At 63.7% G+C, this 54,185-nt stretch carries 49 protein-coding genes, 1 tRNA gene and 1 pseudogene; 21 read left to right on the forward strand and 30 right to left on the reverse strand.

Going from position 1 to position 54,185, the window contains the following annotated elements; all coding sequences use genetic code 11:
- Positions 1-189: 189 nt before the first annotated feature.
- A complete protein-coding gene (locus tag BGP02_RS13295; RefSeq protein WP_268566771.1) occupies positions 190-1,200 on the forward strand; it encodes a serine/threonine protein kinase in 1,011 nt (336 codons plus the stop codon).
- A 106-nt stretch (positions 1,201-1,306) separates the two neighbouring features.
- Here the strand turns inward: BGP02_RS13295 and BGP02_RS13300 are convergent, their stop codons facing one another.
- Positions 1,307-1,765 carry a metal-dependent hydrolase gene (locus tag BGP02_RS13300; protein WP_286798691.1) on the reverse strand — a complete coding sequence of 153 codons (459 nt, stop codon included), beginning with the start codon at positions 1,763-1,765 and terminating at the stop codon, positions 1,307-1,309.
- Between the two features lie 339 nt (positions 1,766-2,104).
- On the opposite strand from BGP02_RS13300, the gene BGP02_RS13305 reads away from it, so the two are divergent.
- The 3 genes from BGP02_RS13305 (at position 2,105) to BGP02_RS13315 (ending at position 4,033) form a co-directional block, all read left to right on the forward strand.
- Positions 2,105-2,833: a transporter gene (locus tag BGP02_RS13305; RefSeq protein ID WP_286798692.1), complete on the forward strand. Its 729-nt coding sequence runs from the start codon at positions 2,105-2,107 to the stop codon at positions 2,831-2,833.
- A 153-nt stretch (positions 2,834-2,986) separates the two neighbouring features.
- A tRNA-Met gene (locus BGP02_RS13310) sits at positions 2,987-3,063 on the forward strand.
- A gap of 157 nt (positions 3,064-3,220) precedes the next feature.
- A complete protein-coding gene (locus BGP02_RS13315; RefSeq protein ID WP_017233890.1) occupies positions 3,221-4,033 on the forward strand; it encodes a class I SAM-dependent methyltransferase in 813 nt (270 codons plus the stop codon).
- A gap of 81 nt (positions 4,034-4,114) precedes the next feature.
- On the opposite strand, the gene BGP02_RS13320 is transcribed toward BGP02_RS13315, so the two are convergent.
- Positions 4,115-5,095, reverse strand: coding sequence for a bifunctional helix-turn-helix transcriptional regulator/GNAT family N-acetyltransferase (locus tag BGP02_RS13320; protein WP_261938100.1), 981 nt, complete (start codon positions 5,093-5,095; stop codon positions 4,115-4,117).
- 136 nt (positions 5,096-5,231) lie between these two features.
- Positions 5,232-5,567, reverse strand: coding sequence for a hypothetical protein (locus BGP02_RS13325; protein WP_017233892.1), 336 nt, complete (start codon positions 5,565-5,567; stop codon positions 5,232-5,234).
- 296 nt (positions 5,568-5,863) lie between these two features.
- Here BGP02_RS13325 and BGP02_RS13330 point away from each other — a divergent pair, with 296 nt between their 5' ends.
- Entirely contained in the window at positions 5,864-6,205 is a 342-nt protein-coding gene (locus tag BGP02_RS13330) for a zinc ribbon domain-containing protein YjdM (RefSeq protein ID WP_017233894.1), read from the forward strand.
- Positions 6,206-6,228: 23 nt separating this feature from the next.
- Here BGP02_RS13330 and BGP02_RS13335 read toward each other — a convergent pair whose 3' ends face one another.
- The 11 genes from BGP02_RS13335 to badH all read right to left on the reverse strand — a co-directional run bounded on the left by BGP02_RS13335 (position 6,229) and on the right by badH (position 20,844).
- Positions 6,229-7,407 carry a CmpA/NrtA family ABC transporter substrate-binding protein gene (locus BGP02_RS13335; RefSeq protein WP_286798693.1) on the reverse strand — a complete coding sequence of 393 codons (1,179 nt, stop codon included), beginning with the start codon at positions 7,405-7,407 and terminating at the stop codon, positions 6,229-6,231.
- A 9-nt stretch (positions 7,408-7,416) separates the two neighbouring features.
- Complete coding sequence (locus BGP02_RS13340; RefSeq protein WP_017233896.1) at positions 7,417-7,992, reverse strand: ANTAR domain-containing response regulator; 576 nt, start codon at positions 7,990-7,992, stop codon at positions 7,417-7,419.
- Positions 7,993-8,240: 248 nt separating this feature from the next.
- Complete coding sequence (cobA, locus tag BGP02_RS13345) at positions 8,241-9,044, reverse strand: uroporphyrinogen-III C-methyltransferase (RefSeq protein WP_286798694.1); 804 nt, start codon at positions 9,042-9,044, stop codon at positions 8,241-8,243.
- Between the two features lie 90 nt (positions 9,045-9,134).
- On the reverse strand, positions 9,135-11,852 hold the full coding sequence (locus BGP02_RS13350) for a nitrate reductase (protein WP_017233898.1): 2,718 nt from the start codon (positions 11,850-11,852) through the stop codon (positions 9,135-9,137).
- Between the two features lie 47 nt (positions 11,853-11,899).
- Positions 11,900-12,265, reverse strand: coding sequence for a nitrite reductase small subunit NirD (nirD, locus tag BGP02_RS13355; protein ID WP_017233899.1), 366 nt, complete (start codon positions 12,263-12,265; stop codon positions 11,900-11,902).
- A 10-nt stretch (positions 12,266-12,275) separates the two neighbouring features.
- On the reverse strand, positions 12,276-14,735 hold the full coding sequence (gene nirB, locus BGP02_RS13360; protein ID WP_268566775.1) for a nitrite reductase large subunit NirB: 2,460 nt from the start codon (positions 14,733-14,735) through the stop codon (positions 12,276-12,278).
- Positions 14,736-15,113: 378 nt separating this feature from the next.
- Entirely contained in the window at positions 15,114-16,283 is a 1,170-nt protein-coding gene (locus BGP02_RS13365) for an acyl-CoA dehydrogenase family protein (protein ID WP_017233901.1), read from the reverse strand.
- Positions 16,284-16,325: 42 nt separating this feature from the next.
- Positions 16,326-17,969, reverse strand: coding sequence for a cyclohexanecarboxylate-CoA ligase (gene aliA, locus BGP02_RS13370; protein ID WP_286798695.1), 1,644 nt, complete (start codon positions 17,967-17,969; stop codon positions 16,326-16,328).
- 47 nt (positions 17,970-18,016) lie between these two features.
- Positions 18,017-19,189, reverse strand: coding sequence for a cyclohexanecarboxyl-CoA dehydrogenase (aliB, locus tag BGP02_RS13375; protein WP_286798696.1), 1,173 nt, complete (start codon positions 19,187-19,189; stop codon positions 18,017-18,019).
- Positions 19,186-19,968, reverse strand: a complete 783-nt coding sequence (gene badI / locus BGP02_RS13380; RefSeq protein WP_017233904.1) for a 2-ketocyclohexanecarboxyl-CoA hydrolase — start codon at positions 19,966-19,968, stop codon at positions 19,186-19,188. Before badI ends, aliB begins: the two co-directional genes overlap by 4 nt.
- Positions 19,969-20,076: 108 nt before the next feature.
- Entirely contained in the window at positions 20,077-20,844 is a 768-nt protein-coding gene (badH, locus tag BGP02_RS13385) for a 2-hydroxycyclohexanecarboxyl-CoA dehydrogenase (RefSeq protein ID WP_017233905.1), read from the reverse strand.
- Between the two features lie 144 nt (positions 20,845-20,988).
- Between badH and BGP02_RS13390 the strand changes: the two genes are divergently transcribed.
- From BGP02_RS13390 to BGP02_RS13415, 6 genes are all read left to right on the forward strand, one after another.
- Complete coding sequence (locus BGP02_RS13390) at positions 20,989-21,540, forward strand: MarR family winged helix-turn-helix transcriptional regulator (protein WP_026131945.1); 552 nt, start codon at positions 20,989-20,991, stop codon at positions 21,538-21,540.
- Between the two features lie 180 nt (positions 21,541-21,720).
- Positions 21,721-22,194, forward strand: coding sequence for a MarR family winged helix-turn-helix transcriptional regulator (locus BGP02_RS13395; protein ID WP_017233907.1), 474 nt, complete (start codon positions 21,721-21,723; stop codon positions 22,192-22,194).
- Positions 22,195-22,197: 3 nt separating this feature from the next.
- Positions 22,198-24,207, forward strand: a complete 2,010-nt coding sequence (locus tag BGP02_RS13400) for an FUSC family protein (RefSeq protein ID WP_017233908.1) — start codon at positions 22,198-22,200, stop codon at positions 24,205-24,207.
- Positions 24,204-24,413, forward strand: coding sequence for a DUF1656 domain-containing protein (locus BGP02_RS13405; protein WP_017233909.1), 210 nt, complete (start codon positions 24,204-24,206; stop codon positions 24,411-24,413). Before BGP02_RS13400 ends, BGP02_RS13405 begins: the two co-directional genes overlap by 4 nt.
- Complete coding sequence (locus BGP02_RS13410) at positions 24,410-25,375, forward strand: efflux RND transporter periplasmic adaptor subunit (RefSeq protein ID WP_017233910.1); 966 nt, start codon at positions 24,410-24,412, stop codon at positions 25,373-25,375. The genes BGP02_RS13405 and BGP02_RS13410 overlap by 4 nt, the downstream gene beginning before the upstream one ends.
- A gap of 17 nt (positions 25,376-25,392) precedes the next feature.
- Positions 25,393-26,904: an efflux transporter outer membrane subunit gene (locus BGP02_RS13415; protein ID WP_286798706.1), complete on the forward strand. Its 1,512-nt coding sequence runs from the start codon at positions 25,393-25,395 to the stop codon at positions 26,902-26,904.
- 212 nt (positions 26,905-27,116) lie between these two features.
- Here BGP02_RS13415 and BGP02_RS13420 read toward each other — a convergent pair whose 3' ends face one another.
- The 6 genes from BGP02_RS13420 to BGP02_RS13445 all read right to left on the reverse strand — a co-directional run bounded on the left by BGP02_RS13420 (position 27,117) and on the right by BGP02_RS13445 (position 35,411).
- Positions 27,117-27,377, reverse strand: a complete 261-nt coding sequence (locus BGP02_RS13420; protein WP_017233912.1) for a DUF4148 domain-containing protein — start codon at positions 27,375-27,377, stop codon at positions 27,117-27,119.
- A gap of 269 nt (positions 27,378-27,646) precedes the next feature.
- On the reverse strand, positions 27,647-28,414 hold the full coding sequence (locus BGP02_RS13425) for a LuxR family transcriptional regulator (RefSeq protein ID WP_017233913.1): 768 nt from the start codon (positions 28,412-28,414) through the stop codon (positions 27,647-27,649).
- Positions 28,415-28,562: 148 nt separating this feature from the next.
- Complete coding sequence (locus BGP02_RS13430) at positions 28,563-29,456, reverse strand: LysR family transcriptional regulator (RefSeq protein WP_017233914.1); 894 nt, start codon at positions 29,454-29,456, stop codon at positions 28,563-28,565.
- Positions 29,457-29,566: 110 nt separating this feature from the next.
- Positions 29,567-31,027, reverse strand: a complete 1,461-nt coding sequence (locus tag BGP02_RS13435) for an efflux transporter outer membrane subunit (RefSeq protein ID WP_286798697.1) — start codon at positions 31,025-31,027, stop codon at positions 29,567-29,569.
- A complete protein-coding gene (locus tag BGP02_RS13440) occupies positions 31,024-34,161 on the reverse strand; it encodes a multidrug efflux RND transporter permease subunit (RefSeq protein ID WP_286798698.1) in 3,138 nt (1,045 codons plus the stop codon). Before BGP02_RS13440 ends, BGP02_RS13435 begins: the two co-directional genes overlap by 4 nt.
- A gap of 2 nt (positions 34,162-34,163) precedes the next feature.
- Positions 34,164-35,411 (reverse strand): efflux RND transporter periplasmic adaptor subunit, encoded by a 1,248-nt coding sequence (locus BGP02_RS13445; protein ID WP_286798699.1) that lies wholly within the window; start codon positions 35,409-35,411, stop codon positions 34,164-34,166.
- 301 nt (positions 35,412-35,712) lie between these two features.
- On the opposite strand from BGP02_RS13445, the gene BGP02_RS13450 reads away from it, so the two are divergent.
- Entirely contained in the window at positions 35,713-36,585 is an 873-nt protein-coding gene (locus BGP02_RS13450) for a LysR family transcriptional regulator (RefSeq protein ID WP_026131947.1), read from the forward strand.
- A 31-nt stretch (positions 36,586-36,616) separates the two neighbouring features.
- On the opposite strand, the gene BGP02_RS13455 is transcribed toward BGP02_RS13450, so the two are convergent.
- The 6 genes from BGP02_RS13455 to catA all read right to left on the reverse strand — a co-directional run bounded on the left by BGP02_RS13455 (position 36,617) and on the right by catA (position 41,946).
- On the reverse strand, positions 36,617-37,075 hold the full coding sequence (locus BGP02_RS13455) for a YaiI/YqxD family protein (RefSeq protein ID WP_017233919.1): 459 nt from the start codon (positions 37,073-37,075) through the stop codon (positions 36,617-36,619).
- A gap of 151 nt (positions 37,076-37,226) precedes the next feature.
- Complete coding sequence (benD, locus tag BGP02_RS13460; protein ID WP_017233921.1) at positions 37,227-38,000, reverse strand: benzoate diol dehydrogenase BenD; 774 nt, start codon at positions 37,998-38,000, stop codon at positions 37,227-37,229.
- Positions 37,997-39,019: a benzoate 1,2-dioxygenase electron transfer component BenC gene (benC, locus tag BGP02_RS13465; protein ID WP_261938092.1), complete on the reverse strand. Its 1,023-nt coding sequence runs from the start codon at positions 39,017-39,019 to the stop codon at positions 37,997-37,999. Before benC ends, benD begins: the two co-directional genes overlap by 4 nt.
- Positions 39,020-39,059: 40 nt before the next feature.
- A complete protein-coding gene (gene benB, locus BGP02_RS13470; RefSeq protein WP_017233923.1) occupies positions 39,060-39,548 on the reverse strand; it encodes a benzoate 1,2-dioxygenase small subunit in 489 nt (162 codons plus the stop codon).
- Positions 39,545-40,903, reverse strand: coding sequence for a Rieske 2Fe-2S domain-containing protein (locus BGP02_RS13475; protein WP_286798700.1), 1,359 nt, complete (start codon positions 40,901-40,903; stop codon positions 39,545-39,547). The genes benB and BGP02_RS13475 overlap by 4 nt, the downstream gene beginning before the upstream one ends.
- Before the next feature lie 107 nt (positions 40,904-41,010).
- Complete coding sequence (gene catA, locus BGP02_RS13480) at positions 41,011-41,946, reverse strand: catechol 1,2-dioxygenase (protein WP_286798701.1); 936 nt, start codon at positions 41,944-41,946, stop codon at positions 41,011-41,013.
- Between the two features lie 182 nt (positions 41,947-42,128).
- Between catA and BGP02_RS13485 the strand changes: the two genes are divergently transcribed.
- The 4 genes from BGP02_RS13485 to catC all read left to right on the forward strand — a co-directional run bounded on the left by BGP02_RS13485 (position 42,129) and on the right by catC (position 45,689).
- Positions 42,129-43,055, forward strand: a complete 927-nt coding sequence (locus BGP02_RS13485) for a LysR family transcriptional regulator (RefSeq protein ID WP_286798707.1) — start codon at positions 42,129-42,131, stop codon at positions 43,053-43,055.
- A gap of 105 nt (positions 43,056-43,160) precedes the next feature.
- Complete coding sequence (locus BGP02_RS13490; protein WP_017233927.1) at positions 43,161-44,306, forward strand: muconate/chloromuconate family cycloisomerase; 1,146 nt, start codon at positions 43,161-43,163, stop codon at positions 44,304-44,306.
- A gap of 154 nt (positions 44,307-44,460) precedes the next feature.
- Positions 44,461-45,297, forward strand: coding sequence for a 3-oxoadipate enol-lactonase (gene pcaD / locus BGP02_RS13495; protein WP_286798702.1), 837 nt, complete (start codon positions 44,461-44,463; stop codon positions 45,295-45,297).
- Positions 45,298-45,413: 116 nt separating this feature from the next.
- Positions 45,414-45,689 carry a muconolactone Delta-isomerase gene (catC, locus tag BGP02_RS13500; RefSeq protein WP_017233929.1) on the forward strand — a complete coding sequence of 92 codons (276 nt, stop codon included), beginning with the start codon at positions 45,414-45,416 and terminating at the stop codon, positions 45,687-45,689.
- A gap of 58 nt (positions 45,690-45,747) precedes the next feature.
- Here catC and BGP02_RS13505 read toward each other — a convergent pair whose 3' ends face one another.
- The gene (locus BGP02_RS13505; protein WP_017233930.1) at positions 45,748-46,383 is read right to left on the reverse strand and encodes a GntR family transcriptional regulator; all 636 of its coding nucleotides are present in this window, start codon (positions 46,381-46,383) and stop codon (positions 45,748-45,750) included.
- Between the two features lie 314 nt (positions 46,384-46,697).
- Here BGP02_RS13505 and BGP02_RS13510 point away from each other — a divergent pair, with 314 nt between their 5' ends.
- The 4 genes from BGP02_RS13510 to BGP02_RS13525 all read left to right on the forward strand — a co-directional run bounded on the left by BGP02_RS13510 (position 46,698) and on the right by BGP02_RS13525 (position 51,126).
- On the forward strand, positions 46,698-47,459 hold the full coding sequence (locus tag BGP02_RS13510; protein WP_286798703.1) for an alpha/beta fold hydrolase: 762 nt from the start codon (positions 46,698-46,700) through the stop codon (positions 47,457-47,459).
- Positions 47,456-48,721, forward strand: coding sequence for an iron-containing alcohol dehydrogenase (locus BGP02_RS13515; protein ID WP_017233932.1), 1,266 nt, complete (start codon positions 47,456-47,458; stop codon positions 48,719-48,721). The genes BGP02_RS13510 and BGP02_RS13515 overlap by 4 nt, the downstream gene beginning before the upstream one ends.
- A gap of 130 nt (positions 48,722-48,851) precedes the next feature.
- Positions 48,852-50,234 (forward strand): MFS transporter, encoded by a 1,383-nt coding sequence (locus tag BGP02_RS13520; protein ID WP_017233933.1) that lies wholly within the window; start codon positions 48,852-48,854, stop codon positions 50,232-50,234.
- Positions 50,235-50,316: 82 nt separating this feature from the next.
- The gene (locus BGP02_RS13525) at positions 50,317-51,126 is read left to right on the forward strand and encodes a sterol desaturase family protein (protein ID WP_286798704.1); all 810 of its coding nucleotides are present in this window, start codon (positions 50,317-50,319) and stop codon (positions 51,124-51,126) included.
- Positions 51,127-51,147: 21 nt separating this feature from the next.
- Here the strand turns inward: BGP02_RS13525 and BGP02_RS13530 are convergent.
- The 3 genes and pseudogenes from BGP02_RS13530 to BGP02_RS13540 form a co-directional block, all read right to left on the reverse strand.
- Positions 51,148-51,281 (reverse strand): annotated as a pseudogene (locus BGP02_RS13530) (LysR family transcriptional regulator); the annotation flags it as partial.
- A gap of 3 nt (positions 51,282-51,284) precedes the next feature.
- Entirely contained in the window at positions 51,285-51,581 is a 297-nt protein-coding gene (locus BGP02_RS13535) for a YciI family protein (RefSeq protein ID WP_017233935.1), read from the reverse strand.
- A gap of 75 nt (positions 51,582-51,656) precedes the next feature.
- On the reverse strand, positions 51,657-53,081 hold the full coding sequence (locus tag BGP02_RS13540) for an MFS transporter (RefSeq protein WP_039830329.1): 1,425 nt from the start codon (positions 53,079-53,081) through the stop codon (positions 51,657-51,659).
- A gap of 100 nt (positions 53,082-53,181) precedes the next feature.
- On the opposite strand from BGP02_RS13540, the gene BGP02_RS13545 reads away from it, so the two are divergent.
- Positions 53,182-54,048: a LysR family transcriptional regulator gene (locus tag BGP02_RS13545; RefSeq protein ID WP_286798705.1), complete on the forward strand. Its 867-nt coding sequence runs from the start codon at positions 53,182-53,184 to the stop codon at positions 54,046-54,048.
- Positions 54,049-54,185: the final 137 nt, after the last annotated feature.

Consider the following 54,185-nt stretch of genomic DNA (forward strand, 5'->3'; position numbering starts at 1 on the left):
CGCCGTCGTTGCGAGAGACGGAATATTAGACAGGTTCGACCAACCGCGCAAGCCCTTTGTGAAACTTTTTTGAACGCGATGCAATTTTCTGCGTTTTCGCGTCCCTGTCCCACCGCGTCCTATCTGTATCCAGACGCTATAGAGAAGAGTACCGGCGCCCGTCGCACCGCCTTTGGCACAATAGCGCCCATGAACACTGATCTTTCACAGGACGCCTCCGCGCCCGCGCATCCTTTCTCCACCCTCCTGCCCGACACCGTCATTGCCGCCGTCGAGCAGCTTGGCTATTTCAGCGACGGGCGCCTGCTCGCCCTCAACAGTTATGAGAACCGCGTCTATCAGGTAGGGATGGAAGACGGCCCTCCGCTCATCGCGAAGTTCTATCGCCCCCAGCGCTGGACCGACGACGCCATCCTGGAGGAGCACGCCTTCACACAAGCGCTCGCCCATCAGGAGATTCCGGTCGTTGCCCCGCTCGAGACGCAAGGCACGACCCTGCACCATTTCAACGGTTTCCGCTTCGCCCTCTTCCCTCGACGCGGCGGCCGAGCCCCCGAACTGCAGGATCCCGACACGCTCAATTGGCTCGGTCGCTTTCTCGGCCGTATCCACGCAGTCGGCGCCATCCAGCCGTTCCGGCACCGCATCACCCTGGACATCGACACGTACGGACACACCCCGGTCGACTACCTGTGGGCGAGCGACTTCATTCCGAACGACCTGCGCGACGCCTGGCGCAGTATTGTCGACCTGGGGCTCGCCGGTGTCGCGCGCGCTTACGAGCGGGCTGGAGACGTGAAACTGCTGCGCGTACACGGCGACTGCCACGGCGGCAACGTCTTGTGGACCGATGCCGGCCCGCACTTCGTCGATTTCGACGATACGTGCATGGCGCCGGCGATGCAGGATCTGTGGATGCTGCTTTCGGGCACGCGCGAAGAGATGACGGTCCAGCTCGATGAAGTCCTCTCCGGCTACGAGGACTTTGCCGACTTCAACCCGCGCGAGCTGCATCTCACAGAAGCCTTGCGAACGCTGCGCCTGCTGCACTATAGCGCCTGGCTGGCCCGGCGCTGGGACGATCCGGCGTTCCCCGCCGCCTTTCCTTGGTTCAACACGCAGCGCTACTGGCAGGACCGCATCCTGGAGCTTCGCGAACAGGTTGCCCTCATGGACGAGCCGCCGTTGTTCTGGCGCTGACCGACATCCGCGCGGGCCGACTCGCGGGCCTGTCAGCCGAGTTAGCCGTGTCAGCCGACGCCGCTACCACTGATTCCGCTGATTCCGCCGGCGCGTCAGCGCGCACTCACCACCATCGCCACATGGCGAACGCGAGTGCCGCGGCCACGCACCACTCTGCCGCCGACCCGGTCGTCACGTAAAGCGGCGAACGGAAGCGCGTTCGCAACGGCCAGCACAGCGGCACGCCGGACGGCGTGAGCCAATCGGCCAGCAGATGTGACAAATATCCGGCCGCCAACGCAAGCATCCACGCCGGCACATGGCCCCAGCCATACAGGCAGCCCACGACCGCCAGGATCGGCAGCAGCAGCGAATGCGTCATGCCACGATGGCCGAAGAGACCGGAGACCAAGAGCGACACCGGTGCGACTCGGCGTCCCAGCATGCTCTTCGGGTGATCGATGTCGGGCAGCAATGCGCCAACGAGCGTCAAGGGCCAGGCGTGGACGCTGGCGGCCCACCCGGTGCGATGCACCAGCCAAGTTGCGCCGATACCGAAAATGAGATGACTTCTGGCTTGCATGGTGAGTCGGCGGCGGTGCGCCCGGCCCCGCTAAAAATGGGCCCGAAGTCTACCACTCGATACACGACGTAGGCAGCCTCGGCGTCCCTTTCATGCGCCTCTTCACCCTCACATCTCCACCTCCGCGCCTCTCCACGTCTCCACGCCTCTATCCCCTACCTACCTCCCTACCTCCCACCACGAAGCCCCGTCAACGAGCAACGCTCCCAAGACACGAATCTCGAATACCGCACATTCGGCGGGTTTCGGTTGACCGTGTCACATGCCCCCGTACGATCCGCGCGACGGATTTTCAGTCTTTCGCACCGGGACACATCAATCGCCCCGCAGGAGTTTTCAATGAAGAAGTTTCTGATGCTTGCCGCAGCGCTCGCGCCGCTTACCGGTCACGCCACCAACCCGCTTGTAACGGACGACACCGGCACACAGGACACCGGCAACTGGCAACTCGAGCTGAACAGCGAGTGGATAACCATGCCGAGCGCCCGCCAGCAACAATGGAACAACACGCTGACGTACGGTGTGATGCCCAACCTCGACGTCGCCATCCAGGCGCCCTACCAGCGCACGCGACCCGATGGCGCTGGCTGGACCAGCGGCATCACCGACCTCCAGTTGCAAGCCAAATGGCGCTTTCTCGAAACCGATCAGTGGAGCCTCGGCCTCAAGCCGTTCGTCTCGCTGCCGACGGCCAGCCAGGATCGCGGCCTCGGCAACGGGCGCGCAACCACCGGCGCGAATCTGTTGATGCAATACAACCTCGATCGCTGGACATTCCTCGCCAATGCCGGCTATACGTGGAACAACAACGGCACCGGCAACCGACAGAGCCTGTGGAACGCGTCCACGGCCGTGCTTTTCAGCGCGACGGACACTGTACGTCTGGTTGCCGACATCGGTCTCGCGACCAATCCAGACGCCACGACCCGGACAAAGCCCGCTTACGCGCTGGTCGGCGCGATCTACAGCCCAACGAAGGACCTCGACCTGGACGTCGGCTACAAGCGCGGCCTGAACCCGGCGTCGCTCGCCCACTCCGTGCAGGCGGGCGCAACGATCCGCTGGTGAGCGCCGCCACGACGTTGACTTCCGAGTGATACGACGTGCGCGCGGGATGCGGCGAAAATGCACACGTCGCGCATGTTTTTCCGAGGTCCATAAACTTAATGTCATAAATGCTTGACACGATGCGCGGAACTCTCGTATTATTCAGTTCTCAGACGCGGGGTGGAGCAGTCTGGCAGCTCGTCGGGCTCATAACCCGAAGGTCACAGGTTCAAATCCTGTCCCCGCAACCAAATTCGAAAGCCCGTCGGCCGCAAGGTCGACGGGCTTTTGTCATTCCAGGTGATCCTTCTCGCCGACGAATGCGGCAACGGGCCGGCCCTGGCCCGCCTAGAATGAACAGGCGGTTGGGTAACCCGGGGCCATCGTCAGTGCATTCAAGGGGGCATCATGCTCGAGCCCGACAAGGTATTTGCAGGGTCGATTCCGAAGTGCTACGACACGCTGATGGTGCCGTTGATCTTCGAGACCTACGCCGTGGATACGGCAGCGATTGTCGTTGCCACCTCGCCCAAATCCATCCTGGAGACCGCCGCCGGCAGCGGTGCGCTCACGCGAGCGCTCGCGCCGAAGCTCGGCGCTGACGTGCGCTACGTGGTCACCGATCTCAATCAGCCAATGCTCGACTATGCAGCCGGCAGGCAACCGACCGACGCCCGGATCGAATGGACGCAGGCCGACGCGCTCGCCCTACCGTTTGACGATGCATCGTTCGACGTCGTTTGCTGCCAATTTGGCGCGATGTTTTTTCCAGATAGAGCCGCCGGCTATGCCGAGGCGCGTCGCATGCTGACGCCGGGCGGCCGCTTCGTCTTCACCGTATGGGATCGCATCGAAGAGAATGCCTTCGCCGACGAGATCACTCAAGCCATCGGCGCGTTGTTTCCGCACGACCCGCCAAGATTCCTCGCGCGCACGCCGCACGGGTATTACGATGTCGCACGCATCCGGGAGGACCTAAGCCACGCCGGGTTCGTCCACATGACGATCGAAACTCGCGAGAAGGTGAGTTACGGGGCCTCGGCGCGCGACGTCGCCACGGCCTATTGCCTCGGAACGCCGCTGCGCAACGAAATCGAAGCGCGCGACGCCAGCTTGCTTCAACTCGCCACCGAGCGGGCAACGCAGGCGATAGCCCAGCGCCACGGCAACGGTCCGGTCGCTGGCAAAATTCAGGCGCATGTGATCGTGGCGGCGCGATAGCGGCAGCTCCTGGACCGCCGATGCATCGTAAATGGCGCACGCCGGCATTGGACCACCCCCGGCAGCCTGAGGGCGCGAGCGCTATGACGGCGCACTACCCGCACGACGACAGAACCGTTGCTCGACAACCCGGCTCCCCCATTGCTCGCCTTCCGATTCGTCGGTCAGCGCAAAGCCGAACGACTCGTACAAATGCCGCGCGGCATCGAGCCCCTTGAACGTCCATAGGTACGTTTCGCGATAGCGCGCGTCGACGAAGGCCATGGCCTGCGCCATCAGACGCCGCCCAACCCCGGACCCACGCATCGAATCGTCGACGATGAACCAGCGCAAATGCGCGACACCGGTAGCAAGGTCGCCGTCGATCGCGAGCGAGGCCAGCGTGCGCCCATTCTCCACATGGCGCCACAGCGCTTTGCCGTCGGCGGGCAACCCGCTGGCGAACGCCGCCAGTTCCGTTGCCACCTTCTTCTCGAAAAACACGCCAAACCCCCAGTGCTCTGCGTAAAAGCGCGCGTGCAGGCTGGCAATGTCGCCGATACACCCCGGCTGATAGCCTTCGACCACTTGTGCGGAGACTTCCCCCTCGATCACGCCTTTGGCCGAGTTGTCCTGTGCGAGCGCGTCCGCGTACAGGGCAAGCGCCCGGACCAGGGCCGCCTGATCCGCGGGCACGATGCGCCGCAGCGCGCTGGACACCTGATCGGTAGCAAAGCGGTCGATCTTGCTGCGAAGCCGCTGCCCCGCTTCGGTCAGAGAGAGTTCGGAGGCACGCGCGTCGTTGCTTGCCGTCGTGCGCCTCACGAGCCCGCTGGCCTCGAGCTTCGCCACTTGCCGGCTCGTGTTCGATTTATCCAGCCGCAGCAGGTTGCCCAGGTCCTTGGCACTGATTCCGGGCGTCGCCCCGATCTCGATGATGGCGTGAACCGCCGACGGCGCGAGATCGCTGTCGGCCAGCGTCGTTCGCATGAAGCCGAGTTCGCGAACCAGTCGACGCGAGAAGTCGCGGAGTTCCAGAATCTCCGCTTCGCGAGCCTTGCCAGGTAGATCGACGATATCCATATCTCACCCCCTATCAGTTGCGTATCGCAACCAATATAGTTGCGATACGCAACTTGCGCAAGTCGCTGATTGTGCCTGCGCGTGCTCGACAAGCGAGGAAGACCGTCCAGCGTGACTGAGCCCCGCCGTCACGGCGTCATTGACCGCCACCTAGCAAATCGTGCGCATCCAGGATCGCGTAGGCGATACCGGGACGACTATCGAGGCATCGGCGAACGGCGGCGGGAATCGACGCGTGGAGCTTCCGGCAAAGGCCCGGTTTGGCCACCAACCGAATGCTGATGCCGCGGACCGTCCGGACTTCGTTCACACTCGGCGCGATCTGCAGCGAAATCCCGAGCTGGGCCTGCATCAGGTCAGCTACGCGTTGCAGATCGGCGTAACTGGTCACGGCTTCGATGCGCGCGATCAGCCGTTTCTCCTCCGCCTGCGTCAACAGTAGGAGGCGGCGATCACCGTGCGGGTCTTGCATGAGGCTATCCCGATCACAGGTACAGGCGCCCGGGGGGCATTCCTTGCGGATTGGGAAGCGGGTCTCGTCGACCATAGAATACGAACAGAGGGCGTTGGCGGGACTAACATCGAATTTGCATTATCGATCGTTCGAGTGTCCGTAATCCGGTTACTTGAATCAATTAGGGATGTCATCGAAGCCCGACCGCGATCGCGGCGCCCTGCCGCGGGAACACCACTGCCCGGGCGAATCCGCCGACCGCGATATAATTTCGCGCTTTGATCGCCTTCGTCGGCCTTTCAGGACCCATCGACATGAGTACTTTGCCCGCTTGCCCGAAATGCAACTCCGAATTCACGTACGAAGACGGGGGTGTCTACATTTGCCCCGAGTGCGCGCATGAATGGTCGGCCCAGGCTGCCGCATCAACGGAACCCACCGAACGCGTCTATCGCGACGCCACCGGAACCCTTCTGCAGAATGGCGATACGGTGACCGTTATCAAGGACTTGAAGCCAAAGGGGTCGGGCGGCGTGATCAAGATGGGCACCAAGGTGAAGAACATTCGGCTGGTGGACAGCGACCACGATATCGATTGCAAGATCGACGGCTTTGGCGCCATGAGCCTGAAATCGGAATTCGTCAAAAAGGTCTGATCCGGTCGCCACGCCGGTCGACATCACCGGGCCCGAATATCGAATCCATCGACGTACGCGCGTAAATCGCCGGCGACGGCCGCATCCCAGGCCTTGCCGTCGCAAAGCACCTCGTGCGCTGGCGTGGCCTCCACCGGCACGGCCTCGGCACGTGCCGCCGCCTCGAACAGCGCCGTCTGGCTCACCGCTGCCGCCGTTTGCGCGGCACCGGCCACCGCCGCATCGCCCACCATGCCCCAACGCCGATATTGCGCGATGAACCACATGCCATCCGAAGGGTGCGGGTAATTCACCACGCCCTCGTCGAAGAAGCTCACGGGCAGCAACGCGTGCCGTCCTTGCAGGCGGCCGAAGTCGCCCAGCAGACGCGCCGCGATCAGGTCGCGTGGCGCCCCGACCCACGCCGGCTCCGCCAACCATCCCGCCGCTTCCGCCCGATGCCCGGGCATATCCAGCCAGCGGCACGCGCTGAGCAGCGTGCGCACCAGCGCCTGTGCCGTTTTCGGATAGCGCGACACAAAGTCCCGGCGGCAGGCCAGCACCTTCTCCGGGTGATTGGGCCAAATGTCGCTCGACACCACGACCGTGCGCCCCAGCCCGCGCGCCTGGGCCACGGCATGCCACGGCTCGCCGCAGCAAAACCCGTCGAGCCCGCCCTCTTCCATCGCGGCGACCATATGCGCCGGGGGAATCACGATGCTGGAGATCTCGGTGAGCGGATCGATGCCCTGCGCGGCAAACCAGTAATTGAGGAACATCGCGTGCGTGCCTGTCGGGAACGTCTGCGCGAAAACCGGCTTGCGCCCGAGCGACGCCAGCGCCGCGCGCAAGTCGCCCGTGCGCGCCATCGCCTCGCCCAGCGACGGCGTGACCGTCACCGCCTGCCCGTTGCGATTGAGCACCATGAGCACGGCCATGTCTTCACGCGGGCCGCCAATGCCCAACTGCACCCCGTACACAAGGCCATACAGCGAGTGCGCGGCATCCAGCTCGCCCGTGAGCAGCTTGTCGCGCACGGCCGCCCACGACGACTCGCGGCTCAGCTCCAGGGTCAGTCCATGTTCGTGCCCCAGCTCCAGACGCTTCGCGACGATCAGCGGCGCCGCATCGGACAGCGCGATGAACCCCACGCGCAGATGACGTTTCTCTGGCACGCCGTCCGGCCATTGCGCGTCAGAAGCCAACCATGATGACGTCGACATGAGCAGTGTCTATCCCAGTAATTCGGCAATCGAGACGAGCTGGCGCGCCACTTCGACGAGCTTCTCGCCCTGATCCATCGCCCGTTTGCGCAGGATGGCGTAGGCCTCCTGCTCGGAAATCTTGCGTCGGTCCATCAGCAGCCGCTTGGCGCGGTCGATCAGCTTTCGGTCGGCCAGTTCGGTCTCGGCCTTGGCCAGTCGTGCGCGCAGCTTTTCCTCATGGGCGAAGCGCGCAAGCGCCACTTCGAGAATCGGCGCGAGCCGGTCTGCCGCCAGTCCCTCGACGGAGTATGCCGTCACCCCGGCATCGACGGCCGCACGAATCAGCGATTGATTGCCGTCGGCCGAAAACATCAGCACCGGACGCGGCGCCGCCGCGTTCATCACCGCGAGTTGTTCCAGCGTGTCGCGCGACGGCGATTCGGTATCGATGATGACGACGTCCGGGCGCTCGCTCTCCACCACACGCGGCAGCGCCTGCGGCTTGGCGACTTCCACCAGCATCTCGCACCCCAGACGCGCGAGCGCAGTCCGCAACTCGCCAATCGGCTTGTCGGTATCGGTGACGAGCAGCACGCGCAGCATGCCGTGCGCCCCCGCTGTCGTGACAGGGGCGGCAGGCGCTGCTGCTTTGCGGGGCGTGTCGGCCTGAGGATCGACGTCCCCGGCATCCGGTGTTTTCGGCAAGTTCGTGGGGGCCAATGCGCTCGGCCGGTCAGTGAAATTCCATCCGCGTCGCCGTTGCGGGGCTGCATCGGCTGCGCCCCGTCGGCGACGTCTCTTGTGCTAATCGAACACGCGCTGTTCAGTATAGGTAGTGAAGATACAACGCATCAGGCCGCTCTGGCGATGACGTCGCGCACCGTGTCCGCGGCGGCATCCCCCTCATCGACACCCGTTGCCGTGCTCGGTTCGACCGCCGCGAGCGCCGCTTCACCGACCGCGCCGCCCACGAGCAGGATAGTCGGACTGGCAAACCCCGCGGTGCGAATGTCGGCCGCCAGCCGGCCCAGCGACGTGACCATTCGCCGCTCTTGCGGCGAGCCCGCCCACTGGACCGCCCCCGCCGGGGTTGCCGCATCGAGATGCGCCAGTAGCGTTTCGCTCAGTTCCTCGACCCGATGCAGGCCCATGTAGATCGCCAACGTGGTGCCGGTCGCCGCGAGCGCCGCCCAGTTGGGGGCACTGCCGTCCTGCCGGTGCGCGGTGACGAACGTCACGCCCGCACAGTGGTCTCGATGGGTGAGCGACATCCCCAAACCGGCCGCCGCCGCGAACGCCGACGACACCCCGTTGACGATCTCCACCGGCACCCCCGCGCGACGCAGCGCCGAGATTTCCTCGCCCGCACGCCCGAACATCAGCGCGTCGCCCCCCTTCACGCGCACCACGTGCGAGCCACGTCGCGCAAAGCGGCACATCAGCCGCTCGATGAACGCCTGTGGCGTCGAGCGGCAGCCGCCGCGTTTGCCCACGGCAATCACGCGGGCCTGCGGCGCGAGCGTGGCGATCTCCGGATTGGCCAGATCGTCGACGAGCAGCACGTCGGCTTCGCCGAGCACGCGTGCCGCGCGCAACGTCAGCAGATCCAGCGCGCCGGGACCGGCGCTCAGCAGGGTGACTTTGCCGTTGTTCATGATCGTTCTCCCTCAATTCCTCGATGGTCTGCATGTCGCCCAATTCAAATCCAGTCGGTACCTTCACGATGCGCTGTCCATGTCCCGGGCTCAAGCGACATTCGTCGCGCGCGGCTGCGTCGCAGCGTTGAGCGGCGCCGCGCACATGCGCTGCAACTCCGGCACACACGAGCCGCAGACCGTCCCGCAGCCGAGCCTCGCCTTGAGCTGTGCGACGTCCGCTCCCGCACCGATCGCCGCGTTGATGCTCGACGCCGTCACGGACTTGCACTGGCACACCGTGCGATCGCGTGGAACCGCCGGCCCGCTGTCGGCCACGAAGACCGCATGGCGCGCGCGCGTCCAGGGAGACGTTTCGCGAACACGCGCGAGTAGCGACGTCGACGCGGCGACATCGGCTTCACTGCCCGCCACCAGCACGCCATCGATCAAGGTGTCGCACCATGCCACGCGTTTGGTCATCGACCGGCGCGCATCGCGATACTCCAGCAGCGATTCGTCGCGCGGCAGAGCCAGCGCCGTGTGCAGGCGCTCCAGCCAATCGGCGTCCGGCTCGCTGTCGGCGGCCATGACCACGATCCGGTCGTCGCCCTCCAGACGCACCGTCGCGAAGCGACGCTCGGCCAACAATGGCTGCACCGCCGCGTGCAATTGCAGGGCGTCGCCGCGCCGCACCGCCGCCACCCGCCACGGCAGTGCGAGCGGATCGACGCGCACGGCGGCGTGCTTCAGTTCGGGCTGCTTCGAATACTTGTCGACGGCGCCGAGGGTCGTGTCGTTCACGCCCCCGCCGCCGAGAAACTGCCCGCTCCAGTGCATCGGCACGAACACCGTGCCCGAGGCGACGTCGTCGCTCACCGCCAGCGTCAACACCCGCTCGCCGCGACGGCTCGATAGCCGCACGACATCGCCCGCACGCAGGCTTCGACGCGCCGCGTCGGCCGGATGCATGGTGAGCGCCGGCTCGGGGGCGTGCTCGAACAACTGCCCCACACGCCCCGTGCGGCTCATGCCGTGCCACTGATCGCGCAGGCGGCCGGTAATCAGTCGCAGCGGATGGCGGGCATTGATCGGCTCGGCCACGGGTTGATATTCGAACGCATGAAAACGTGCACGTCCGTCGCTCGTAGCGAACACGCCGTCCTCGTAGCGGCGCGCAACGCCTTGCGCCGCGCCGGCCGGAAACGGCCAATGTTGCGGTCCGCGCTGCTCGAGCAGCGCGTAATCGATACCGCCGATGTCGAGGTCGCGTCCCACGGTGAGCGCGCGATGCTCGTCGAAGATGGCCTCGATGGACGAGAACGCGAACGGTTCGGGCGACGCGTCGAGCTTGGGTGCAAGACGCCGGGCGACCTCGCTGGCAATCCACCAGTCGGCCCGGGTCTCTCCCGGCGCCGAGACGGCGGCCCGCACGCGCGAGATACGCCGCTCCGAGTTCGTGACCGTGCCCGCCTTCTCGCCCCAGCTCGTTGCGGGCAACAGCACGTCGGCATAAGGAACGGTGTCGGTCTGGTGAAACGCCTCCTGCACCACCACGAACTCCGCAGCGGCGAGCGCTTCACGCACGCGCTCGCTGTCCGGCATCGAATGCACGGGGTTCGTGCACGCGATCCAGATCGCTTTGATACGGCCGTCGCGCACGGCGTCGAACATCTCCACAGCCGGCAGGCCCGGCCGGTCCGACAGCCCCTGCACGCCCCAAAGGCGCTCGACCTCGGCGCGATGCGCCGCGTTGCCGATCTCGCGATGCGCGGCGAGCATGGTGGCCAGCCCGCCCACTTCACGCCCCCCCATCGCATTGGGCTGACCGGTGAGCGAAAACGGCCCGGCGCCCGGGCGTCCGATCTGCGCGGTGGCCAAATGCAGATGGATGAGCGCGAGATTTTTTTCGGTGCCGTGGCTCGATTGATTCAGCCCCATGCAATAAAGCGACAGCGCCGCCGGGCTCTCGCCAAACCAGTCGGCCGCCTGACGCAACGCCGATTCTTCGATGCCGCAGATGTCGGCCACCAGTTGCGGGGTATAGCCGCGCAGCATCTGCTTGAGGGCATCGAAGCCTTCGGTATGGGCGTCGATGTAGCGCCGGTCGATGCGTCCTTCCCAGATCAGGTGGTGCAGCATGCCGTGAAAGAGCGCAACGTCGGTGCCCGGCACGATGGCCAGATGCAGATCGGCCATCGCCGCCGTATCGGTGCGGCGCGGATCGACGACGATCCAGCGAATCGACGGATCGGCCGCCTTGGCCGCTTCGAGTCGACGGAACAGCACCGGGTGCGCGTAGGCCATGTTGCTGCCGGCGAACAGCACGGTGCGGGCCGCTTCGAGATCGTCGTAGCAGGTGGGCGGCCCGTCTGCGCCGAGCGCCATCTTGTAGGCGCTCACGGCGCTCGACATGCACAGTCGCGAGTTCGTGTCGATGTTGTTGGTGCGCACCAGCCCCTTGGCGAGCTTGTTGAAGACGTAGTAGTCCTCGGTCAACAACTGTCCTGACACGTAAAAGGCGACGGCGTCCGGGCCATGCCGACGGATAACGTCGGCGAAGCGCGACGCCACCGTCTCCAGCGCGTCGTCCCAACTGGCGGGCGCGCGCTCGGCGTCGCGCGTGGTGCGCAACTCAGGCGTCAGCACGCGTCCGGCAAGCGACTGCGCGGTGAGCGGCAACGTCATGCCCTTGCTGCACAGACGCCCGAAGTTCGCCGGATGCGCCGGGTCGCCCTGCACATCGACGATGCGCTCGCCGTCGCTCTCTACGAGCATGCCGCAACCGACGCCGCAGTAGCAGCAGGTGGTTTGCGTGAGGGTTGTCATGGGGGGCTCCGGCAATCGCGAGGGGTCAGGGGGGCGGGGGTAGCGGGTCAAGCGGCAGCCGTCGCCGCGCTCACCTCGGTACCGATCGCCTCGTCGAGCGACACATACACCTCGCCCGCGTCGATCCGCACGGCGAAGCGCTCTGCACAGCCCACATCGGGTGCGCAGGCTTCGCCGGTCGTCAGGTCAATGTTCCAGGCGTGCAGCGGGCACGTGACCTTCTCGCCGTGCACGATGCCCAGCGAGAGCGCACCGCCCTTGTGTGGGCACTTGTCGCGCAACGCAAAAACCTTGTCGCTCTCGGCGCGAAAAAGGGCGATGTCGCCGCTCGGATGGGTCAGCACGCGCGTGCCCAGGCGCGGAATCGCGTCCACGTCGCAGACATGCAGCCAGATCGGTTTGGATTGCGTCATGGTGTTCTCCTCAGGCAGTCGCGGGCTCGACGCTCATCGGCACGGTCGAGGTCAGCGGACGGTATTCATTGGCTTGCGCCCCGTTGATACGCGCTTGCCACGGGTCGGGCAGGCCATCGAGCGAGAAGAGCAACCGTTCGTACAGCGCGCGACGATTGGCGGCATCGTTCACCACGCGTTGCTTCACGTAGTCGAGGCCAACCCGGTCGAGGTAATGCACCGTGCGGTCGAGGTAATAGGCTTCCTCGCGATAGAGCTGGAGAAACGCGCCCGTGTACTCCTTGACCTCGTCGGCGGTCTTCACCTTGACGAGGAACTGCGCGACTTCGGTCTTGATGCCGCCGTTGCCGCCGACATACAGCTCCCACCCCGAGTCGACCGCGATCACACCCACGTCCTTGATCCCGGCCTCGGCGCAATTGCGCGGGCAGCCGGACACGGCCAGCTTGACCTTGTGGGGCGACCACATGTTCGCGAGCATGGTCTCCAGATCAATGCCCATCTGCGTGCTGTTCTGCGTGCCGAAGCGGCAGAATTCGCTGCCCACGCACGTCTTCACGGTGCGGATCGACTTGCCGTAGGCATGCCCTGACGGCATACCGAGGTCGCGCCAGACGCTTACGAGATCTTCCTTCTTCACGCCGAGCAAATCGATACGCTGACCGCCCGTGACCTTGACCATCGGAATCTGGTACTTGTCCGCCACGTCGGCGATGCGGCGCAGCTCGCTCGGGTTCGTCACGCCGCCCTTCATCTGCGGGATGACGGAGAACGTGTTGTCCTTCTGGATGTTGGCGTGCACGCGCTCGTTGACGAAGCGGCTTTGCGGATCGTCAACGGCTTCCTTCGGCCACGTGCTGAGCATGTAGTAGTTCAGCGCGGGACGGCACGTGGCGCACCCGTTGGGCGTGCGCCATTCGAGGAAGTCGAAGGCGGCACGATGGGACGTGAGGTGATGCTCACGCACCGCGCGACGCACGTCGGCGTGCGACAGATCCGTGCAACCGCACACCGCCTTCTCCTTCGGTGTCGCGTCGTAGGTCGAGCCCAGCGTGCTCATCAGGATCTGTTCGCACAGCCCGGCGCACGAACCGCACGAGCTGGCAGCCTTCGTATGCTTCTTGACCTCATCGAGCGTGAACAAGCCCTTCTCGGTGATCGCCTTGACGATCGTGCCCTTGCACACGCCGTTGCAGCCGCACACTTCATCGGTATCGGACATGGCCGACGCGCGGTTCTGCCCTTGCGTGCCAACGTCGCCCACACTCGACTCGCCGAACATGATGCTGCTGCGCAACTCGCCCAGCGCACGCCCGTCGCGCAACAGCTTGAAGTACCAGGCGCCGTCAGCCGTGTCACCGTACAGACACGCGCCGACGAGCTTGTCGTCGCGAATCACCAGCTTCTTGTAGACGCCGCTCGCGGGATCGGACAACACGATCTCCTCAGTGCCTTCGCCGCCGAGAAAGTCGCCCGCCGAAAACAGGTCGATGCCCGTGACCTTGAGCTTCGTCGACAGCACCGAGCCGCGATAGCTGCCGATGCCCATGAGCGCGAGGTGGTTGGCGCAGACCTTGGCCTGCTCGAACAGCGGGGCCACGAGACCGTAGGCTACGCCGCGATGGCTCACGCATTCGCCCACCGCGTAGATGCGCGGATCGTAGGTTTGCAGCGTGTCGGACACGACAATGCCACGGGCGCAATACAGACCGGCCGCTTCGGCCAGCGTCGTATTCGGCCGAATTCCTGCGGCCATGACAACGAGGTCCGCGTCAATTTCTTCGCCGTTGCTGAACTTCACGGCCCGCACGTTGCCGTTGCCGTCGTCAAGAATCGCTGCCGTTTGATGCGACAGTCGGAACGCGAGACCGCGCGCTTCGAGCGATTGTTGCAGCAGCTTGCCCGCCGTACTGTCGAGTTGGCGCTCGAGCAGCGTCTCGGCCAGATGCACGACGGTCACGTCCATGCCGCGCAGCTTGAGACCGTTGGCCGCCTCCAGGCCGAGCAGACCGCCGCCGATCACAACCGCATGACGCTTCATGCTCGCCGTCTCGATCATGATCTCGGTATCGCGAATGTCGCGATAGCTGATCACGCCATCGAGATCCTTGCCGGGCACCGGCAGAATGAACGGGCTGGAGCCGGTGGCGATCAACAGACGGTCGTACGGCGCCTCGGTGCCGTCGGCGCAACGCACGACACGGCGCGGTCGATCGATCTGCGTGACTTCCTTGCCCAGATGCAACGTGATGCCCTTCTCGGCATACCAGTCGAGCGGATTGAGCACGATGTCGGCGAACGACTGCTCGCCGGCGAGCACCGGTGAGAGCAGGATCCGGTTGTAGTTCGGATGCGGCTCGGCACCGAATACGGTGATGTCGTACTGATGCGGTGCGATTTCCAGCAGCTCTTCGAGCGTGCGGATGCCGGCCATGCCGTTGCCGATGACGACCAGACGAGGTTTGCGCATGCTGTCTTCTCCTGTTGCAGCGCTTGCAGCGCCCGAAAAACAAAACGGCGTCCGACCGTGCCGAAGCACGGAGGGACGCCGTTGTCCTGTGGGTACGTCGCAGGCGCTCTCGCCTGACGCCGTACCGGAATTCATGGCCGGCGACGTCTTTGCCGCTGGCACACACACTAATGCAACAAGCGTGCCAAGTGACGCAGAAAGTTCGACAAAGCGTTGCTGGTCAACGCAGAACAGTTGGTTTGTCTATGGGAAACGCCCGAAAATCGAGTGGAATCTGTTGCACCGCAGCAGTGCAAGGCGGTGCGGCCCTGACATCACGCGCACCAGCATGATGCGCCGCGTGTACGACTCGGCGCACCGCCAGCGGTGCGCGCGACCTCAATCGTCCTGCATCAGGGCCCGCCCGATGATCAGTTGTTGAATTTGCGTGGTGCCTTCATAGAGACGGAGCAGTCGCACGTCGCGATAGAAGCGCTCGACCTTGTATTCGTTGATGTAGCCCGCGCCGCCGTGCACCTGCACACCACGATCGGCCACGCGCCCGACCATCTCGGTGCAGAACAGCTTGGCGCACGAGGCCCGCGTGCTGACGTCGGCGTCGCGCTTGCCTTCGGGCTTCGCGTCGTAACGCAGGGCACAGTCCTGCACCATCGACCATCCGGCGTACAGTTCCGCCTGACTGTCCGCGAGCATCGCCTGCACGAGCTGGAAGTCGCCGATGCGCTGCCCGAATTGCTTGCGTTCGCGTGCATAGGCCACGGACTCATCGAGAATTCGCTGCGCCATGCCGCACGCCAGCGCCGCCACGTGCAAGCGCCCACGGTCGAGGACCTTCATCGCCGTCTTGAAGCCCTTGCCCGCCTCGCCGCCGATGATGTTCGCCGCCGGCACGCGCGCGCCTTGCAGCACGACGTCGCACGTCTTCGTTCCGCGCTGCCCCATCTTCTTGTCGGGCTTGCCCAGCGACAGGCCCGGCGTGTCGGCCGGCACGATGAACGCCGAGATCCCGCCCGCGCCCTCGCCGCCCGTGCGCGCCATCAGCGTGAACGCCCCGGCGCGCGGTGCGTTGGTAATGAAGCGCTTCACGCCATCGAGCACATAGGTGTCGCCGTCGAGTACGGCCCGTGTCTTGAGCGCGGCCGGGTCCGATCCCGCGTCCGGCTCCGTGAGCGCGAACGACATGATCAGGTCCCCACTCGCCACGCGCGGCAGCAGGTCGCGCTTTTGCGCTTCGGTACCGTCCATCAGGATGCCCTGTGAGCCGATGCCCACGTTGGTGCCGAACACCGAGCGAAATGCCAGCGACGTCTGCCCGAACTCATAGGCCACGCGCACTTCCTGCGTCATCGACAAACCGATGCCGCCGAATGCCTCGGGAATCGACAGGCCGAACAGGCCCATCTCCTTCATCTCATTGACGAGCGTGGCCGGCACGTCGTCGTGCTCTTCCACGTCGTTCTCGGCGGGCACCAGCCGCTCGCGAATGAAACGTTGCACCGCGGCGAGCAACAGCTCGAACGATTCGCTATCCAGTCCCTTCGATGTCATCGACCTTTCATCCTTGAAGTACGCCGCGCCGCGTGCGGGCTTTCACTCGCCCGTCTGCAGCATCTCGCGCAATTTGAATTTCTGTATCTTACCCGTGGGGGTGGTCGGCAGCGCCTCGCGCACTTCGAGCCGTTCCGGCCAATACTGCCGGGCGACCTTGTGCGACGCCAGAAAAGCGGTGAGCGCGGGCAGATCGATCGACTGCCCGGGGCGCGGCACCACCACCGCACACGCGCGTTCGCCGAGCCGCTCGTCCGGATACGCCACGATGGCCACTGTCGCGACCGCCGGATGGCGGTACAGCAGCGCCTCGATTTCGACGACGGGGATATTCTCGCCTCCCCGAATGATCACGTCCTTGCTGCGACCGGCGATGCGCACGTAGCCAGTGGCGTCGAGCCACGCCATATCGCCCGTGTCGAACCACCCGGCGGCGTCGGTGCCGTTCCATTGCGCGCGCTTGAGATAGCCGCCGAAATTCGAACACGAGCGCACGAGCAAACGGCCGGTTTCACCTGTGGGCAGGTCACGATCGTCCACGTCGACCACGCGTAGCTCGACACCCGGCAGCGGACAACCGTCCGTCGTGGAGGCGCGCGTGTCGTCGTCTTCAAGGCGTGTAAGCGTCACGGCGCCGTTCTCGGTCATGCCCCACGCCGACACGATTTTCGCGCCGAGTACCTTGCGCGCCTGCTCGACCACCGGGCCGGGAATGGGTGCCCCCGCGCACAGGAACGCGCGCAAGCTCGGCACAGTCTCGCCGCCAGCCGCCACCGTCTTGGTCAGATCGGTGAGAAACGGGGTGGACGCCATCGTGAATGTCACCCCGTGCGCCTGGATCAGACGCACGGCGTTCGACGGGTCCCACACGTCGAGCATGACCGCACTCGCGCCGAGCATGATGGGCATCATCAGGCCGTACATGAAGCCGGTCTGGTGCGCGAGCGGCGAGCCCATCAGAATCACGTCGTCGCAACCGAGGCGCATGCGCTGCGCGTAAGCGTCGATGTTCGAGAACGTGGTGTTCGCACTGTGCATCACACCCTTCGGCTCGCCCGTGGTGCCGGACGTGTACATCAATTGCATGACGTCGTCCGGACGCGCGCGCGACGCCTGCATCTGCGCGCGCTCCGCGTCGGTCGCCGCAGGTTCGCCTGCCATGAGCACGGCGTCGAAACTCTCCTCTGCGGCAGCCTCCCCGACGACGATCACATGCCGGAGCGCGTCAAGCTCGTGCTGCAACGCGCGCGCCATCGCCGCGTGATCAAAGCCGCGAAACTGCTGCGGCACGATGAACACTTTCGCCTCGCCATGGCGCAGCATGAAGGACAGCTCGCGCTCGCGGAAGATGTGCATGAGGGGATTGAGCACCGCGCCGATACGGGCGCAGGCCAAGTAGGTCACCGCGAACGGCCAGCCGTTGGGCAGTTGGCACGCGACCACGTCGCCGCGTCCGACGCCACGTCGCAACAGACCCAGCGCGAGACGCTCCGCCGCATCGGCGAGCGCGGCGTAGGTCAGTTGCGTGGTCTGCCCGGTGGCCGTCGAGACCGCCGTGAGTGCCACCTTGTCGGGCCATGCCGCGAGCGCCGCGTCGAGCGCGTCGTTGATTGTGCGCTCGGGCCACCAGCCGCGCGCCACACTGTGCTCACGTCGAGGGGGAAGCAATACCGCATCGAACTCCATCGCATCGTCTCCTATGCTGTCGCGGATGTCATCCAGCCGCCGGCCGGTCAAACCGGCACTGCCTGCCGGCCGGCGCGCGTGCGCGCGATGATCGTCTTCATGATCTGCGCGGTGCCGTCACCGATCTGGAAACCGAGCACGTCGCGCAAACGCTGCTCCATCACGCCCCGGTCGTAACCGCCATGGCCGAACATCAGCAGGCATTGATGGATGACGTCGTAAGCGAGCTTCGGCCCCCACCATTTGCACATGGCCGCCTCGGCGCTGTGCGGCAGGCCGCGGTCCTTGAGCCACAGCGTTTGAAGACAGAGCAGACGCGCCGCTTCGACCTGCGTGTCGAAATCCGCCAGCGGATGCGAGACGCCCTGAAACGCCGACAGCGGTTTGCCGAACGCTTCTCGCTGGGCCACGTATTCCCAAGTCTCGTCGAGCGAGGCGCGGGCGACGGCCAGCACCTGCAAGCCGATGAGCGCGCGCGAGAAGTCGAAGCCCTGCATCACTTGCACGAAGCCCTCGCCCGGCGCGCCCAGTACGTGGTCGACCGGGATCTTCACGTTCTCGAAGAACAGCGAGCCGCGGCCGATGGCACGCTGCCCATGGCAATCGAAGCGTTGCCGAGTGATACCCGGCACGTCGAGCGGGACGAGGAACGCCGAGATGCCGCGTGCACCCGACGCCACGTCGCCTGTGCGTGCGAACACAACGGCGGCGTCGGCCTGATCGGCGGCGGAGATGGAGGTCTTTTCTCCGTTGAGCACGTAATGTGTCCCGTCGAATTCGGCCCGCATGCGCAAGTTGGCGGCGTCCGACCCGCCGCGCGGCTCGGTGAGTGCGATCGCGAGCAACGTCTCGCCGCGCGTGAGCTTGCGCAGCCAAGGCAAAACGACTTCAGGCTGCCCATGCGCCGCGAGAATCTGGCCATTGAGCGAGGCCAGCAGATTGACATACGACAGGCTCAGGTCCGCGCGCGCAATTGCTTCGTGTATCACGCCCGCCGCGAGACGCCCCATGCCCTGCCCACCGAAGGCTTCCGGCAGCTCCGGCGCGATCAGGCCAAGTTCCCCCATCTCGCGCATGAGCGTGCGATCGAGCACGCGTGTTTTGTCACGCTCGAGAAAGCCGGGGGCGACGCGCGCCTGGGCGAATCGCCGCGTGTGCTCGGCCAGCGCAACGAGATCGTCGTCGAGATACGGATTCTGCATCGCGTTCGCCTCGCTCATTTGGCGTATTTACGGAACTCGGGCTTGCGCTTCTCCTGGAATGCACGCACGCCCTCGCGCGACTCCTCCGTCTCGTAGTAGAGCTTGAGCGCGTACATCCCCATGCCCGCGATGCCCGCCTGTTGCGCCGTGTCCATGTTGAACGAGCGCTTCGCAATGGCAATCGCCGTCGGGCTGCGCTCCAGAATCTCGTCGCACCATTTCTGAACTTCCGCGTCGAGTTGATCGTGCGGCACGACCGTGTTCACGAGACCCATCGCCAGCGCTTCCGTCGCCGGATAGCGACGGCACAGATACCAGATCTCACGCGCCTTCTTCTCGCCGACGACGCGCGCGAGAAATGCGGTACCGAAGCCCGGATCAACCGAGCCGACCTTCGGGCCGACCTGCCCGAACACGGCCTTCTCGGACGCAATCGTGAAGTCGCACAAGGTGCAGATCACGTTGCCGCCGCCGATGGCATAGCCTTGCACGCGGGCAATGACGGGTTTGGGCACGTCGCGAATGGCGTTGTGCAGTTCCTCCATCGGCAGCCCGATGGTGCCGCGTCCGTCGTACTGCCCCTCGTGCGCCGACTGATCGCCCCCGGTGCAGAATGCTTTCTCGCCTGTGCCGGCGAGCACAATGCTGGCAATCTCGCGGTCGTAGCCGGCCTTGTTGATGGCATGAATCAGTTCGTCGCAGGTACGCCCGCGAAAGGCGTTCATCTTGTCCGGACGGTTGATCGTGATCCACGCCGCGCCGTTGCGCACTTCATACAGGATGTCTTCGTATTGCATGGTGTCGCTCCTTGCCGCTGCGCGTCGCTCGCTGTCGTGGGGTATCGCTGAAAGCCGCGACGCGCGCCAATGGTGATATCGATAAGAGAGATCGGGAAATAGTCGGGATCAACCGCACATGGTCAGGCCGCCCGATACGCTCAGCACCTGACCGGTGACGAACGAGGCGTCGTCGCTCGCGAAGAAGGCAATCGCCCCCGGCAGGTCGTCCGGCTGGCCGATGCGGCCGAGCGGAATGGACTTGGTGAACGCTTCCACCAGCTTTTCCGGATTGCCCGCGCCTTCCTTGTAATCGGCAAAGAGCGCCGTATCGGTCGGCCCCGGGCACACCACGTTGACGGTGATGCCGTGGCGCGCGTGCTCGCGGGCAAGCGTCTTCGAGAACGCGACGAGCCCACCTTTGCACGCGGCGTACACCGCTTCGCCCGACGACCCGACGCGCGCCGCGTCCGACGCGATGTTTACGATGCGTCCGCTGCGCCGTGCCACCATCTCGGGCAACACCGCGTGGTGCATATGCAGCGCGCCCACAAGGTTGATCGCGATGAGCGACTCCCATTGCGCCGGGGTCGTCTTGGTGAAGGGCTTGAAAATGTCCCAACCGGCGTTGTTGACCAGGACATCCACCGGCCCCAACGCCGCCGATGCCGCAGCGACGGCGGCATCGACCTGATCACGCACCGTGATGTCGCATGCGAATGCCTGGGCACGTCCGCCCGCTGCCACAATGTCGCCCGCCCGGCGCTCGGCCGCCGCAAGATCGCGGTCGAATACCGCCACCGCCGCGCCCTCACTGGCGAAACGGCGACACGTCGCCCCGCCTATCCCGCCCCCACCGCCCGTCACGATGACCGTCTTGCCCTCGAATCGCCGCATGTCTCGCCTCCAGAGTCACAGGTGGGCGCGGTATCCTTGTTGACCTTGGAGATCCCGGCCCATCGATAAAATTACGTCAATATGTTGACGTATACTAGACGCGACCTCGACGATGCGCAAGCACGCGAAAGCGGAGAAATTGATATGGAAAACCCTAGCAATAATACGAAAATAACGCGCATGGAGCTGGCGAACCGGCTGTTCTTCCGCCTCTATCAATGCGCCAACATGTTGCATAAAACAGGTACACGAGCGGTGGAAAGTCTGGGCCTGACGACGCAGCAATGGGCCGTCCTCGGTGCGCTCTCGCGCCCGGAGGTGCCCGACGGCATGAGTGTGGGCGATCTCGCGCGTTATCTGATGGTGAGTCGCCAGAATCTGTCGGGCCTGATCGGCCGTATGGAGCGCGACGGCCATATCGCGAGCGCACCGGACGGCCGTGACCGGAGATCGCGCCGCATCACCATGACCGAGCATGGGCATGCGGTCTGGCACCGCGAGGCGGTCCCGCGTATTCATGACTATTACGCGCAGGCGCTCGATGAGTTCTCGACGGGAGACATGACGCACACGCTGCACTATCTGCTCAAATTGCTCGACAACATGAAGCGGATCGACGAGGCGGCAGGCGGCCCGCCCGATGGAGAAAGCGAGGGAGAACGCGCAGACGACGGGCACGCTCGCCAGGGCGCCTGAAATCGCTTCACCAAAAATAAAACAGGCGAACGGCGCCGAAATCGTCCGCCGAAGCGCCGTCAAGGCGCGCGACGATCTCCCGAAAACCCAATACAGGCTTGGGTTTCCCGCGACATCGCTATCACACGCAATACCCTATTAACTAGCATGCTAATTATTAGTTAACATATAATCTTTCTCATGACCTCCCTGGAATCGCTCCGCTTTGTCTTTACGAGCCATCTGCTGCTGGCCGGCAAACAATGGCGCCAGCTATCGCAAGGCGCGATCGCCGAATACGGTATTTCGGCGGCGAGCGCCGGCCCGTTGCTGTTCATCCGCCGGCTGGGTCAGGGCGTGCGTCAGGTCGAGCTTGCCGAATATGTCGGGCTCGAAGGCGCGTCGCTGGTACGGCTGCTCGATCAGTTGTGCGGGGCCGGTCTCGTGCTGCGCGAAGTCGACGCAAGCGACCGCCGCGCCAATGCGCTGCGACTGACCGCGGCGGGCGAAGCGCTCGCCGAAAAGCTCGAAATCGAACTCAGCCAGTTGCGCGCGAAGGTGTTCGCCGACATTCCGCGCGAGGATTTCGAAGCGGTGTTGCGCGTGTTCGAAGTGCTCTCTCGCGCAGCGGGCCCCGATGGGTCCATCCTCGCACTGGCTCCCCCCAAGAAGTAAACCGTGCTCACCTGGCCTTCCTCCCGCGACTGGATTTTCTCGATCAAGGCGTTCCTCGCCTCGATGCTGGCGCTTTACATCGCGCTCGCGCTCGGCCTGCCGCGTCCGTACTGGGCGATGGCCACCGTCTATATCGTGTCGCACCCGCTCACGGGCGCCACGCGCTCCAAGGCACTGTATCGCGTGTTCGGCACGCTGCTCGGCGCCGCGGCGTCCGTCGTCTTCGTGCCGGCGCTCGTCAACACGCCCGAGCTGCTGATGGCGGCCGTCGGGCTGTGGACCGGCACGCTGCTCTATATTTCGCTGCTGCATCGCTCGCCGCGCAGCTATGTGTTCCTGCTCGCCTCGTACACGCTGCCGCTGATCGCCCTGCCGGCCGTCAACACGCCTGGCGTCATCTTCGATATCGCCGTCGCGCGCTCCGAAGAGATCATCCTCGGCATCGTCTGTGCGAGCGTGGTCGGCGCCGTGGTCCTGCCCACGAGCGTGGCCAAGGTCCTGCACGACCGCTCGGCGCGCTGGCTGACCGACGCCGCGCGCTGGACGACCGACATGCTCTCGGCAGACCCCGACGGCAAGGCAACGCGCCACATGAGCCGGCACCGCATGGCCGCCGACATTCTGGCCCTCGACCAGTTGATCAGCCAGCTCTCGTACGACGCCGACACGTCCGAACGCGTGCGCGATGCGCAGGAATTGCGCGGTCGCATGACGATGATGATGCCCGTGCTCTCGACGGTCGCATCGCTCGTGCAGGCATTGCGCGAGCATCCGAGCGGCGCGCCCGGGACGCTCGAGGCGAAGATGGCCGACGTGGTCGCCTGGCTGCGTCGCGGTGCGCCGATGCCCGCCCCGGCGCATTTATTGAGTCCGGCGCCATCGGCCGGTGAGGCCTCGGACTGGTATGGCGCCTTGGTCGCAGCCACCGAAGACCGTCTGCGCTCGCTTGTACAGCTCTGGCAGGATTGCGCGTCGCTGCAGCGCCGCTTCGGTCAGCGCGAGCATCACGAGGGCGAGGGTGACTGGACGCCCGCCTTCCAGCATTGGGAGCTGGGCGGCGCGCGTCACTACGACCACGGACTCCTGCTGTTCTCGACGGTGTCAGCAGCACTGTGCACGTTCCTCATGGGCATGGCGTGGATCTACACCGGCTGGAACGATGGCGCCGCCGGCGTCTCGCTCGGTGCCGTGGCCTGCTGCTTCTTCGCCGCGATGGACGAGCCCGCGCCGTTCATCCGCTCGTTTTTCTGGGCGACCGCCGTGTGCGTGGTGTTCGCCGCTGTGTACGTGTTCTTCATCCTGACGAATGCGCACGACTTCGGGCTGCTCGTCGCGCTGTTCGCCATTCCGTATCTGTTGCTGGGCACGCTGATTCCACAACCGCGCTTCACGATGGTGGCCATGCTCGTCGCGGTGAATACGGCGAGCTTCGTGGGCATTCAGGGCGGATACAGCGCCGACTTCCAGGCGTTCTTCAACGGCAATCTCGCCGGACTGGCCGGCGTGCTGTTCGCCTTGCTCTGGACACTTCAGACGCGCCCGTTCGGTACGCGCGTTGCCATGCGCCGACTGATTCATTCGAGCTGGCGTGACATCGCGCGCAACGCGCTCGGGCGCTCCGTTGCCGAACATAACCGTCTGCGCACGCGTCTGCTCGATCGGTTGGGCCAGCTCGTGCCGCGCCTGGCTGCGAGCGAGAGCGAAACGTCGAGCGATGGTTTTACCGAAGTGCGCGTCGAACTCTCGGCGCTGGCGTTGCAGCGAGAGTTGCCGCATCTCAGTGCATCGCAGCGCGACGCCGTTGAGGCTGTGCTCACCGATGTGGCGCGCTTTTATCAGGCGCGGCTCGACGAATCGGTCAGCATCCCCGACGCCACGCTGCAAGACAAACTGCTGGGTGCCGTGCGTTCGATGGTGGCGCATACCGACCAGGCGTCGCGCAGCGCGCGCGCGTCGCTCATGGACATCCACGTCGCGCTGTTCCCCACCACACGCCCCGGGAGTGCTCAATGAGCGGAGAGATCGATATCTACGGCGTGTTCGTACCGACGCTGCTCGTGCTGATGGTCGTGGCTTTCGTCCTGACCGGCGCGCTGCGCTTCGTACTCGCGCGCCTGGGCTTTTACAAGCTCGTCTGGCACCGTTCCCTGTTTAACCTTGCGGTGTACATCATCGCGCTGGGCGGCATTGTCGCCATCGCTCACGCTTGCCAACCATGAAACTGAAATTTCGCTCCATCGGCCCCGTCGCGCTGACGCTCGCGGTATCTTGCATCGCGGTGTTCGTTCTGCTGCATCTGTGGGACTACTACACCGTCGCCCCCTGGACACGCGACGGCCGCATTCGCGCCGACATCGTGCAGGTCGCCCCCGACGTCTCCGGCCTCATCACCGATGTCGAGGTCAAGGACAATCAGCCGGTGCACCGTGGCGATCTGCTGTTCGTGATCGACCCCGACCGCTACACGCTGGCAGTGCAGCAGGCCGAGGCCAACGTCGCGGCGCTGCGCGCCACGCTCGCACAGGCGCGCCGCGAAAATGCGCGCAACCATCAGTTGACGGAAGTCGTCGCCAAGGAAGTCGTCGAAGCCGGCCAGGCCAAGGTCGAATCGGGCGAGGCGGCGGTCGCCCAGGCGGAAACCGCCGTGCGATTGGCGAAACTCAACCTCGCGCGCACCCGGGTGCTCGCGCCCGCCGACGGCTACCTGAACGATCGCCTGCCACGGGTTGGCGACTACGTCAGCACCGGCCGCCCGGTGCTCTCTATGGTCGATGCCAACTCGCTGCACGTGGAAGGCTACTTCGAAGAAACGAAGATGCGCGGCATCCACATCGGCGACAAGGTCGAGGTGCGTTTGATGGGCGAGCGCCAGGTGCTGCACGGTCATGTCCAGAGCATCGTCGCCGGCATCGAGGATCGCGACCGCACGAGCGGTGCGTCGATGCTGCCCAACATCAACCCGACCTTCAACTGGGTGCGTCTCGCCCAACGCATTCCGGTGCGCATTGCGCTCGACGATGTGCCCAAGGACATGCGCCTGGTCGCCGGGCGCACCGCGACCGTGACGGTCGTGGAAGGTCAGCAGGACACCGCCGGTCAATCGCAACCGACGACGCCATCTCCTTCGTCGGTCACGTCGGCCACGTCGGCCAAGTCCGCCCAACCGGGAGCCCAGCGGTGAAATCACGCGTATGCCTGATGAGCGCCGTGGCAGTGGCCGCCGCGCTCGTTGCCGGTTGCACGACCGTCGGGCCTGACTATCATCTTCCGGACCACGCGCTCATGCGCTCGCCCGAAGCCAATGGCCCCATCGCGAACGCAGCGCAGCGCGGTGTCTCGATCGGTGCCGTGCCCGACGACTGGTGGCAACTCTACGACGACCCCAAGCTCGACGCACTCGTGAAAACGGCGCTGGCCGCCAACACGAACATTCGCGTGGCCGCCGCCAACGTGCAGCGCGCGCTCGCGATGTACCACGAAGTCGAATCGGAGAATCTGCCGCAGGGCGGCGTGCAAGCCGAAGCCGCCCGCGCGCAGATCTCCGGCGAGAGCTTCCTGAAGGAAGAAAAATTGCCGGTGGTCAATCTGGCCGCCGCCGCCCTGTCCATCTCGTATCAGATCGACTTCTTCGGCAAACTCGCGCGCGCCGATGAAGCCGCGCTGGCCGCCGCCGAAGCCAGTCAGGCGGCCCTCGACGTCGTGCGTGTGAGCGTGGCCGCCGAAACGGTGCGCGCCTATGTGCAAGGCTGCGCCGCCAACCACGAGTTCGACATTGCCAACGCACAACTGGCGTTGCAGGAAAAGAGCGTCGCGATTACGCGCAAGCTCGTCGACGCCGGGCGCGATCAGCCGACCGATCTGCTGCGAGCGCAAGCGCAGGCCGACACCTTGCGTGCCGCCCTGCCGCGCTTCCAGGCGCAGCACGACGCGGCGACGTACCGACTGGCCGTCATGCTCGGTAAGGTGCCGGGCACGCTCGACGCAAGCGCGGCGCAATGCCGCCGCATTCCTCAACTCGCGCAACCGCTGCCGGTCGGCGACGGCACGGCGCTGCTCAAGCGCCGCCCCGACGTGCGTCAGGCCGAGCGCGAACTCGCCTCCGCCACGGCAAAGATCGGTGTCGCCACGGCAGACCTCTATCCGTCGATCCGCATTGGTGCGTCGATCGGGGCGAGCGGTGTCCTGGAACACTTCGGGCAAGGCCGCACCGAGCAGTGGAGCGTGGGACCGATGATCACGTGGTCGCTGCCGACCAACGGCGTGCGTTCGCACATCAAGGGCATGGAAGCCGGGGCGGATGCCGCGCTCGCGCATTTCGACGGCGTCGTGCTCAAGGCCCTGCAAGAAACACAGACGTCACTCTCGGCATACACGCGTGAGCTGCAGCGCGACGACGCCCTGCGCGATGCCCGCGACAAATCACGCACCGCCGCCGAACAGAACCACAAGCTCTACCAGGCCGGTCGCGCGCCGTATCTGACGAGTCTTGACGCGGAGCGCACGCACGCCAGTGCCGAGGCCGCGCTGGCCGCCTCCGAGACACAAGTCGCGCTGGACCAGGTCAATCTGTTCCTGGCGTTGGGCGGTGGCTGGCAATCGAGTGCCGCGAATGCAAGTCACGACAAGGCGTCGCCGACGGCATCCCATGAGACGGCCGGCAGCAACAACACGCCGGCAACCTCCACGGCATCTTCAGTATCCACCCGTTGAGATGAGGCAGGTGGCGTCTTCGCGACGCCGCGCCTCCAGAAACACACAAGCCCCGTCGGGAACGAATCCTCGGGCGGGGCTGTGATAGGACGCGCTGCGGCGTCGGTGGGGTGATTCGCACGGCGCAGGCGGGACTCGGTGGCGAGTCAGGCGGGCCGTCGGCGAATCCAGGCACTGTCATCGATAACCTGTCGACGGTTATCGCATCACCTTCAGTTGGCGGCCGGGGTCGCCGTTTGATTGCGAGCTTCGATCTGGGCCGTCAGGTTCTGCAATTGGACCGACTGCTCATAGGTGTACGGGAAGTTAAATTCCGTCACCGGCGAGAGACCCAGTTCACGGGCTGCCTGAAGTTCGGCGCGCACATGGGCGCGGGTGACACCGGTCGTTTGCGCCTGCCCTTCGGCGAATACCGAGCCGGCAGCGATCGTCAAGCCAACGAGGGCGACAGCGCTCAACAGGTTCTTTTTCATGGAAAACTCCTTTTATCGTTCATCGGTTACGCATGGACACGAAAACCGCACTCAATCAGTTTTCGCCATAGGTAAATTATAGTTTTCCCTCATTAATGAACCAGCCCTAAAGCGACAACACACTGTTTCACAAACGCTGTGAAATCCTCGCAATCCGATGAAGAAATTACGCGAAAACGAAACAAAACCGGGGCGGGGATGGCAGGCGAAGCGGCCGCGCGAGCGTTACGTCGAGGACGCTCACGGGAGATGACGGCATCGACGATGCCTCAGGGTGATATCGCCCCGCTGCTGATCGCCGCGGCAATGGCCTGGTGCCGATTGACCGCACCGAGCTTGCGCTTGGCGTTATTGAGGTGAAACGTCACCGTATGCTCGGAGATGCGCAGAATCAAACCGATCTCCCACGCCGTTTTGCCGCGTGCCGCCCACAGCAGACTTTCGATCTCACGCGGGCTGAGCTTGCCGGTGCTGCGACTCGCCACCCATTGCATGTCGAGCTGCTGAATCGCCTGGTGAAAATACACTGCCGTCAGATAAATCTCTCCGAGCATGCGCGCTTCGTGCTCGGCCGAGGCTTCCGGCGACGCGGCCGTCGCCGCACTGAAAATCGCGCGCTCGCCGGTCGCACCGTAGATCGGAATCGACACCCCGGACCCGAGGCCGTGCGCGCGCGCGTCCGCGAAGATGGGGTGCGGCTGCGCCTGTGCGAGGAAGGTTCGCCAGAGAATCGGCAGCGGCGACAAATTCGCGGCAATCAATACGGGATCCACTTCGGCATATCCCACGCTTTGATAGCGCTCGATCCAGGCGGCCGGAAACGTCGTGAAAATGTGCCGGCTGGGCATTCCCTGCGAGGTAATGCGCTGGTCCCCCATCTGGAATGTAGCCGCCTCCCGTTCGCGACGCGGTGACAGCGGCGCATAGAACAACGCTTCATATCCCAGGGATTGCGTCAGTTTCTGAAACTCGGCGTCAAGTGCATCGACCGAGCGGGCACCGAGCAGCCCTTCATATCGATAAAGAGGATGATGCATTGCGAATTGCGCGCTTCTCCATGATTTCCGGAAAATTTCCCGTATTCTCGCATGGTAGTCCTATCTTTATGCGGTCACGGTTGGCAATTCTACGTGACCGGGCCGCAAACTGATTTACTGTGAATTACCAATCATTTCCGCGTTGCCATCAGGCGGCATCGCCCAACGCCTCAAGTGCCGATGCGACCCTGCGCAATCCCGGTGTCAGCGGTTTGTCGCGGCGCATGACGACCGCAAGCGTTCTCGTCAACCCCGGTGTGAGCGTCGAGACACGCAAGCCCCGCCGGTAGTGCGCCGCGTTGACGGAAAGCCTGGGCACGATGCTGTAACCCAAGCCGGCCGCCACCATTTCCTTGATGGCTTCGACGCTGCCCAGCGCCATGACTGGCCGCACACGCAATCCCGCTTGGAGAAACCATTCATCGATCAACAACCGGGTGCTGCTCCCCGGCTCGAACGCGACCATCGGTGCCGCGGCGAGCATCTGCGGCGTGACCTCCGTCGCCCAGTGCGAGTCGCCGGCGGGCGCGATGGCGACGAACGCGTCGCGCAATACGGGCGTGATATGCAGGCTGCGCCCGGCAGTGGGCAAGGTGACAAGACCGATATCGAGCCGATTCTCGGTCACCGCGGCGACCACGTCGTCGGTGTTCCCGGTGCTCACGCGGATGTCGAGCATCGGGTGGCGCTTGCGCATCGCTCGCAGTATCGGCGGCAACAAATGAATGCAGGCGGTCGCTCCGGTTCCGATCGCCACTTCACCGACTTCGCCGCTCGCATGGCTGGACAGCGCATGCATGGCGTCTTCGACGACAGCATCGATGCGGCGGGCATGGTCCAGCAGCGTCAGCCCGGCGGACGTCGGCTTGAGCCGCTTGCCCACGCGCTCAACCAGCCGGACGTTCAATCGCTGTTCCAACTGACGAACCTGCAAGCTCACGGCGGGCTGCGACAGATCGAGCCGCGCGGCGGCCGCGGAGAAACTCCCCGCGTCGAGGACTTCGGAAAACGTGTGAAGCTGATCCAGATTCAGGCGGCGCATCTCAAAGTTTTCCTTATGAACCGTAGGGGCATGTCAAGACTTTACCAAGAGACGCTATCGATGCGCCATGTCAATGCGTTGCTCGCCATGCGGTCCCGCCGCCCACCGTCTCAGGACGTGCCGCTCTCCGGTTGCCATCCGCCGCCCAACGCTCGGTACAGCGCCACATGGTTCACGAGTACTCGCTGCTTCACATCGATCAACTGTTGCGCCGCGTGAAATGCGCTGCGCTGCGCGTCGAGCAGTTCGAGGTAGCTCGCCACGCCGTTGGTATAGCGATGATGGGCCAGACGAAGCCGCTCGCGCTCGCCGTCCGACACGCGCTTTTGCGCCTGGAACTGGCGCGATAGCAGCCCTTGCGCGGTCAGGGCGTCATCCACTTCGGCAAACGCCGTTTGAATCGCACGCTCGTACGACACAACGGCCATCTCCTTGCGCACGTTCGCCAGATTCAACCCTTGCCGGTGACGCCCGCCCGTAAAGATCGGCACGGTAATCTGCGGCAGGAACGACCATACACCGGTGCCGGCGCCGAACAGATCCGCAATCCCCGCACTGGCAGTGCCGACATCCGTCGTCAACTTGATCGACGGGAAGAACGCCGCACGAGCGGCGCCGATATCCGCGTTGGCCGCACGCAGTTGCGCCTCCGCCTGCCGAATATCCGGACGACGTATCAGCAACGAGGACGGCAATCCGGCGGCCACGGGCATGACGAATGCGTCGTCGAGCGATGCCGCCGCGACTGGCTTCGCACTCACGTCGCCGGTCAGGACCTGCAACGCGTGCACGATCTCGCTGCGTTGCCGCTCGCGCTCGGCGAGTGCTGCGCGCGCGACTTCGACCTGCGTGGTCTCGGCATTCAGGTCGAGATCGTCGATCAGCCCGCGCTCGGCGCGCAGGCGAACCACGCGAATGCCCTCCTCGCGTGCCGCCAGCACCTCCCGCGCGTAGGCGATCTGTTCGTCGATGGCCACGAGTCCAATGTAGGACGTGGCTACTTCCGCCACGAGACTCACCTGCGCCGCCCGTTGCGCTTCCTCGCTCGCCAAATACGATTGCAGCGCCGCGTCGCTCAAGCTGCGCACGCGCCCGAAGAAATCGAGTTCAAAGGCGCTCACGCCCAGCGTCGCCCGTAAGTCGTTGGCGACGTAACCTGCGGCGGTGCCCCTGCCCTCAGGCTGGCCCGCGGCCCCTGAGTACCGCTGACGGGAGAATGCGCCGCCTGCCTGCACGCTCGGCAGCAGATTGGCCGCCTCGATGCCATACAGCGCACGCGCTTCCTGCACCCGTAGCGACGCCAGGCGCAAGTCGCGATTCTGCGCGAGCGAGCGGCGAATCAGCGTCTGCAAGGCGGGATCGGTGAATACGTCGGCCCAATCCGCGTCTGCCGCGAGCGGCTCGGCGAGCGCCAGACGCGCACCTGTGCCCGACGGTGCCGCCTCGTACGTGGTCGGCACCGGTGCCGCCGGGCGCTCATAGGTCGGCGCCAACGTGCATCCGCCGACCAATGCCAGCAAACACACGCCGGGCGCAGCTATCCCGCGCATGCGGGGTCGAAACGTCTTCATACCTTCCCCTCGATAGCCGGTGCGGCATCGCCCGACGCATTCGTCTTTGGCCGGCGCACGAAGCGGCCGGCCCACAGGAAAAACAATGGCACCAGGAAGATCGCCAGCACCGTGGCCGTCACGATCCCGCCGAGCACCGCCACACCGATGGCGCGCTGCGCGCCCGACGCCGGGCCCGAGGCAATGGCCAGCGGCACCACGCCGAAGCCGAACGCCAGCGACGTCATCACGATCGGGCGCAGGCGCAAACGCGCGGCTTCGACCGCCGCATCGAGCCAGGCCATGCCCTGTTTCGTCATATCGTTGGCGACTTCCACGATCAGGATGGCGTTCTTCGCCGACAGGCCGATGGTCGCAATCAACCCCACCTTGAAGTAGATGTCGTTGGGCATGCCCAGCAAGCTCACCGCGCCGAGCGCCCCGATCACACCGAGCGGCACCACCATGACGACGGCCGCCGGAATTGCCCAACTTTCGTACAACGCCGCGAGCGCGAGGAACACGACCAGCACCGACAAGGCGAGCAGCACCGGCGCCTGTGCGCCCGAGATGCGCTCCTCGAGCGACTGGCCGCTCCACTCGTAACCGATGCCCTGGGGCAGGTCGGCCATCAGTCGCTCCATGCGCACCATCGCCTCGCCGCTGCTCTTGCCCGGTGCCGATTCGCCCTGGATCGTGAACGAGGGGTAACCGTTGTATCGCCTGAGCTGCGGCGAGCCGAGTTTCCACTTGAGCGAGACGAATGCCGAAAGCGGCACCATTTCGCCATTCGCGTTGCGCACGCGCAGATTGCCGACGTCCTCCGGCGACACGCGCTGACGTCCGTCCGCTTGCACGATCACGCGGCGACTCTCCGCGCCCAGCATGAAGTCGCCGACATAGTCGGAGCCGAACATCGTCGCGAGCGTCGTATTGACGTCGTCCATCTTGACGCCGAGCGCTTCCATCTTGTGCCGGTCGATGGCGACGTCGATTTGAGGCACGTCGCCCTGACCGGCAAAGATCACGTTCCTGAGCACAGGATCTTGCGCCGCCTTCTTGAGCAGCGCATCGCGCGCGGCGGTGAGCGCGTCCTTACCCACACCGGCCCGGTCCTGCAAGCGCAGATTGAAGCCGTTCGACGAACCCAGTTCCGGCAGCGCCGGGCTGTTCATCGCCATCACCATGCGATCGGGCCGACCGCCAAACTTGGCGTTGACGCGCTCGACAATGGCGCTCACCTCGTCGTGTGCAGATGTGCGTTCGTGCCAGTCCTTGAGCGTGACAAACAGCATGCCGCCGCCCGGGCCCGAACCGAACTCGTTCCATCCGCCCAGCGCAAAGACGTGTTTGACCGGCTCGTGCCGCATCAGGTATTGCTCGATGCGCTCGAGCGCCGACATCGCCTCGGGCAACGTGGCGCCCTGCGGCTCGGACGCCATCACCATGAAGCTGCCGGTGTCCTCGTCGGGAATGAACGACGAGGGCAGACGCATGAACGCGAGCGGCACGGCGATCAACACCGCGCCATACACCAGCACCGCGCGCCACGGACGGCGCAACGTCTTGCTTACGGTCCGTGTGTAGCGCTCGGTACCCAGCGCAAAAGTCCGATTGAACCAACCGAAGAAGCCGCGTTTGTCGTGATGGCCGGCCGCGATCGGACGCAGCAGCGTGGCGCACAGCGCGGGCGTGAGCGAGAGGGCAAGGAACGCCGAGAAGGCAATCGACACCGCGAGCGTGATTGCAAACTGACGGTAGATGTTGCCCACCGCACCGGGGAAAAACGCCATTGGCACGAACACCGCGACCAGCACCACCGTGATCCCCACGATGGCCCCGCTGATCTGCTTCATCGCCTTGACCGTGGCGGCATAGGGCGAGAGTCCCTCTTCCACCATGATGCGTTCGGTGTTCTCCACGACGACGATCGCGTCGTCGACGAGAATGCCGATGGCCAGCACCATGCCGAACATCGTGAGCGTGTTGATCGAATAGCCGAGTCCCAGCAGCACGCCGAAGGTGCCGAGCAGCGCGACCGGCACCACCAGTGTGGGAATGAGCGTGGCGCGCAGGTTCTGCATGAACAGGTACATCACCAGGAACACCAGCACCACGGCTTCGAGCAACGTCTTCACGACCTTCTGGATCGAAACCTTGACGAACGACGCGGTCTCGTAAGGGATCTGGTACGAAACACCGGCCGGAAACAGCGCCGATTGTTCGTCCATCACCTTGCGCACCGCCTTCATCACCGCGACGGCATTCGAGCCGGCGGCCAGCTTGATGCCCATCGCGGTGGCCGGCATGCCGTCCACGCGCGACGAATAGGCGTAATCGGCCGCCCCCAATTCCACGCGAGCGACATCGCCGAGTCGGATCGCCGAGCCGTCGGCACGCACGCGCAACGGAATCCCGGCAAAGGCTTCGGGCGAGGAAAGCGAGCCTTCCGATACCACGTTGGCGTTGATCGGGGCCGACGCGGGCGTCGAGCCTGCGCCGATATCACCGACGGTTACGCGCACGTTGTAGGCCCGGATCTTTGAGACGATGTCCGAAGCACTCAGGTCGAGGGCGACGAGCTTCGCTGTGTCGGGCCAGATACGAATCGCTTTCTCCGTGCCCCAGAACTGCACCTGTCCGACGCCCGGCACGCGTTTGAGCTGGTTGATGACCTGCGCCGCGGCGATCTCGCCGAGATCGGATTCGCCAATCGCCGGATTCGCGGACGCCAGCGTGACCACCATATGAATATTGTCGGCCGCGCGCTCGACGACGACGCCATCGCGGCGCACGACTTCAGGCAGACGCGATTCGACCGTCTTCAAGCGGTTCTGCACCTCGACGGCGGCCAGATCGAGATGGGTGCCCTGCCGGAAGGTGAGATTGACCGACGAACGACCATTGCCGCTGGACGCCGACGTATACATCAGCCCCGGCGCGCCGTTCATCTGGCGCTCGATGATCGCCGTCACGGCGTCTTCGACCACCTTGGCCGACGCGCCCGGATAGCCGCTCCAGACACTGACCGTCGGCGGGGCGATGTCGGGGTATTGCGCAACGGGGAGCGCCCGGATCGCGAGCACGCCGACGAGCGTAATCAACAGGGCGATCACCCAGGCAAAGACCGGGCGATCGATAAAGAAGCGAGCCATGATTATTGCGTCTCCGCGTGGGAGGCTGGTCCGGCGCGCGCAGGCTCGACCGGTCCGCCATTGTCTTTCGGCTTCGCGTCGTCCGTCTGCTTGGCCTCGGCCTTGACCTTGACGTGCATGCCGTCGGAGAACTGCGCGACGTTCTGCACGATGATCGTCTCGCCGCCCGCAAGGCCCTCCGTGACGAGCCAATCGCGGCCGTCGATCTCATCCGCATGCACCTTCGTGTCGCGCACCGTGCCCTGTGCGTCGACCACGCGCACCACGGCGCCATTGGCCGTGCGCGTGAGCGCCTCGCGGGGCACGCGCACGATGTTCGGATTCACCGCCCCCTGCAGGCGCACCTGCACGAACGCGCCGGGCAGCAACACGCCGTCGGGGTTTGGCAGCACGGCGCGCATGGCAATCGTGTCCGTGCCCGGATCGACCGCCAGATCGGTAAAGAGCAATTGGCCCGGTAGCGCGTATTCACGGCCGTCGGGCAGCGTCACATGCACCGGAGGCGCGGCCGACGCGTTGCCGTGCTGCAGCTTGCCGGCGCGCAAATCGCGCGTCATCGCATACACCTCCGCGGCCGGCTGCGAGAAGTTCACGTAGATCGGATCGATCTGCTCAACGCGTGTGAGCAGCGTGGCCGAGTCGAGACCGACCAGCGCGCCTTCCGTGACTTCGGCACCGCGCACGCGCCCCGCAATGGGCGAGACGACACGCGTATAGCCGAGATTGAGTTCCGCCTTGCGGACTTCCGCGCGAGCGGCCAGCACCTCCGCGCGCGCACGCGCTTCGGCCGAGCGAGACTCGGCGTCCTCCCGAGCGCTGATGGCGCGCGCTTCCAGAAGGCCGCGATATCGTTCGACCTTGTCGCGAGCCGCGTCGTGTTCAGCGTGTGCCTTGGCGAGTGCACCGCGCGCGGCGTCCAGCGCAGCCGACAATGGTTGCGGGTCGATGCGGAACAGCACGTCGCCCTTGGCGACGGTCTGCCCCTCCTGATATCGGCGTTCGACGACGACCCCGCCCGCACGCGCACGCACATCGGCGCTGCGGTAGGCGGCCAGTCGTCCCGGCTGCTGCGTCGTGAGGGTCTGTGCACGGCGCTCGACGATGCGCACGACCGCTTCCGGCGTCGCATCGGCCTCGTCCTTTGGATCTCGGTCGGCGCAGGCGGCGAGCACGAGAATACTGGCGATCAGGCTGGCTGACAGGCCGGTTAGCCATCCGAAGCGAGTTCGGTAATGAATATTCGATGACATGTAAGTACGTTGGATTGACGACAACCGGTCGGGGTGTCGAGACCGCGCTCAGTGCGCGACGTCGACCCATGGCGCAGCCACGGATGGGGTACCGGGGGCCCGCATCTCTCCAGGCTCGCCGTGGGTGGCAGGTGCGCATTGCGCGAAGGGGTCAGTACCCGAGACCACCGGACCGGAAGATCCGGTCGTCTGCCGCCTCGCCTATGTTGGCGATTCAATTTGGCGTCCTACATTGGAGAATCGCGATTCTGCCGCGAAATTTCTGTTAGAAAAAGTTGGAACCTATCGATAAAATGGATGAATGAACTGGACAATAGAGCAATTGCGCTACTTTGTGGCTGCCGCGGAGGAAGGATCGATATCGGCTGCCGCCCGAAGACTCGGCAAAGCCCAGTCGGCGTTGAGTTCGGCGATTTCGCTGCTCGAGGCCGATTTGGGATTTGAACTATTCGACCGTAGCCGTCGCAACGCGAGACTCACCGCGCAGGGGGAGGTCATGTTGCTCGAGGCGAAGGAGTTGCTGCGTCAGGCGGAGGGCTTGAACCATCGGGCGAATGCGCTGGCGTTCGGCGAGCAACCGCAGTTGTCGCTGGCAATCGACGAAGCGTTGCCGTATCAAGTCGTGAGCGAACTGGTCCGCGATCTTGCGTACCAGTTCGCTTATTTGGAGCTGACGATACTCAACGGGACCTCGACGGAAGTGGCCGAGTATGTGGAGAAGCAGCGCGCGGACATTGGCTTTCACGTGGATCGCGGCGCGATCTCGTTGGCGCTGGGGCACAAATATGTTGGGTCGGCCGTGCAAGGCGTATTTGTCGCTGGCGATCATCCGCTCGCTTACCGCGATCAGGTCACGCGCGGCGATTTGGCCAAGTACCGCCAGATTCTGCTGCAGATGGATGATTTCACGCCGTGGCAACTGAGCCCGTCAATCTGGCGGGCGGACAGTTCATACCTGATCGCCAGCATGGTGCTCGACAAACTCGGCTGGGCCGTGCTGCCGATCGACATTGCGAAGTACGATGAACTTCACGAACTGCGCTGCGACGACCTCGGCCTGCCGCAACTCCCCGTGCGCATGCTCTGGCGTTTTGGGCGAGAACCCAACGACGTGATGCAATGGTGCAACACTCGGTTTGGCGAACTGTTGCGGGCGAGCTCGGAAGCGGAGTAAGTCTGTTTTGGCGCGTTCCGGCACGGACCGCTTACCGGCGCGACGCGCGATGACGGGCGAGGAAGCGATCGAGTTGCCCGGCGAACGATTGACTGTCGCGCGCGCTGAAGGGAGCAGGACCGCCGGTCTCGATGCCCGCATTGCGCAGTTGATCCATCATGTCGCGCATGCTCAGTCGTTCCTCGATGTTTTCACGCGTGAACCAATTCCCGCGTGGATCGAGCGCCAGCCCCCCTTTGTCGAGCACCAAGGCGGCAAGCGGGATGTCCGCGGTAATCACCAGATCGCCCAGGACGACAAGTTCGACGATGCGGGCATCGGCCACATCGAAGCCTGCCGGCACCTGAATCGCCTTGATGAACGGTGACGGCGGCGTGCGCAGGAATTGATTCGCGATCAGCGTCACCCGCACTTCCTCACGTCGCGCGGCCCGGAACAATATCTCTTTGATGGCAAAGGGGCAGGCGTCAGCGTCGACAAAAACTTGCATGGAAAGGTCGTTCCAGGGGAGTCAAAGACCGTTCATCATATGCCAACCGCCGATCTGCCACCTCGGCAGCAGGCGTTGTTGCCCCACCGGCAGGCCATGCCGACGCGCTTGCGCAACGCCCATTTATTCAATGATCTCTCGGCGCCCGGCGTCAGCCCGTATCGCCGCCGGCGACCGGCAAGACCGTACCGGTGATGTATCCCGCTTCGTCGGAGGCCAGGAAAAGAATGGGCGCGACTTGCTCGTCGAGGGTGCCGTAACGTTTGAAGAACGTCGATTCGGTCACCTGCGCGACCGCCTCGTTCATCCAGGCGATCTCTTGTTCGCTGTCGCCCGCGGCGTTACGTGGAATCCGGCGGGGCGGCGCCGTGGTGCCTCCCGGCGCAGTCGCCGCGACGCGAATATTGTGCTCGGCGTATTCCATCGCCAGCGATTGCGTGATGGCGTTCACCCCGCCCTTCGCTGCGGAGTAAGGCACGCGTCGAATACCCCGAGTCGCATTCGACGAGACGTTGACGATCGTGCCGCCACCACGCTTTAGCAGGTACGGCAGCACCGCGTGGCAGGTATAGAGCGTTGGCATCAGCGAGCGGCGAATCTCCGCGTCGATCTGCGCCGGCTCGAACTCGGCGAACGGACGCATACGAATCGCCCCGCCCACGCCGTTGATCAAAATGTCGATGCCCCCGAAGCGCTCGTTGGCGAACGCCATGGCTGCGGCGGCACCTTCGTAGGTCTCGAGATCGGCCACGAAGCCGGCCGACTCGCCGACCGCTTCGGCCGCGACCTCGGCGACGAATTCGGCACGATCCACGAAGACCACCCTCGCCCCTTCGGCCGACGCGCGCAGCGCGACACCCCGACCGATGCCTTGCGCCGCACCGGTCACGACCATGACCTTGCCGGCAAATCGTTGCGTTGTCATGCGTCCACCATTGCGACGTTGGGCGTGAATTTCTCGTAATGGAAGCTTTTGGGCCTCACGCCGTTGTCATCGAAGTATTTGCGCACGGCATCGACCATGGGCGGCGGCCCGCACAAATACACGTCGACGTTGCCATCGTTGAGCGCCTCCGCCGGGATGTGTTGCGTCACCCAGCCCTTGCGCGGGTGTTCCGATTCGGCGTCCGCCACCACCGTGGCAAAGGTGAAATTCGGCAGCTTGGCTGTGTAGGCCTCGATCGCCTCAACCTGGACCAGATCGAGATCACGCGTCACGCCGTAGATCAGATGCACGCGCTGTTGCGACGACGTGCGCGCGAGGACTTCGAGCATCGACAGGAACGGCGCCAGCCCCGTGCCGCCCGCGAGGAACAGCAACGGGCGCTCGACGGCGCGCAGATAGAAGCTACCGAGCGGGCCGGTCATCTCGAGCGCATTACCGGGTTGCGCATGATCGAGCCACGAACTCATGGCCCCGCCCGGAATCTTCTTGATGAGGAATCCGATGCGCGATTCGCCCGGCGCGGACGAGAACGAATACGAGCGACGCACACCGCTGCCAGGCACATCGATGTTGACGTACTGGCCGGGCAGGAATACGGGCGCGGCGGCGCCCACATCGAGTTCGAGCACGACCGCCGCGTCGTTGTGCGTCTCGACTTTGGTGACGGTCGCGGCGAATCGGCTCTGCTCCGTCTTGCACGCCGTTGACGACGCCGGCACGGCAATCACGCAGTCGCTCTGCGGCACCATCTGGCATGTGAGGACGAGGCCACTGTCCTTCTCGTCCGCGCTCAGGGCGTCTTCAATGTAGTCGTCGCCCATGTCGTAACTGCCGCTCTCGGCACGGCACTTGCAAGTGCCGCACACACCGTCGGAGCAATCCATCGGCAGATTGATCTTGGCGCGGAAGGCGGCGTCGAGCACCTTCTCGCCGGCCTTGCATTCGACGAAGCGGGTCACCCCGTCTTCAAAATTGAGCGCTACGTTGTAGCTGGACATATAGCCTCCTCGACTGCCAGTCCTGATGCGATCGTCAACGTCAAACGTGATAAACGTCGAGTACCTGACGGATATAGTCGTTCTTCAAAACGATCTTCTTCTTGGCGATCAACAGCGCATCGCCGTCGTGGCGCAACGTGACGAACATCGTGCCGAAGAATTGATCGGTCGCCTTGTAACGATGGCTGAGCGTGCTGAAGTTGTAGCGCACGTCGACTTCGTCGTCGCGTTGCGCCAGCACTTCCACATTCGCGACGGTATGCGCGGTGCGGGGCTCCGGCATCGAGGCGCTGCTACGCTCGGTCTTGATGCGGAACACGCGATCCTCCAATCCCCCACGGTCCGCGTAGTACATCAGCGAGATCTGGCTCTGGGGGTCGTCGGTCAGGCGATCGTCGTCGTCCCACGCCGGCATCCAGTACGTGACGTCGTTGGCATAGCACGCCAGCCACTCGTCCCACTGACGGTCGTCGAGCAGACGGGCTTCGCGATACAGCGTGGCGCAAATCGTTGCGTAATCGAAGTTCATGCCGTGGCCTCCGTCTGTTCTTTCTTCAGGGCGTCGCGCATCACTTCGACCCAGTATTCGTGCTGGCAGACGAACAATCCTTCGTCTTCGCTGCGCTCGCCGGACAGGCGCGGTGTCAGGCCCATCTTGCGGGCGTTGTCGTCCGGCCCTTCAATCCACAGCGGCGCACCGCGAGACAGGTCGTTCCACAGCGCCGTGGTACCGGCATACCCCGCCTGGCAGGCACGGAATTCTTCCAGGTCGTCGGCCGTGCCCATGCCCGTGACGTTGAAAAAATCCTCGTACTGGCGGATGCGGTGGGCGCGCACTTCGGCACTTTCTCCCTTCGGCGCAAAGCAGAAGATCGAAACTTCCGTCTTGTCCACGCTGAGCGGGCGTACCACGCGAATCTGCGTGCTGAACTGGTCCATCAGGAACACGTTCGGGTAGAGGCAGAGGTTGCGCGTCTGGTTGACGATGAAATCGGCCTTGACGTCGCCGACGCGAGCCTTGATTTCGTCACGATGCGCGTAGACCGGGCGAACTTCCGGATTCATCGTGTTGGTCCACAACAGAATGTGCCCGTGCTCGAAGCCGTAGACACCTGCCACCGACTTGCTCCAGCTGTTGGCGTCGACGGCCTTCGTGCCATCGTCTTTGCGTCGGCCCATGGTCGCCGCGTAGTTCCAGTGAACGGTGCTGACGTGATAGCCGTCGCAGCCGTTCTCCATCTGCATCTTCCAGTTGCCGTCGTAGACGTACGAGGAATTGCCGCGCACGACTTCCAGCCCTTGCGGCGCCTGGTCGACGATCTGGTCGATGATCACGCGGGTCTCGCCGAGATAGTCCGCGAGCGGCATCGAATCGGGGTTGAGGCTGCCGAACAGGAAACCGCGATAGCTCTCGAAGCGCGCGACCTTGCGCAGGTCATGCGAGCCGTGCGTATTGAATTGCACCGGATACTGCGTGGTCTTCTCTTCCTTCACCTTGAGCAGCTTGCCGGTGTTGGAGAACGTCCAGCCGTGGAACGGGCATGTGAAGCTGCCCTTGTTGCCGTGCTTGCGACGGCACAGCATGGCCCCCTTGTGTGCGCAGGCGTTGATGACCGCGTGCAGCTCACCGTTCTTGTCGCGCGTGACGACCACGGGCTGACGACCGATCCACGTCGTGTAGTAATCGTTGTTGTTCGGGATCTGGCTTTCATGGGCCAGATAGACCCAATTGCTCTCGAAGATGTGCTTCATCTCGAGTTCGAACAACTCGGCATTGGTAAAAATGTCGCGACGGCAGCGGAAGACGCCGGCCTGCTTGTCGTCCTGAACGGCCGTATCGAGCAGCGCATCCAGTGGCGAGCGGGTTTGGGTGATGGAGGACATGGGGGCTCTCCCCGCGCGTGCTCCCACCGGGGAGCGATCGCGTCGGTATCAAAGGTGGAACGATGAGATGGGCGGCTGCGCACTGGCGCCGCCGCCGTGGCGGGCGGTTATGCTGCCGCCGAAGCGCGCAGGCGATGGACGATCTGGTTGTCCTTGCCATGCGTGAGCGGGCTCAACTGGATATCGAATTCGATTTCCTTGTAGTCGTCCGCTTTCAGGCCGAGCGTAGCGCCGCCGGTCTTCTCGACCACGTGCGGGATCAGGTCCTCGCGCGTGGCATAGGCGAAGTCGTCCCAGATCAGCGGATCGCCCTCGATGTTGATTTGCGTCGTGAGCTTGCGATGCTGTTCGCTGGTCACGAAGAAGTGCACGTGCGCCGGACGGTTGCCGTGTCGGGCCAGCGCGTCGAGCAGTTGCTGCGTGGCGCCTTGCGGCGGACAACCGTAGCCCACCGGCATCAGCGTGCGGAATTCGTACTTGCCTTGCGCATCGGTGCGCACGGCGCCGCGCAAATTGAACGGCGATTGCGCGCCCGTCGGATCGAAGTGCGAATAGAAGCCGTTCGAGTTTGCATGCCAGCACTCGACGACAGCGCCCGCCACCGGTTGACCGTCAGGGCCGGTCACCTTGCCGCGAATCACCAGCGGGCCAGCGTCGACATCTGCATCGAGGTCGATCTTCGACACCGCGTCGCGCAGCGGCGCACCAGCGACGTAGAGCGGGCCTTCGATGGTGCGCGGCGTGCCGCCTTCAATCTCGGCGGCCCGGTCCTCGGCGTCCATGCGCACGTCGAGATACTTCTCGAGGCCGAGGCCGGCGGCCAACAGTGCCGCCTCGCCATCCTGGCCCAGTTTGTTGAAATAGTTGACGCCGGCCCAGATTTCATCCGGCGTAATATCGAGGTCGTCGATCGCTTTGAAAAGGTCGCTCAGCAAGCGATGCACGATTTGCTTGGTGCGCGTATCGCCGGTCGGATTTCCGAGATTGGCAGCGGCGCTCAACAGCGCTTGCACTTCGCTCGTGTCGAATACTTTCACGCTCATGTCTTCTCCTACCTCTATTCGAATTTTGCTGGGGTTAACCCGTGCACCAAGCATTCGTCGTCCATACGCGATAGGTATAATCGAGCACTGATGCAGAGCATGAAGTCAGGATAATGACGGGGTATAGCACCGTCCAACACTGATTTAGTATCGGCGCGATATCTGAAAGGTATGAAATGAATATTGAGTTGCGCCATATGCGCTACTTCGTGGCGGTTGCGGAAGAACGCAACTTCACGCGCGCCGCCGCACGGCTGCATATCGCACAGCCGCCGCTCAGTCGCCAGATTCAGCAACTCGAGGAGTTGCTCGGCGTTCAACTGTTCGAGCGCGACTCGCGCCCGCTCAAACTGACCGACACGGGGCGCTTTTTTTATTCGCACGCGGTGCAGTTGCTCGCGCAAACCTCCGAACTCGAATCGATGACGCGGCGCGTGGGCAAGATCGATCGCAGCCTGTCGGTCGGTTTTGTCGGCTCGACGCTCTACGGCATGCTGCCGAAGATCATCCGGCGTTTTCGCGGGGAGAACAGCACGGTTGCGCTGAGTCTGCACGAGATGTCGACAATGGATCAGATCCAGGCGCTCAAGGAAGGCCGCATCGATGTCGGCTTCGGCCGCATTCGTCACGAAGACCCGAGCATTCGTCGCGTGGTGCTGCGCGAGGAACGCATGATCGTCGCCCTGCCGCTCGGCCATCCGTTGATCGAGACCAAGCCAGTTCTGTCGCTGCACGACCTCGTGTCGGAAACGCTGATCATTTTTCCCCAAGCCCCTCGCCCGAGCTATGCCGATCAGGTGCTTGCAGCCTTCCACGATCGTGCGCTCAAGCCGGAGCGCATCTACGAGACACGGGAGTTGCAGATTGCGCTCGGGCTTGTCGCGGCTGGCGAAGGCATCGCCATCGTGCCGCAGAGCGTCAATGGCCTCAAACGCGACGACATCGCCTATAAGGAACTCGACGATCCCAATCTTGTATCGCCGATTATCCTGAGCATGCGATTGCTCGACGAGTCGCCCGATATTCGCGCCATGCTCGAATTGATCTACGACCTCTACGTCGAGGGGAACATGGAGCACCTCCAGCCCTCGGACCTCGGCTCACCCTAATCGACACCATACCCGGCAGGTATTGAACAAGACGCCATCGGTCTTGGACAGCGACATAACGCGGCTTGCATACTGCGATTCACTGTCCAACTGTATCTCCCGGGTATGAAACCAACCGTCAGCTCCATCGAGGCCATTCTGGTCGACCTGCCGACCATTCGCGCGCACCAGCTCGCGATGACGACGATGCAGAAGCAAACACTGGTGATCGTCAGGCTGCGTTGCAGCGACGGCATCGAAGGCATCGGCGAGGCCACCACGATCGGTGGGTTGTCCTACGGCGAGGAAAGCCCGGAGGGCATCAAGCTCGCGATCGACACCTATCTTGCGCCCGCATTGAGCGAGGTCGACGCCACCAATGTGCACGCGGCCATGGTGCGCCTGGACAAGGTCGCGCGCGGCAATCGCTTCGCCAAGTCTGCGCTGGAAACGGCCTTGCTCGATGCCCAGGCGAAGCGTCTTGGCGTGCCGCTCGTCACGCTCCTGGGTGGCGCGGTGCGCGAAACGCTCCCGACGCTTTGGACGCTGGCCAGTGGCGATACCTCACGCGACATCGACGAGGCTGAGCGCCTGCTGGCCGAGCGCCGCCACAACACCTTCAAGCTCAAGATCGGACGGCGGGCCGTAAGCGATGACGTGGCCCACGTTGCCGCGATCAAGCGCGCCCTGGGCGACCGTGCGCGCGTCACGGTGGACGTCAATCAGGCATGGAACGAAGCGGAAGCGGCCACGGGCATCGCCGCGCTCGAAGCCGCCGGCGTCGACCTGATCGAGCAACCGATCCCACGCGACCAGCGCGCCGGCCTGGCGCGACTGGCGGCTCGCTTTGTCGTGCCGATCATGGCCGACGAAGCGATCCTCGGTGCCGAGGACGCCATTGAACTCGTGCGCGGCGGTTGTGCCGATGTGTTCGCTCTGAAGATCGCCAAGGCTGGCGGTCTTTACGGCACGCTGCGTGCCGCCGCCGTTGGCGATGCCGCGGGTGTCGCGCTCTATGGCGGCACCATGCTCGAAGGCACGATCGGCTCGATCGCGGCGGCGCACTGCTTCTGCACGCTTCGTCAACTCGCCTGGGGTACCGAGCTGTTCGGGCCGCTGTTGCTCAAGGACGATATCGTCGTCGAGCGGCCGACCTACCGCGAGTTCGCGCTGCACCTGCCCACCGGCGTGGGCCTGGGCGTCACGATCGACGAGGACAAGCTCGCCCACTATCGTCGCGACGCGCAGCGCGTCGTCACTGGCGCGCGATAGGCCGGGTTCCGCGAGCGACCTGCGCACTGCGGCCCGCCGGGTGTTGCGCCGAACGACACGGATGCATGCCCATCGCCTTCCATCCAAACCCTATGGCGCACCGAATGGCGGCACGCACGTGCCGCCATTCCCGCCGACCTGAGAGAGACACCGTATGTCCGCCATCCTCGACACGGCGATTGAAACGTCCGGCGACACGTATATCGAAACGAGAAACGGCCGCTTTCGCGTCGCGATTTCCGGCCCGGTATCCGCGCCGGTGCTGGTGCTGAGCAACTCGCTCGGCACGACGCTGGAGATGTGGGACGCGCAGGTGCCGGGTTTGGCGCGCGACTTCCGTGTCGTGCGCTACGACACGAGAGGACACGGCGGCAGCATCGTCACGCAGGGGCCTTATACGTTCGACCAGTTGGGCGATGACGTCGTCGCGCTGCTCGACGCGCTGGACGTGCCTCGCGCGAGCTTCTGCGGCGTATCGATGGGCGGGCATACGGGCTTGTGGCTGGGTCTGCATGCGCCAACGCGCTTCAACGCGATTGCGGTGTGCAACAGCGCCGCCAGGATCGGCACGACCGAGGGGTGGACGACCCGCGCCACGCAGGTCCGTACAGATGGAAAAGCTGCGATGGCGGCGTTGGCCGCATCCTCGCCGTCGCGCTGGTTTACCGAGGGCTTCATCGCCCGCGAGCCGGCGCGCGTGGCGCTCGCGCAGGCCGGGATTGCGGCGCTTGCGCCGGAAGGCTACGCGTCGTGCTGCGACGCCCTGGCGACCTCTGACCTCAGAGACGAGATCTCGGCGATCAAGGTACCGACACTGTTGATCGCCGGCGAGTTCGACCCGGTGACGACGGTGGCCGATGCGCAGGCGATGCAACGCGCCATCGCCGGATCGACGGTGGTGTCGGTGCCGGCCTCGCATCTGTCGAACATCGAGGCGCCAGCGCAGTTCGAGGCCGCGCTGGTCCAGTTCCTCGCCAGGGCGCTTGCCTGACGCGAGGCGCATCGGAGGTCGCAACCGATCTCCGTGCGATTCATATCACAGTCGTCGTGGCGTGGCCCCACCTGTGACTGTCAAGGGCACTTCGCCCGCGCTTCAAGGAGAGTGAAATGCTGTATCTGGTTCATATGATCGTTCGGATTCCCGATACGGTGCCGGCGGAAGAGGCTGCGCGTATCAAGGCGGCGGAAAAAGAGTATTCGCAATCGTTGCAACGCTCGGGAAAGTGGCCCAGCATCTGGCGCGTGGTCGGGGAATATGCCAACTACAGCATCTTCGATGTCGAGAGCAACGACGAGCTGCACACGCTGCTGAGCCAGTTGCCCCTGTTTCCGTACATGGACATCTCGGTTACGCCGCTGGCGCGCCACCCGTCGGCGATTTGAGTTTGGGGCGGCGCGCCTGTCGCCGCCTTCGTCGGACAAGCCAGGGGAAATTCCGCCACTAGGCTCGCTCGCCCAGCACCGTGGCTCGCGTGAATGCCTCGATATTGTCCAACAGCGCATCGAGGGCGTCGCCTGCACGCTTCACTTCGCCCGCGGCAATCGCTTCCGCGACTTCCGCATGCAGGCGTGCCATCGTGGGCAAATCGGCCGCTTCCTTGTAGTGGTAGTACCAGAAGCGGCGCGCCAGTCCGTGCAACAAACGCATCGCGCCCTCGGCGAACTCGTTGCGCGCGGCCACGAGGCACAATTCGTTGAACTCGCGGTCGGCGCGCACGAACTCCACATCCTTGCCGCTGCGGGCCGAACTCTTGAATGCCTTCGCCAGACGCGTGAAATGCTCGCGCTGTTCGGCCGTCGCCTTCTTCGCTGCGCTTCGCGCAATCAAGCGCTCCACCTCACGTCGCGTCTCCAGCAAGCGCAGTTGCTTGGCTACGTCCATCGGCGGGATGAGTAGCCCGCGTTGCGGCAACACCACGATCAAATGCTCGCGGGCCAGTCGCTGCACGGCCTCCCGGATCGGCGTTCGGCCAAAGCCCGTCATCTCGCTCAGTTGCAGTTCCGACAAGGTCGACCCCGGCGCGAGCCGCAGCGTCACGATCGCCTCTTCAATCCACTCGTAAGCCATATCGACCATGCGACCTCGCGGGACGGCCTCCCGTGCGTCATCCGGTACATGGGGCACTGGTTTCCCCGTGCGTTGCGTCGCTTTTTTTGTCGCCATTGGGTCGATGCTTCAGAGCAAATATTAATTGTATATCACCTGCTCTCAAGGCTTCGACGGCGCACCGCGCGCTGTACGTCTGCGGTGCGCAGTGCCACATCACCTCGCCATTTTTGCTCGCCCCTCGCCTACCCCCCCGAGTTTTCCCTCGGTGTCGACGACTTGTTTTCACAAACTAACATGCTATTATTAATCAACTAATATATTACTAACAGGAGGGGCACGCGATGGATATTCGCCATGTAGGAATGCCCGAGGGCTTTCCGGTCGTCGCCCTGCATGGCATTCAAGGCACGAGCGACTCCTGGATTCCTGTCGCGACCGCATTGGGAGACGCATTCCATTTCGTCTTGCCCAACATGCCCGGTCGCGGCGACGCCGAATCGCCAAGCGGGCCAAAGGCATGCAGCGCCGACAACTTCGCGCGGATTGCCAGCCTGTCGATTGAACAGGATGTCGGCGCTCGTCCTTATGCGCTGGCCGGCTGGAGCATGGGGGTATCGGTCATCCTCGAGTTGATGGCGCAGTTGGCGAACGGCACGGCACGTCATCATCCGCCGGCGGCCATTGTGCTGTTGTCCGGCACCGCGCAGTTGGACGAGGTTGCCTGGTTCAAGGCATCCGAACAGACCGCCCTACTCAACGAAATTCGGCACAGGCAAATGCGCTTGGGTCTGACGCACGCGGCGGATCCGCTCACTGTGTCGTGGACATGGAATGCGCTGAAGCGGATGTCCCACCTCCGGCATCTGGTGCACGTCGACGTGCCCACGCTGCTTATCCACGGCAGCGACGACGAAGACTGTCCCATCGAGCACGCACATCGCGTGCGAGAGGGAATTCGCTGCGCAACGCTGCAAGTGATTCCGGGCGCGCGCCACTCGATCCTGACGCAGAACACGCAAGCGGTCTGCGTCGCCATGCGCCACTTTCTCACGCAATACAGCACGGCATCCCGATGCCCGAGCACCCCGGAGACAAATTCATGAGGCTTGACGATTGCATCCACTTTTGTGCCCCCTCCCGACTGATCATCGAGCGTGGCTACCGTCAAAAGCTTCCCCATCTTTTGCAGCGCATCGGCTATCGGCGAGGATTGCTCGTCACCGATCGCTTCTTTTCGGATCGAACCCCTTGGGTGAACGACTACGTGAGCGCCTGCGAACGCCTCGGTATTCACGTCGATGTCTTTGCGGGCGGCCAACCCGACCCCACGACCGACCTGTGCGACCGTGCGACGGCCGAACTGCGCGTCCATCTTGACGGTCATCTGCCCGACCACATCGTTTCCCTGGGCGGCGGCAGCAACATCGATCTGGCCAAGGCGCTGTGCGTCACCCTGACTGCAGGGCGGCCCATTCGCGACTTCAGTGCCGGCATCACGAGCGATGCACCGGTCATCGACCACGTCTCGGTGCCCACGACGGCGGGCACGGGCTCTGAGCTGACCCCCGGCACCATTCTGTTCGACACGTCCACCGGTATCAAGACCGCCGTGATGGACAATCGGCTTCGCCCGGTCATCGCCGCCATCGACCCCGAACTCACCTTCACCTGCCCGCCCAAAGTCACGGCGGAATCCGGCATCGACGCCCTGACGCATGCGCTCGAGTCGTTTGTCACCCTTGACTCAAGCCGGTTCGAGCGAGGCGGCAACGTCGACCCGGGCTATAGCGGTCGCAGCGGCTTGACCATGATGTTTGCGCGCGAATCCATCCGGCTTTGCGCCCAGTATCTGCTTCGTTCCTATCAGGACGGACACGATGTCGAGGCACGGGTCGGCATGTGCTATGCGAGCGTCTATGCGGCGATGTCCTACGGCAGCGCAGGGCTGAATGCGGTGCATGGCATTGCTTACGGCGTCGCCGCTCTGACGCACCAATCCCACGGGGCGACGAATGCCGTTGTCTTGCCCTATGTCATCGACGCCCTGCGCGAGTCCCGACATGCCGAACTTCTGGAGGTCGCCCGAATGTTCGGCATTCAGACGGCCGACGAAGTCCAGGCGGTGCGCGCATTACCGCACCAATTACGCGAACTGGTCGGCAAGCTTGGGATTCCCACCGATCTCAACGCGTTTGGCGTCACGCGGACATCGCTACAGGAATTGCTCACCGATTCGCTTGGCGTGACTCGGTTGGCGAAAGCGTTCCCGGTTGGGAATATTGAAGACAGCTATGCGGACATTATCAATAACGCGTGGCATAACCGTCTTCAAGACGAGACGACAGCGAGACTCGCCGCAGACTGAGCCTTTCTGCCCGGCGCTGTAGCGACGCAAAGACACCACTAGAATTCGGCCGGGCCTACCGGCCTCTTTGCGCCTCGATGTCTAACATGTTAGCTGATTATCAGCAACATACATTGGAGGAGACACAAATATGGATATGTCCGTCGCCGCTTCGCGGCTGGGTGTTGGGGTTGCCGCGCGTCTAGAGCGGCTGCCGATGACCCGCTACCAGAGAACGCTGTTCTCGATCATTGCCACCGCCTGGTTCTTCGATTCCATGGACCTGGGTCTGATGACCTTTGTTCTGGGGTCGATCAAGACGGAATTCGGCCTCTCGGCCTCGCAAACAGGACTACTGGCCAGCGCCAGCTTCCTTGGGATGTTTGCCGGCGCTGCAATAGCGGGCCTGCTCGCGGACAAATTCGGCCGAAAGCCGGTCTTCCAGATCAGCATGATTTTCTGGGGCGTCGGTAGTCTGATGTGCGGCTTCGCGCACAACGTCGATTCGCTGATGTTGTACCGGGTGGTGCTTGGCTTTGGCATGGGCATGGAGTTCCCCATCGGCCTGTCGATGGTCTCGGAGATCGTGCCGGCCAAAAGCCGTGGCAAGTATGTAGCAATCCTGGAAGGTTTTTGGCCCATCGGGTTCATCGTTGCCGGCGCGCTCTCTTACTTCATGCTTCCGGTCATCGGCTGGCGTGGCATTTTCATCGCCTTGTCGGTCCCGGCCGTGTTTGTGTTCGTCATCCGGCGCGTGGTGCCCGAGTCGCCTCGGTGGCTCGAAGACACTGGACGGATGACCGAAGCCTCGGACGTGATGAATAGCATCGAGGCCAAGGTGGAGAAAGCCTACGGACGCAAGTTGCCCGCGCCCACATCGACGCCGAGCGCGCCTCGCGCCCAAACCGGCAGGAAGGCGCTCTTCGCCGAGCTTTGGACCGGCATCTATGCCAAACGGACGGTCATGCTCTGGACCACGTGGTTCTTCGCCTTACTCGGCTACTACGGACTGACGACGTGGCTGGGCGCGCTGCTCCAACAGGCCGGCTATGAGCTGACCAAATCGGTTCTCTACACGGTCTACATCTCACTGGCGGGGATTCCCGGGTTCATGTTCTCGGCGTGGTTGCTCGAGAAATGGGGCCGCAAGCCAACGTGCGCACTGATGCTGCTGGGAAGTGCGGCAGCCGCATACCTTTACGGTCAGGCCGCTGGCACCAAGGCCCCTATCGAACAATTGATTGCCGCCGGACTGATGATGCAATTTTTCCTGTTCGGCATGTGGTCGGTGCTGTACGCCTACACGCCCGAGCTTTATCCGACCCGCACGCGCGCGACAGGCTCCGGCTTCGCGTCGTCCATCGGACGCGTCGGCTCCCTGGCGGGCCCCTTTGCCATTGGCGTACTGCTTCCCTCGTGGGGACAGGCGGGCGTCTTCACCCTGGGCGCCCTCTCCTTCGTCATTGCAGCGCTCGCCGTGTTGCTGCTGGGCGTGGAGACCAAAGGCCGATCGCTTGAAGACGTTTCGCATTGACGCGCTGATCGGCGGGCAATCCTGCCCGCCGATACCCCTTCCACGAGCGCCATCCGATTGATTTAAACGCAGGAGACAACCCATGATTACCGAGCGTCAATTGAAATTCCGAGAGCAGTACAAATCCGACATCAGCCCGATGTACAACGGCCTGTTGCACATCGTCGTGATGTATATCGTGGCCATCGGTGCAGTCGTCTATGCCGTCAGCCGGTTGCAGCATCCGACCTGGGAATGGCTGTTGATGATTCCGGTCTTCCTGGCAGGCAACTTCGTGGAGTGGTTCATGCATCGCTTCGTGATGCATCGTCGCGTGAATGTCTGGGGCTTGCGCGAGATTTACAACCGCCACACTCGCCAGCACCACCAATACTTCAGCGACCAGTTGTCGACGATCGACACGACGCGCGAATTTCGCATCGTCTTCTTTCCGTGGCGCGTGCTGATGACGCTGGGCGTTGGCGGCGGTGCCCTCGGCTATCTGACCTCACTGATCCTGGGGCCGAATGCCGGCTGGATGGTCTTTCTGACGATGGTCGGCCAGTATGTGATCTACGAGACGTTCCATTACTGCTGTCACTGTCATGAGAACTGGTTCGTGCGCAACGTGCCTTTCATCAATACGATTCGCCGGCATCACACCGCCCACCACAACATGGGCATCATGATGAAATACAACATGAACCTGACGTTCCCGATTGCCGACTGGTACATGGGGAGCAGCGACTTGCGTCGAGGCCTGCTCGGCCACCTGTTCAACGGCTACAGCGAAAAGCACATCAAGAGCGAGCTGAAGCCGATCATCGCGAAGTTCAAGGACGACCACTCGCAAGTTACTTTGGACGGCCCCATTCTCACGGCTGAAGAGCGCGAAGCGATGACGGCTATATGAGGTATTGATGTGCGTGGCAGCGGCGAGGGCGATCTCGCCTGAGTCGACCTGCGCCAGTAGATTGAGCGACATCCCGGAACAATGCGAATTCGCCAACCCGGCGGCGGCTCACGGAATCGCTGAATCGCACTGGCCAGGAACGACGTCTGCGACGACTGTCAGTGATCCCCACAGAGTACCCATTGCGCACCCGCCGCGAACTTGTTCGGAGCAAACTCAATGATCTGATACTGAGCGATGCCTTCTCGGTAGAACGGATCCTGCGCCAACACGACATCCAACGCTTCCCGTCCTAGATTGCGCACCAGGATAACGCCGCCAACCCGAGGGACTTGAGGCCCCGACGCCACGAAGTGACCGGCAGCGTATTGACGCTCAAGATACTCGCGATGCTCCTGAAGGAACGCATCGATGTCGGCCAGCGGCTGAAGGTAATGCAAGAGAACAACGAACATTTTTCCTCCTGAAACGATCAGTGGAATTCTACCGAGAACCGGGCCTGCCTCATTTCGTTTACCTTCCGAACCGGCTCATCCACGTCCACACAGTTCGGATGAAGAATTCACCTTCGTCGATCCAACGACGAATTCCCGATATTCTCGCTTTGGCATGCAATACAAACACATCATGCTACACAGAAATAGTAGAGAACCCGCAATCGCCATTGCCGCGTGCATGCCATGCAAGAACGCGTGTGAAGCCGTGTCGCGAACCAGATAGCCAAACACGGCGACCCCTAACATTCCGCCGATCTGGCGCGCGGAATTAAGAACGCCGGATGCGATGCCTGCGCGCGACGCCTCCACCGATGAAAGTGTCACATTGGTCATGGTGGGAATCGTCAACGCGACGCCGCTACCCGCGATTAACATAGGTACGATCAGCATGCCGTAGCGCCCGTCGAAGCTTGCCAACAGCATCAGTAAATATCCACACGCGGCCAGCCCCAAACCAAGCACCATGATGCGACGCGCCCCAAGGCGGGTGATGAGCCTTCCTGCCACAATGTTTGCCGCGACCAATATGACGGTCATCGGCAAGAAAGCGAGTCCCGTCTGCTGAGGAGAAAACCGACACTGCGACTGGAAGAAAAGGCTCAGCACAAACACCAAGCCGTAATACGAGAAGTTCACAATCAGACCCGAAGCCGTTGAAGCCATGAACGTTGGCGCGCGAAACAACGTCATTGGCAACATCGGGTCTTGGGTGCGCCACTCGATCCAGACAAAGACAAACAGCGCGGCGATAGCCAGCAACAACCCCGATTGAACCCGCGTATCACCCCATCCAAGGCTACTGGCTTCGATAAGGCTGGCAGTCATCGACGCTAGTGCAAACACCACCGTTGCCTGTCCGGGCCAGTCCAAACGCCGTCGGTGACCTTCCCCGTCAGGCGTTACGTAGCGCAAGGTCAGGTAAATGCCAATCAACCCGACGGGTAGATTGACTAGAAAAATCGAGCGCCAACCCAAATGCGTCACCAGCAGGCCGCCCAAGACCGGACCGGCGGCCAGTGACAGGCCTCCCACTGCCCCCCACCAACCCACGGCGCGGCCACGCTCCTCACCCGGTTGGAACGCCCTTTGTAGTATGGAAAGCGAGTTGGGCACCAGCATCGCGGCACCCACACCTTGAAGCAGCCGCGCGGCAACCAACCCGCTCAGTTCATCCGTGAGCCCACAGATGAGCGACGCCAATGTAAAAAGGATCAACCCCCAGGAAAAGGCGCGCCGCGCCCCAAAGCGGTCGCCCATCGCTCCGCTAGTCAACAGTAACGCGGCAAACGCCAAGGTGTAAGCGTTGACCACCCACTGCAACCCCGCAACATCAGTCGAAAATTTCTGTCGCAAGGCCTCCAGGGCGACATTGACAACGCTAACGTCCAACAGCACAACGACCAATCCCAAGGCGGAAGCCGCCAACGTACCACGCGACGAAGGTCTGGAAGAGAGCATGACGCACATCCTTGACGTAACAAACTGATGCCATGTTAGGCAGTCGATGTCTGTGCGTAAATTACCTATAATTGCAACTCAACCTGGAGAAAATGCACAGATGTTTGATTGGGAGAATTTACGTCATTTCCTGGCCGTCGCTCATGCAGGCACGCTTTCTGGCGCAGCGCGTGCGATGCACGTCGATCACGCGACGGTGAGTCGGCGATTGAACGCTCTCGAGGCTGAACTGCAAATGTCTCTGATTGAACGGCTGCCGCGCTCGTGCCGATTGACGCCCGACGGAAAGAAGGTTCTGGAACTCGCCAAGCATATGGAGACGGCTTCCTTTGACATTGCCCGACTTGCCCGCGCTCAACATGCCCCACTGGACGGGAAGGTCGCCTTGAGTGCGCCACCGGTACTGGTCGCCCACTTCCTGGCAAAACGTCTGGCCAGCTTGCGTGAGACGCACCCCGGAATTCAACTCTCTCTACTGGCCCAGGCTCAGCAAATATCCCTTAGTCGCGGCGAAGCGGACATCGCACTGCGGTTGGTGCGGCCCAAAGAGCCCAGCAATGTGGCGCGGCGCATCGGCCGCATGCCCTTCGCGCTATACGCGCACAAGGATTACGCGCGTACGGTGCCGCCGGCCGATTGGACGTTTATTGCTTACGACGCATCGTTGGCCGACATGCCTCAGCAACAATGGCTATTGAAGATTGCAAACGGCCGCCCGATGGGATGCACATTGAGCGACATCAGCGGCCATCTCGCCGCCGCGCGCGGTGGCGCCGGTGTCGCGGGACTTCCGTGCTTCATGGGCGATACCGAAGGGGATCTGGTTAGGCTGGAACACGACGGAAGTGCGTTCGCGCGAGATATTTGGCTAGTAGTTCATCGCGACTTACGTCGATCAAAACCTGTCCGCGTGGTGATGGATTACATCGCGACCATCGTTTCCGAAACCCCGATGTTGACCATCTAGATGCCTACGCTACGAGTTGTAGCAGTCTTATGAGTTCAGAAGCTGATCAAGACGAGAATGCTTCCTGGACCGGCCAGCCTTTCGTAGACATCTTCGAGCCATAATTTATGGCAACCGAGGAGGTCAGTATGAGTGGC

It is taken from the genome of Pandoraea sp. 64-18 (genome assembly GCF_001899225.1).
Taxonomy (GTDB): Bacteria; Pseudomonadota; Gammaproteobacteria; order Burkholderiales; family Burkholderiaceae; genus Pandoraea; species Pandoraea cepalis.

Bases quoted from the DNA above. Each gene is read 5' to 3' on its own strand.
- BGP02_RS13295 (WP_268566771.1), top strand. From the start codon at position 190: ATGAACACTGATCTTTCACAGGACGCCTCCGCGCCCGCGCATCCTTTC.
- BGP02_RS13300 (WP_286798691.1), bottom strand. From the start codon at position 1,765: ATGCAAGCCAGAAGTCATCTCATTTTCGGTATCGGCGCAACTTGGCTG.
- BGP02_RS13305 (WP_286798692.1), top strand. From the start codon at position 2,105: ATGAAGAAGTTTCTGATGCTTGCCGCAGCGCTCGCGCCGCTTACCGGT.
- BGP02_RS13315 (WP_017233890.1), top strand. From the start codon at position 3,221: ATGCTCGAGCCCGACAAGGTATTTGCAGGGTCGATTCCGAAGTGCTAC.
- BGP02_RS13320 (WP_261938100.1), bottom strand. From the start codon at position 5,095: ATGGATATCGTCGATCTACCTGGCAAGGCTCGCGAAGCGGAGATTCTG.
- BGP02_RS13325 (WP_017233892.1), bottom strand. From the start codon at position 5,567: ATGCAAGACCCGCACGGTGATCGCCGCCTCCTACTGTTGACGCAGGCG.
- BGP02_RS13330 (WP_017233894.1), top strand. From the start codon at position 5,864: ATGAGTACTTTGCCCGCTTGCCCGAAATGCAACTCCGAATTCACGTAC.
- BGP02_RS13335 (WP_286798693.1), bottom strand. From the start codon at position 7,407: ATGTCGACGTCATCATGGTTGGCTTCTGACGCGCAATGGCCGGACGGC.
- BGP02_RS13340 (WP_017233896.1), bottom strand. From the start codon at position 7,992: ATGCTGCGCGTGCTGCTCGTCACCGATACCGACAAGCCGATTGGCGAG.
- cobA (WP_286798694.1), bottom strand. From the start codon at position 9,044: ATGAACAACGGCAAAGTCACCCTGCTGAGCGCCGGTCCCGGCGCGCTG.
- BGP02_RS13350 (WP_017233898.1), bottom strand. From the start codon at position 11,852: ATGACAACCCTCACGCAAACCACCTGCTGCTACTGCGGCGTCGGTTGC.
- nirD (WP_017233899.1), bottom strand. From the start codon at position 12,265: ATGACGCAATCCAAACCGATCTGGCTGCATGTCTGCGACGTGGACGCG.
- nirB (WP_268566775.1), bottom strand. From the start codon at position 14,735: ATGCGCAAACCTCGTCTGGTCGTCATCGGCAACGGCATGGCCGGCATC.
- BGP02_RS13365 (WP_017233901.1), bottom strand. From the start codon at position 16,283: ATGACATCGAAGGGACTGGATAGCGAATCGTTCGAGCTGTTGCTCGCC.
- aliA (WP_286798695.1), bottom strand. From the start codon at position 17,969: ATGGAGTTCGATGCGGTATTGCTTCCCCCTCGACGTGAGCACAGTGTG.
- aliB (WP_286798696.1), bottom strand. From the start codon at position 19,189: ATGAGCGAGGCGAACGCGATGCAGAATCCGTATCTCGACGACGATCTC.
- badI (WP_017233904.1), bottom strand. From the start codon at position 19,968: ATGCAATACGAAGACATCCTGTATGAAGTGCGCAACGGCGCGGCGTGG.
- badH (WP_017233905.1), bottom strand. From the start codon at position 20,844: ATGCGGCGATTCGAGGGCAAGACGGTCATCGTGACGGGCGGTGGGGGC.
- BGP02_RS13390 (WP_026131945.1), top strand. From the start codon at position 20,989: ATGGAAAACCCTAGCAATAATACGAAAATAACGCGCATGGAGCTGGCG.
- BGP02_RS13395 (WP_017233907.1), top strand. From the start codon at position 21,721: ATGACCTCCCTGGAATCGCTCCGCTTTGTCTTTACGAGCCATCTGCTG.
- BGP02_RS13405 (WP_017233909.1), top strand. From the start codon at position 24,204: ATGAGCGGAGAGATCGATATCTACGGCGTGTTCGTACCGACGCTGCTC.
- BGP02_RS13410 (WP_017233910.1), top strand. From the start codon at position 24,410: ATGAAACTGAAATTTCGCTCCATCGGCCCCGTCGCGCTGACGCTCGCG.
- BGP02_RS13415 (WP_286798706.1), top strand. From the start codon at position 25,393: ATGAGCGCCGTGGCAGTGGCCGCCGCGCTCGTTGCCGGTTGCACGACC.
- BGP02_RS13420 (WP_017233912.1), bottom strand. From the start codon at position 27,377: ATGAAAAAGAACCTGTTGAGCGCTGTCGCCCTCGTTGGCTTGACGATC.
- BGP02_RS13425 (WP_017233913.1), bottom strand. From the start codon at position 28,414: ATGCATCATCCTCTTTATCGATATGAAGGGCTGCTCGGTGCCCGCTCG.
- BGP02_RS13430 (WP_017233914.1), bottom strand. From the start codon at position 29,456: ATGCGCCGCCTGAATCTGGATCAGCTTCACACGTTTTCCGAAGTCCTC.
- BGP02_RS13435 (WP_286798697.1), bottom strand. From the start codon at position 31,027: ATGAAGACGTTTCGACCCCGCATGCGCGGGATAGCTGCGCCCGGCGTG.
- BGP02_RS13440 (WP_286798698.1), bottom strand. From the start codon at position 34,161: ATGGCTCGCTTCTTTATCGATCGCCCGGTCTTTGCCTGGGTGATCGCC.
- BGP02_RS13445 (WP_286798699.1), bottom strand. From the start codon at position 35,411: ATGTCATCGAATATTCATTACCGAACTCGCTTCGGATGGCTAACCGGC.
- BGP02_RS13450 (WP_026131947.1), top strand. From the start codon at position 35,713: ATGAACTGGACAATAGAGCAATTGCGCTACTTTGTGGCTGCCGCGGAG.
- BGP02_RS13455 (WP_017233919.1), bottom strand. From the start codon at position 37,075: ATGCAAGTTTTTGTCGACGCTGACGCCTGCCCCTTTGCCATCAAAGAG.
- benD (WP_017233921.1), bottom strand. From the start codon at position 38,000: ATGACAACGCAACGATTTGCCGGCAAGGTCATGGTCGTGACCGGTGCG.
- benC (WP_261938092.1), bottom strand. From the start codon at position 39,019: ATGTCCAGCTACAACGTAGCGCTCAATTTTGAAGACGGGGTGACCCGC.
- benB (WP_017233923.1), bottom strand. From the start codon at position 39,548: ATGAACTTCGATTACGCAACGATTTGCGCCACGCTGTATCGCGAAGCC.
- BGP02_RS13475 (WP_286798700.1), bottom strand. From the start codon at position 40,903: ATGTCCTCCATCACCCAAACCCGCTCGCCACTGGATGCGCTGCTCGAT.
- catA (WP_286798701.1), bottom strand. From the start codon at position 41,946: ATGAGCGTGAAAGTATTCGACACGAGCGAAGTGCAAGCGCTGTTGAGC.
- BGP02_RS13490 (WP_017233927.1), top strand. From the start codon at position 43,161: ATGAAACCAACCGTCAGCTCCATCGAGGCCATTCTGGTCGACCTGCCG.
- pcaD (WP_286798702.1), top strand. From the start codon at position 44,461: ATGTCCGCCATCCTCGACACGGCGATTGAAACGTCCGGCGACACGTAT.
- catC (WP_017233929.1), top strand. From the start codon at position 45,414: ATGCTGTATCTGGTTCATATGATCGTTCGGATTCCCGATACGGTGCCG.
- BGP02_RS13505 (WP_017233930.1), bottom strand. From the start codon at position 46,383: ATGGTCGATATGGCTTACGAGTGGATTGAAGAGGCGATCGTGACGCTG.
- BGP02_RS13510 (WP_286798703.1), top strand. From the start codon at position 46,698: ATGGATATTCGCCATGTAGGAATGCCCGAGGGCTTTCCGGTCGTCGCC.
- BGP02_RS13515 (WP_017233932.1), top strand. From the start codon at position 47,456: ATGAGGCTTGACGATTGCATCCACTTTTGTGCCCCCTCCCGACTGATC.
- BGP02_RS13520 (WP_017233933.1), top strand. From the start codon at position 48,852: ATGGATATGTCCGTCGCCGCTTCGCGGCTGGGTGTTGGGGTTGCCGCG.
- BGP02_RS13525 (WP_286798704.1), top strand. From the start codon at position 50,317: ATGATTACCGAGCGTCAATTGAAATTCCGAGAGCAGTACAAATCCGAC.
- BGP02_RS13535 (WP_017233935.1), bottom strand. From the start codon at position 51,581: ATGTTCGTTGTTCTCTTGCATTACCTTCAGCCGCTGGCCGACATCGAT.
- BGP02_RS13540 (WP_039830329.1), bottom strand. From the start codon at position 53,081: ATGCTCTCTTCCAGACCTTCGTCGCGTGGTACGTTGGCGGCTTCCGCC.
- BGP02_RS13545 (WP_286798705.1), top strand. From the start codon at position 53,182: ATGTTTGATTGGGAGAATTTACGTCATTTCCTGGCCGTCGCTCATGCA.